48 protein-coding genes and 2 other annotated features (2 of these 50 cut by a window edge) are annotated in these 57,671 nt (G+C 30.7%); of the genes, 15 read left to right on the top strand and 33 right to left on the bottom strand.

Features of this window, described 5'->3' with window-relative positions; translation table 11 throughout:
* Window positions 1–1,065, bottom strand: the 5' portion of a protein-coding gene (locus G9F71_RS21030) for a VanW family protein (protein WP_164948604.1). 285 nt of this gene lie to the left of the window's left edge; the window shows 1,065 of its 1,350 coding nt (coding positions 1–1,065); it begins with the start codon at window positions 1,063–1,065; its stop codon lies beyond the left edge, outside the window.
* Window positions 1,066–1,229: 164 nt separating this feature from the next.
* On the opposite strand from G9F71_RS21030, the gene G9F71_RS21035 reads away from it, so the two are divergent.
* Window positions 1,230–2,270, top strand: coding sequence for a M42 family metallopeptidase (locus G9F71_RS21035; RefSeq protein ID WP_164948605.1), 1,041 nt, complete (start codon window positions 1,230–1,232; stop codon window positions 2,268–2,270).
* A 56-nt stretch (window positions 2,271–2,326) separates the two neighbouring features.
* On the opposite strand, the gene G9F71_RS21040 is transcribed toward G9F71_RS21035, so the two are convergent.
* The 4 genes from G9F71_RS21040 to G9F71_RS21055 all read right to left on the bottom strand — a co-directional run bounded on the left by G9F71_RS21040 (window position 2,327) and on the right by G9F71_RS21055 (window position 6,635).
* On the bottom strand, window positions 2,327–3,730 hold the full coding sequence (locus G9F71_RS21040; RefSeq protein WP_164948606.1) for a TolB family protein: 1,404 nt from the start codon (window positions 3,728–3,730) through the stop codon (window positions 2,327–2,329).
* Window positions 3,723–4,229, bottom strand: a complete 507-nt coding sequence (locus G9F71_RS21045) for an RNA polymerase sigma factor (protein ID WP_125006000.1) — start codon at window positions 4,227–4,229, stop codon at window positions 3,723–3,725. The genes G9F71_RS21040 and G9F71_RS21045 overlap by 8 nt, the downstream gene beginning before the upstream one ends.
* 273 nt (window positions 4,230–4,502) lie before the next feature.
* Window positions 4,503–5,174 (bottom strand): spore cortex-lytic enzyme, encoded by a 672-nt coding sequence (gene sleB, locus G9F71_RS21050; protein WP_164948701.1) that lies wholly within the window; start codon window positions 5,172–5,174, stop codon window positions 4,503–4,505.
* A 198-nt stretch (window positions 5,175–5,372) separates the two neighbouring features.
* Entirely contained in the window at window positions 5,373–6,635 is a 1,263-nt protein-coding gene (locus G9F71_RS21055) for a magnesium transporter (RefSeq protein WP_164948607.1), read from the bottom strand.
* Between the two features lie 603 nt (window positions 6,636–7,238).
* Between G9F71_RS21055 and G9F71_RS21060 the strand changes: the two genes are divergently transcribed.
* Window positions 7,239–9,092 (top strand): YgiQ family radical SAM protein, encoded by a 1,854-nt coding sequence (locus G9F71_RS21060; protein WP_164948608.1) that lies wholly within the window; start codon window positions 7,239–7,241, stop codon window positions 9,090–9,092.
* Between the two features lie 67 nt (window positions 9,093–9,159).
* On the opposite strand, the gene G9F71_RS21065 is transcribed toward G9F71_RS21060, so the two are convergent.
* From G9F71_RS21065 to G9F71_RS21075, 3 genes are all read right to left on the bottom strand, one after another.
* Window positions 9,160–9,795: a hypothetical protein gene (locus G9F71_RS21065; RefSeq protein WP_164948609.1), complete on the bottom strand. Its 636-nt coding sequence runs from the start codon at window positions 9,793–9,795 to the stop codon at window positions 9,160–9,162.
* Window positions 9,796–9,916: 121 nt separating this feature from the next.
* Window positions 9,917–10,801, bottom strand: a complete 885-nt coding sequence (locus G9F71_RS21070) for a YegS/Rv2252/BmrU family lipid kinase (protein ID WP_164948610.1) — start codon at window positions 10,799–10,801, stop codon at window positions 9,917–9,919.
* A 110-nt stretch (window positions 10,802–10,911) separates the two neighbouring features.
* The gene (locus G9F71_RS21075; RefSeq protein ID WP_164948611.1) at window positions 10,912–11,340 is read right to left on the bottom strand and encodes a CBS domain-containing protein; all 429 of its coding nucleotides are present in this window, start codon (window positions 11,338–11,340) and stop codon (window positions 10,912–10,914) included.
* A gap of 242 nt (window positions 11,341–11,582) precedes the next feature.
* On the opposite strand from G9F71_RS21075, the gene pssA reads away from it, so the two are divergent.
* Window positions 11,583–12,095 (top strand): CDP-diacylglycerol--serine O-phosphatidyltransferase, encoded by a 513-nt coding sequence (gene pssA, locus G9F71_RS21080; protein WP_164948612.1) that lies wholly within the window; start codon window positions 11,583–11,585, stop codon window positions 12,093–12,095.
* Window positions 12,096–12,127: 32 nt separating this feature from the next.
* On the opposite strand, the gene G9F71_RS21085 is transcribed toward pssA, so the two are convergent.
* The 7 genes from G9F71_RS21085 to G9F71_RS21115 form a co-directional block, all read right to left on the bottom strand.
* A complete protein-coding gene (locus tag G9F71_RS21085) occupies window positions 12,128–12,457 on the bottom strand; it encodes a hypothetical protein (protein ID WP_125006013.1) in 330 nt (109 codons plus the stop codon).
* A gap of 118 nt (window positions 12,458–12,575) precedes the next feature.
* Window positions 12,576–13,622 carry a calcium/proton exchanger gene (gene cax / locus G9F71_RS21090; protein ID WP_164948613.1) on the bottom strand — a complete coding sequence of 349 codons (1,047 nt, stop codon included), beginning with the start codon at window positions 13,620–13,622 and terminating at the stop codon, window positions 12,576–12,578.
* A gap of 19 nt (window positions 13,623–13,641) precedes the next feature.
* On the bottom strand, window positions 13,642–13,854 hold the full coding sequence (locus tag G9F71_RS21095) for a hypothetical protein (protein WP_164948614.1): 213 nt from the start codon (window positions 13,852–13,854) through the stop codon (window positions 13,642–13,644).
* Between the two features lie 11 nt (window positions 13,855–13,865).
* A complete protein-coding gene (rbr, locus tag G9F71_RS21100; protein WP_164948615.1) occupies window positions 13,866–14,405 on the bottom strand; it encodes a rubrerythrin in 540 nt (179 codons plus the stop codon).
* Window positions 14,406–14,530: 125 nt separating this feature from the next.
* Window positions 14,531–15,406 (bottom strand): L-serine ammonia-lyase, iron-sulfur-dependent, subunit alpha, encoded by an 876-nt coding sequence (gene sdaAA / locus G9F71_RS21105; RefSeq protein WP_164948616.1) that lies wholly within the window; start codon window positions 15,404–15,406, stop codon window positions 14,531–14,533.
* 46 nt (window positions 15,407–15,452) lie between these two features.
* The gene (gene sdaAB / locus G9F71_RS21110) at window positions 15,453–16,127 is read right to left on the bottom strand and encodes an L-serine ammonia-lyase, iron-sulfur-dependent subunit beta (protein ID WP_164948617.1); all 675 of its coding nucleotides are present in this window, start codon (window positions 16,125–16,127) and stop codon (window positions 15,453–15,455) included.
* Between the two features lie 168 nt (window positions 16,128–16,295).
* A complete protein-coding gene (locus G9F71_RS21115; protein WP_164948618.1) occupies window positions 16,296–17,954 on the bottom strand; it encodes a nucleoside kinase in 1,659 nt (552 codons plus the stop codon).
* Between the two features lie 180 nt (window positions 17,955–18,134).
* Here G9F71_RS21115 and G9F71_RS21120 point away from each other — a divergent pair, with 180 nt between their 5' ends.
* The 3 genes from G9F71_RS21120 to G9F71_RS21130 all read left to right on the top strand — a co-directional run bounded on the left by G9F71_RS21120 (window position 18,135) and on the right by G9F71_RS21130 (window position 20,229).
* The gene (locus G9F71_RS21120; protein WP_164948702.1) at window positions 18,135–18,770 is read left to right on the top strand and encodes a DUF421 domain-containing protein; all 636 of its coding nucleotides are present in this window, start codon (window positions 18,135–18,137) and stop codon (window positions 18,768–18,770) included.
* Window positions 18,767–19,147: a DUF4363 family protein gene (locus tag G9F71_RS21125; protein WP_164948619.1), complete on the top strand. Its 381-nt coding sequence runs from the start codon at window positions 18,767–18,769 to the stop codon at window positions 19,145–19,147. Before G9F71_RS21120 ends, G9F71_RS21125 begins: the two co-directional genes overlap by 4 nt.
* Window positions 19,148–19,281: 134 nt before the next feature.
* Window positions 19,282–20,229, top strand: a complete 948-nt coding sequence (locus G9F71_RS21130) for a ketose-bisphosphate aldolase (protein WP_164948620.1) — start codon at window positions 19,282–19,284, stop codon at window positions 20,227–20,229.
* Window positions 20,230–20,544: 315 nt separating this feature from the next.
* Here G9F71_RS21130 and G9F71_RS21135 read toward each other — a convergent pair whose 3' ends face one another.
* On the bottom strand, window positions 20,545–21,597 hold the full coding sequence (locus tag G9F71_RS21135; protein ID WP_164948621.1) for a nucleoid-associated protein: 1,053 nt from the start codon (window positions 21,595–21,597) through the stop codon (window positions 20,545–20,547).
* A gap of 293 nt (window positions 21,598–21,890) precedes the next feature.
* On the opposite strand from G9F71_RS21135, the gene G9F71_RS21140 reads away from it, so the two are divergent.
* Genes G9F71_RS21140 through G9F71_RS21150 form a run of 3 tightly spaced genes read left to right on the top strand, consistent with a single transcriptional unit; the run spans window position 21,891 to window position 24,002 of the window.
* A complete protein-coding gene (locus tag G9F71_RS21140; protein WP_164948622.1) occupies window positions 21,891–22,442 on the top strand; it encodes a class IV adenylate cyclase in 552 nt (183 codons plus the stop codon).
* On the top strand, window positions 22,442–23,386 hold the full coding sequence (locus G9F71_RS21145) for a DUF5685 family protein (protein ID WP_224626537.1): 945 nt from the start codon (window positions 22,442–22,444) through the stop codon (window positions 23,384–23,386). Before G9F71_RS21140 ends, G9F71_RS21145 begins: the two co-directional genes overlap by 1 nt.
* The gene (locus tag G9F71_RS21150) at window positions 23,370–24,002 is read left to right on the top strand and encodes a J domain-containing protein (RefSeq protein WP_164948623.1); all 633 of its coding nucleotides are present in this window, start codon (window positions 23,370–23,372) and stop codon (window positions 24,000–24,002) included. The genes G9F71_RS21145 and G9F71_RS21150 overlap by 17 nt, the downstream gene beginning before the upstream one ends.
* 10 nt (window positions 24,003–24,012) lie before the next feature.
* On the opposite strand, the gene G9F71_RS21155 is transcribed toward G9F71_RS21150, so the two are convergent.
* The gene (locus tag G9F71_RS21155) at window positions 24,013–24,231 is read right to left on the bottom strand and encodes a hypothetical protein (protein WP_164948624.1); all 219 of its coding nucleotides are present in this window, start codon (window positions 24,229–24,231) and stop codon (window positions 24,013–24,015) included.
* Window positions 24,232–24,621: 390 nt separating this feature from the next.
* Window positions 24,622–24,852 (top strand) — a binding site (T-box leader).
* Between the two features lie 115 nt (window positions 24,853–24,967).
* On the opposite strand from G9F71_RS21155, the gene leuS reads away from it, so the two are divergent.
* Entirely contained in the window at window positions 24,968–27,451 is a 2,484-nt protein-coding gene (leuS, locus tag G9F71_RS21160) for a leucine--tRNA ligase (RefSeq protein ID WP_164948625.1), read from the top strand.
* 99 nt (window positions 27,452–27,550) lie between these two features.
* Here the strand turns inward: leuS and G9F71_RS21165 are convergent, their stop codons facing one another.
* A complete protein-coding gene (locus G9F71_RS21165; protein ID WP_125004069.1) occupies window positions 27,551–28,345 on the bottom strand; it encodes a GTP pyrophosphokinase family protein in 795 nt (264 codons plus the stop codon).
* Between the two features lie 204 nt (window positions 28,346–28,549).
* Here G9F71_RS21165 and G9F71_RS21170 point away from each other — a divergent pair, with 204 nt between their 5' ends.
* Entirely contained in the window at window positions 28,550–29,440 is an 891-nt protein-coding gene (locus tag G9F71_RS21170; protein ID WP_164948626.1) for a DUF2225 domain-containing protein, read from the top strand.
* Window positions 29,441–29,589: 149 nt separating this feature from the next.
* Here G9F71_RS21170 and G9F71_RS21175 read toward each other — a convergent pair whose 3' ends face one another.
* The 9 genes from G9F71_RS21175 to G9F71_RS21215 form a co-directional block, all read right to left on the bottom strand.
* Complete coding sequence (locus tag G9F71_RS21175; protein ID WP_164948627.1) at window positions 29,590–30,279, bottom strand: metallophosphoesterase; 690 nt, start codon at window positions 30,277–30,279, stop codon at window positions 29,590–29,592.
* 14 nt (window positions 30,280–30,293) lie between these two features.
* Window positions 30,294–30,560 (bottom strand): EscU/YscU/HrcU family type III secretion system export apparatus switch protein, encoded by a 267-nt coding sequence (locus G9F71_RS21180; protein ID WP_164948628.1) that lies wholly within the window; start codon window positions 30,558–30,560, stop codon window positions 30,294–30,296.
* 99 nt (window positions 30,561–30,659) lie between these two features.
* Window positions 30,660–32,966, bottom strand: a complete 2,307-nt coding sequence (locus G9F71_RS21185; protein ID WP_164948629.1) for a hypothetical protein — start codon at window positions 32,964–32,966, stop codon at window positions 30,660–30,662.
* Between the two features lie 210 nt (window positions 32,967–33,176).
* A complete protein-coding gene (gene tyrS / locus G9F71_RS21190) occupies window positions 33,177–34,397 on the bottom strand; it encodes a tyrosine--tRNA ligase (RefSeq protein WP_164948630.1) in 1,221 nt (406 codons plus the stop codon).
* Window positions 34,398–34,458: 61 nt separating this feature from the next.
* Window positions 34,459–34,717: a binding site (T-box leader), on the bottom strand.
* Window positions 34,718–34,899: 182 nt separating this feature from the next.
* On the bottom strand, window positions 34,900–35,310 hold the full coding sequence (locus tag G9F71_RS21195; RefSeq protein WP_164948631.1) for an ATP-binding protein: 411 nt from the start codon (window positions 35,308–35,310) through the stop codon (window positions 34,900–34,902).
* A 119-nt stretch (window positions 35,311–35,429) separates the two neighbouring features.
* A complete protein-coding gene (locus G9F71_RS21200; RefSeq protein WP_164948632.1) occupies window positions 35,430–36,575 on the bottom strand; it encodes a helix-turn-helix domain-containing protein in 1,146 nt (381 codons plus the stop codon).
* A 123-nt stretch (window positions 36,576–36,698) separates the two neighbouring features.
* Window positions 36,699–37,772 carry a sensor domain-containing diguanylate cyclase gene (locus tag G9F71_RS21205; RefSeq protein WP_164948633.1) on the bottom strand — a complete coding sequence of 358 codons (1,074 nt, stop codon included), beginning with the start codon at window positions 37,770–37,772 and terminating at the stop codon, window positions 36,699–36,701.
* 91 nt (window positions 37,773–37,863) lie between these two features.
* On the bottom strand, window positions 37,864–38,982 hold the full coding sequence (locus G9F71_RS21210; protein ID WP_164948634.1) for a Ger(x)C family spore germination protein: 1,119 nt from the start codon (window positions 38,980–38,982) through the stop codon (window positions 37,864–37,866).
* Entirely contained in the window at window positions 38,975–40,381 is a 1,407-nt protein-coding gene (locus tag G9F71_RS21215; protein WP_164948635.1) for a spore germination protein, read from the bottom strand. Before G9F71_RS21215 ends, G9F71_RS21210 begins: the two co-directional genes overlap by 8 nt.
* A gap of 119 nt (window positions 40,382–40,500) precedes the next feature.
* Between G9F71_RS21215 and G9F71_RS21220 the strand changes: the two genes are divergently transcribed.
* Window positions 40,501–41,604, top strand: coding sequence for an endospore germination permease (locus tag G9F71_RS21220; protein ID WP_164948636.1), 1,104 nt, complete (start codon window positions 40,501–40,503; stop codon window positions 41,602–41,604).
* Window positions 41,605–41,674: 70 nt separating this feature from the next.
* On the opposite strand, the gene G9F71_RS21225 is transcribed toward G9F71_RS21220, so the two are convergent.
* Window positions 41,675–42,217 (bottom strand): ECF transporter S component, encoded by a 543-nt coding sequence (locus G9F71_RS21225; protein WP_164948637.1) that lies wholly within the window; start codon window positions 42,215–42,217, stop codon window positions 41,675–41,677.
* Between the two features lie 248 nt (window positions 42,218–42,465).
* On the opposite strand from G9F71_RS21225, the gene G9F71_RS21230 reads away from it, so the two are divergent.
* The gene (locus G9F71_RS21230) at window positions 42,466–42,621 is read left to right on the top strand and encodes a hypothetical protein (RefSeq protein WP_164948638.1); all 156 of its coding nucleotides are present in this window, start codon (window positions 42,466–42,468) and stop codon (window positions 42,619–42,621) included.
* Between the two features lie 60 nt (window positions 42,622–42,681).
* Here the strand turns inward: G9F71_RS21230 and G9F71_RS21235 are convergent, their stop codons facing one another.
* The 3 genes from G9F71_RS21235 to G9F71_RS21245 all read right to left on the bottom strand — a co-directional run bounded on the left by G9F71_RS21235 (window position 42,682) and on the right by G9F71_RS21245 (window position 46,566).
* Complete coding sequence (locus G9F71_RS21235) at window positions 42,682–44,277, bottom strand: peptide chain release factor 3 (protein WP_125004095.1); 1,596 nt, start codon at window positions 44,275–44,277, stop codon at window positions 42,682–42,684.
* Window positions 44,278–44,797: 520 nt separating this feature from the next.
* A complete protein-coding gene (gene trpS / locus G9F71_RS21240) occupies window positions 44,798–45,796 on the bottom strand; it encodes a tryptophan--tRNA ligase (protein WP_164948639.1) in 999 nt (332 codons plus the stop codon).
* 395 nt (window positions 45,797–46,191) lie between these two features.
* Window positions 46,192–46,566 (bottom strand): desulfoferrodoxin, encoded by a 375-nt coding sequence (locus tag G9F71_RS21245; RefSeq protein WP_164948640.1) that lies wholly within the window; start codon window positions 46,564–46,566, stop codon window positions 46,192–46,194.
* A 278-nt stretch (window positions 46,567–46,844) separates the two neighbouring features.
* On the opposite strand from G9F71_RS21245, the gene G9F71_RS21250 reads away from it, so the two are divergent.
* Window positions 46,845–47,051, top strand: coding sequence for a hypothetical protein (locus G9F71_RS21250; RefSeq protein ID WP_202017911.1), 207 nt, complete (start codon window positions 46,845–46,847; stop codon window positions 47,049–47,051).
* 62 nt (window positions 47,052–47,113) lie between these two features.
* Here the strand turns inward: G9F71_RS21250 and G9F71_RS21255 are convergent, their stop codons facing one another.
* Both G9F71_RS21255 and G9F71_RS21260 read right to left on the bottom strand, forming a co-directional pair.
* Window positions 47,114–55,744, bottom strand: a complete 8,631-nt coding sequence (locus tag G9F71_RS21255) for a GH36-type glycosyl hydrolase domain-containing protein (protein ID WP_164948641.1) — start codon at window positions 55,742–55,744, stop codon at window positions 47,114–47,116.
* A gap of 154 nt (window positions 55,745–55,898) precedes the next feature.
* The gene (locus G9F71_RS21260) at window positions 55,899–57,200 is read right to left on the bottom strand and encodes a M18 family aminopeptidase (RefSeq protein WP_164948642.1); all 1,302 of its coding nucleotides are present in this window, start codon (window positions 57,198–57,200) and stop codon (window positions 55,899–55,901) included.
* A gap of 176 nt (window positions 57,201–57,376) precedes the next feature.
* Between G9F71_RS21260 and G9F71_RS21265 the strand changes: the two genes are divergently transcribed.
* Window positions 57,377–57,671 carry the beginning of a cation diffusion facilitator family transporter gene (locus tag G9F71_RS21265; RefSeq protein WP_164948643.1) on the top strand. The gene runs 893 nt beyond the window's last position, so 295 of the gene's 1,188 nt are visible here — the first part of the coding sequence; it begins with the start codon at window positions 57,377–57,379; the stop codon falls past the right edge of the window.

The raw sequence follows: 57,671 nt of genomic DNA on the forward strand, positions 1-57,671 counted from the left end.
GTTTGATACAACCCCTTCAATATATATGGGATACTTATAGGTATTCTTAAACTTATAATCAAGATTACCATAATCTACCGTGGCATCCTGTCCTTTTGGGATATACCCGGAAGAAATTGTATGATGAGTTCTTTCTACAGAAACAAGTTCAGTACCCAGTATTGCATTATACAAAGTAGATGAAACCTGACATATTCCTCCACCTAATCCTTGCTCTATTTTATCTCCAATAATTACACCCGCGCTTTGATAGCCTCTCCCCGCAGTTCTTTCTCCTACCGTCCCATTAAAGCTAAACACATCTCCTGGCATTAATAGAGTCCCATTAATACTTTCAGTGGATAGTCCTATATTAGTTGCTCTGCCTTCTGCTGAGCTTTCATAATTCGTAGTATAAGTGGATATTCTTGTATTTATTGACTTTAATGCAGCTTCTGAAATTTTAGGTTTTACCTCCGTTACTGGGGCCACTATGCTTATAACATCTGCTGAAAGAACACCATTGATTTTGCTTTTAATGTCTTTTTTTAATATATCCGCTTGTAACTGCCTTCCAGAAGCATCATTAGTAACATTAAATACACCACTACTAACCATAGTTATGGTTGAATTTACAGCCTTTTTATTTGTATTTTTAGCTATTTCCGTAAGCATTTGATCAACAATCTTATCATTATAATTAAAGGTTAGCTTTATTTGTTTCAAAACAGGATCTTTTATAGCTTTATATTTTTGAAACATATTCATGCCTCTTCCATAGCTATATGCCTCTTCTATTGCTTCATTAATATTATACTTAGCATCAAGCATTGAGTAGTCTAAAGTATATTTTTTCTCCTTAGTTACTATATCTATTTTTTTCTTAATCACCTGACTTGAATACTTGTCCATCATTATTTTTTGAGCTTCTTTCTTAGTTTTACCTGTTAAATCTTCATTTTCTATTTTAACTGTAGGTAAAATCAAAGAATCCCAATGTTTTACTCCAACATAAGAATAGCTAGTAAATATAATCGTGCCTAACAAAATTAAAATTCCTACTATTATAATTGCTTTTTTCTTCATATAAATTCTCCTTTTCCACTCGTAAATATTATACTACAAACAAATTAATATTCCTATATGCTTATATTTTTTTATACCCGTTTTTTTATTATTTTTAGTTTGAATTTAACATATTTTATGGTAAAATTATCCCTATACTAATTTCTTCACTAAGGAGTGGTAATATGAATTATAATGAGGATAAAATTAAATACTATTTAAAGAACATTCTATCAATATCTAGTCCTTCCGGTTATACTGAAAAAATCATGGATTATATAAAAGAAGAACTTGTAAATTTAAACGTACCACACTTCGAAACTAATAAAGGCGCAGTTGTGGCTACCATAAAAGGAAAAAATGAGGATTACCAAAGAACACTATCTGCTCATGTAGATACACTTGGTGCAATGGTTAAAAAAATTAATCCTAGTGGTTCCCTTGCACTAGATCCTATTGGCGGATTCATGATGAATTCGATAGAAGGTGAAAATTGCACCATTGAAACTATCCATGGTAAAACCTTCACAGGAACTATTCAAAGCACAAAACCTTCAGTACATATTAGTGGTAGTGAAGCTCGCGAGCTTAAAAGAACCCCAGAAAATATGGAAGTAATTCTTGATGAAAAAATTTCTTCAAAAAAAGAAGTTGAAGAACTAGGTATCAGTGTTGGTGATTTTATTTGTTTTAGTGCGAGAACATGCTTTACTGAAAAGGGTTTCGTAAAATCCAGACACCTAGATGACAAAGCTTCAGTGGCAATTCTACTTTATGCTATAAAACACATAGTAGAAAATAAAATTGAACTTCCGTATACAACTAATATATTTATTAGCAATTATGAAGAAGTCGGACATGGAGCTTCTGCTTCAATGCCAGAAAAAACTAAAGAGTTTGTATCTGTAGATATGGGTTGCCCAGGTCTTGATCAAAATTCTTCTGAATATAGTGTTTGCATTTGTGCTAAAGACTCATCAGGCCCTTATGATTTAAGCATGCGAAAAAAATTAACAGATATATGTGAAAAAGAAAGCATAGATTATAAAATAGATGTTTACCCACATTATGGCTCTGATGCATCAGCAGCTCTAAGAGCTGGTTATGACATAAAGACAGCTTTAATTGGGGCTGGAATTTTCGCCTCACATGGTTATGAAAGAACTCATATGGATTCTATATTATGTACTTTAGATCTAATAATTAAATACTGCTCAGAGGAATAAAAAATATAAAATTGGTAGTAGAAATTTTTCTACTACCAATTTTATATTTTAATCACTTATTTATCTAATGTAAACTTAATGAATTCAAACATTTGCGCATCATTGTTTTTTCTAATAACATATACTTCTTTATTATTAGAAGACCAAATACTCTCATAGTAGCTATATTTACTGGCTACTTTAAGATCACTAGTAACACTTCCAGTTCTTACAGCATCTGCCCAAGATTGAATGCTATCACCATTAATATTCACCATATTATTTGTTAAACTATGGGTGTCTTCAGTCACTAAGTCAAAAATCCATAAGCTAGAAAATGTTTTTTGAATATAAACATCTTTTTTACCAGTATTAGCATCATAATTCTGAATTTCTTTATCTTCCTTTACATAACTGATTGTGTTACCATTCTCAGAAAAAGCAGGATATTTACCATTATCCACAAATCTTTTATTATTTGTTGCTAAACTTAGAATGAATATTTTGCCTTCCGTTTCATAAACTAATTTTTTACCATCTTTTGATATCATAGGGTTTTTTCCATCTACAAGTTTGCTGGATCCTTGCCCATTTTTGTCACATAAATATATGGCTCCATTTTTTTCACCAATATCGCCATTTTCTAGGGTTATCTTTTCTGATTTATAATAAATTATTCCGCCATCTGGTGTAAAATTGGGCTTTTCAAATATTTGAATCTTCTGATCATAAGCTATTAACTTTTTCTCTTTTGAAGACTCTATATCCTTTACATATATACCGCCATCTTTAACACTAACTAGACTCTTCTCACCTAAGGAATACCTTGAATCGTAGAATTTCAAACTTGAAGCTACTTGTTCTTTATTCTCAGTTTTGGGTACATTTACTGGACCACCAATCTCTACTGAAACACTAGTATTTTTATTGACTTTAACTAAGCCTTTATTTATACTAGCATCACTCTCTTCACTCTCTTCAGCCTTTGCCAAGGCTTGGTTTCTATTAAGTACATCACTATTTTTTTTACTATACTTTTCTAAAAGATTATAAGCAGTATCCCCTTCATTCCCTTTTGTTATGCTTGGTAGCTTGTTCCCATTATTGATGATTGCTACTGCATCTTTAGGCTGTAGGAAATTTGTTTTTTGATTTTTATTACCTGCTGAGTTTTTTTCACTACTTATTGGCATAATAAAATCAGATTTTTCTTCGCTATTTGCAAATATATTTTTACTTGGAATATCTATAACCTTAAATATTGTTCCACTTACAAATACGCAAATTACAAAACCTGAAGCAATTTTAAAATATTTGTTTTGTTTAAAGCTATTTTTACGTTTAGGTAGTTCTGTAATATTGTTGTATTTATCTCCAAACATTATTCTATTTTTTAAATCATATTTAAATTCCTCATCAATAACAATCTTTGCTGCATCCTTACATAATAATTTTTCTACATGAAATTCATTGCTAACCAATTACATCACCTCCTAAACTATGTTCATAATTTTTCTTAATTTTCTTTATAGCCCTTGAAATAATTGACTTAACAGTATTTTCCGCTACATTTACTGTTTCTGCAATCTCTCTAAATTTAAGACCACCATAAAATCTTAAATAAAGCATTTTTTTTGTTTCTTCTGGTAATCCATCAATTATTTTTTTCACGCCATTAAACTCATCTTTGATAACAATATCTTCATATCCAAAATCTTCATCCCCTCTATCTAAAAAACTTTCTATAGGGATGACTTTACTGTTTTTTCTATAAAAATCTATGATAGTATTATGAGCTATACGAAAAATCCAATTTTTACTTGCTTCTACATCAGTAATTTTATCTTCATTTTCAAATATTTTAGTAAATACTGTAGCAATTATATCTTCTGCGTTCCATTTATTTTTTACAGAAACAAAAATATATCTGTATACGCAATCATAGTACATATCATAAAGCTGTTCGAACTTGCTTTGCATTAAGAAGTACCCCCATTAAATTTGTTAATTTTAATACAACTAGTTATTAAAAAAACATATCGATTAATATACGTGGCTATTGATATTTAGTTGCATATTTTACAAGTTTTTATGTAAAATATTTAGAAATATATAGAAATATTATAACATAATTTGAATAATACTATTGTTATTTACAAAATAAAATTTTATATTTTAAATATCAGAAATAAAATCCATAATAAATATAAAATTTTGTAATTTTATATTTATTATGGATTTTACTTCTATTAACTAACTACAAAATCTATGTTTACCAATTATTTTTATAAGTGGACGTGACCAAATCCACTTATTAGTACTTGTTGCAGGATTAAAATAAAATACTGCTCCCCCAGATGGATCCCATCCATTTATTGCATCCCTTGCAGCCCTTATAGAGCTTTCTTCAATTTTTGCATTTATTTGTCCGTCTACTATAGCTGTGAATGCCCCTGGTTGATAAATCACTCCTGCTATGGTAGATGGAAATCTTGCATCTCTTGTTCTGTTTAAAATTGTTGCCCCAACCGCCACTTGCCCTTCATAAGGTTCACCTCTAGCCTCACCATTTATAAGTCTAGCCATTAAATCCACATCCTTATTGTTTGTTACATTTTGGCCGGAAGCTGTTTCGCTAGAAACTTCTTTACTAGGATTTATGCCCATGGCTGCGAGTGTTTGGCTTCCCGCTATTCCATCTCCTTTAAGTCCATTGCTTATTTGAAATGACTTAACAGAAAGATATGTATTATAGCCATATATTCCATCAACACTATCATTATGGTATCCCCATTGCTTTAGTTTAGTTTGAATTTGTTTAACTTGCTCCCCACGCGCACCATATTTATAAACCTGTGCCATAACTTTCATACTAGAAATATTAAAATAAGCTTCACTTGCAAAATATGCAATTAAAATAGTCATAATCACCGCGCTGCATCTTTTGAGTAAGTGTTTATTAATCTTCAAAATATTCCTCCTTAGATTGGAGCACATGAAAACAACTATCAAGTCAGTATGCTATTTATTTTCATGTACCTAATATATAGTCTTTATCAACAACATTAGTTTGTGCTAAATCCCAAAAAAAATACACTGTACTAATTAAAGCACAGTGTATTTTTATATAATTTTTTTAAGTTTTCTTTTCCATCTAGGAGACAATAGTTCTTCAATTATATCATTCATAATTACTATTCCACATAACTTCTCATCTAAATCCACTACAGGCAGCGAAATTAAATCATATTTCAACGCCACTTCAATAGCATCCTCAATATCTTGACAATCTTTTATTTTAATAACTTTATCATCCATAATGTCTTTCAATTTTTGAACTGGAGCTGAAAGGACTAAATTCCTGAGTGAAATAAAACCTTGAAGTTTTTCATCTTCATCTACAATATAAATATAATGTATTACTTCATCTTCTGGCTTAAGTTCCCTTAAAATTTCTATAGTTTCACTGGCTGTAATATTTACATTAAAAGATATGAAATCTTTATTCATTATGCTCCCCACAACTTCATCTGGGTACTCCATAAGATTTCTAATTTCTTCTTCATCTTCTTTATTAAAATTCAAAAGAATTTTTTCTGCGTCAACTTCCTTCATTTCATCTAAAATATCAGCAATTTCATCATTGGGCATTTCATCTAAAATCTCTTGCGCCCGTAAGTTATTTATAGTACTTAAAATATCTGCTTGAATCTCTGGTTGTAGTGCCTCTAGGGTATCTGCAGCTAAATCTTTATCTAAGCTTTCAAAAATTTTGTTTCGTGCCTCAGTATCTAGCCCCTCTAAAATGTCCGCAAGGTCTGCCGGGTGGAGCTTAGTTAATTTCCCGTAGGGCTCCGTTAGTTTTAGGCTATCGGCTACCATTTCTAAAGATTGAACACTTTCCCAGGTTATACTATTCTCTCTAGGCTTTTTACCCAATATATCATATAAAAATCTAATTATTCCATCTAATTTGTATTTTCTCGTAGCGGCAATAATACCCGATTCTACGGCTACAACTCTTATTTCTCCACCAATCTTATTCATGGTTAGATCATTAACTTTAACCACTTTCTTGCCGTTAACATCAACTATTTGTTTGTTCAATAAATGTTTAGATAAAAGGTAAGAGAACTTTCTAGGAATTATATCTTTAACTCCCCTTACTCGTAGCACTAGTCCTTTATCCTCTTTACATATATCAATATTTCTAAATTCATAATTAAAAATTTCTCTTCCTTTTTTGATTTTATATCCTATAACTCTTGGATATCCCTGCTCAGTAGTAACATAAATATCAAAGAGCCTACCAATATTATCCTCAAGTTCATCATACACATTTTGATTTAGTACTTTACTTAAAAAAAATTCAGAAATTTTTTCCATGAATATTCCTCCTCTTTTGCAGAGAAATATTAAAACACAATTAATAACCCATTGATTTTAATCAATATTAAAACTATATTAATTTCTAATACAACAATTTCTCTGCATATTAATATTAAATTTTAGAATTAATTTTGACCTTCTAATCCGAGGGCCATTTTCCATTTAGTTTCACCACCTATAATATTTACACTCACATATTATCTGATTTGTACATATTAATTATATACAAAAAAATATTCTTTCCATATAATTATATTATAAATACTTCAAAATGCAACTAAAAAAGAGAAATTCAATTAGATTTGTCCATTATACTCATTTAAATAGACCAAGTAAGTTCTCTATCATTATTTCTCATTATTTCTTCAGAATACAGATAATATTTTGTTTTTTTTCCTTTTGTAATAGTACTTTAATATTTATAAGCTTTTATAGTTCATATTTTTCAATAGTTATGTTAATATTACTATGCACATAAAAATAAATAATAAGTAAAAATGCGCTTATTTATTTCAGTGTGCCTTAAATACATTTAACAGAAGAAAAAGAACTTTAAGTTCAATGAACTTTAGTTTAAACTTATCTGTTTTGGAGGATTATATGAAAATAAACAAACAATTTTTACCTATTAGTATGGCCGATTTAAAAGAAAGAAATATATCTCAATTAGATTTTATAATAATTACAGGGGACGCGTATATTGATCATCCTTCCTTTGGAACTGCTATAATTGGAAGAACATTAGAAAATCAAGGCTTTACTGTAGGTATTATAGCCCAACCTAATTGGGACAACGTAGATGATTTTAGAAAACTTGGAAGGCCTAAATACGGATTTCTTGTAAATTCTGGTAATATAGATTCTATGGTTAATCATTATACTACTTCAAAGAAAAAAAGACATACAGACCTTTATTCTCCTGGTGGCGAAATGGGCCACAGACCTGATAGAGCAGTAATTGTGTATTGTAATAGAGCTCGCGAGGCTTTTAAAAATGTTCCAATTATTATTGGTGGTATAGAAGCAAGTCTTAGGCGATTCGCCCATTATGATTATTGGGATAATAAGGTTAGACGTAGCTTATTAATTGATGCTAAGGCCGATTTACTAATCTATGGCATGGGAGAAAAAACTGTAATTGAAATGGCTAATCTTTTCAAGTATGGCATGACCATAGATAAAATGACTTCTCTAAGAGGAACAGTTTATGCTTCAAAAGAAATTGGAGAACTTAAAGATTTCATAGAGGTGCCATCTTTTGAAGCTGTGAGCATTGATAAAATTACTTATGCAGAAAGTTACAAATTACAATCCTTGGAGCAAGATGATATAAGAGGAAAAACTGTAGTGCAAAAACATAATGATAGATTCATCGTACAAAACCCTCCTCAAATTTCACTAACTCAAAATGAAATGGATATAACTTATGATCTGCCATATACGAGAACCTATCACCCTATATATGAAGCTAAAGGTGGGATTCCTGCCATAAATGAAGTTGAATTTTCTATAACAAGCCATAGAGGTTGTTTTGGTAGTTGTTCATTTTGCGCACTAACCTTTCATCAAGGTAGAGTCATTCAAAATAGAAGCCAAAACTCCATTATAGATGAAGCGAAGCTTTTAACAACCTTAAAGAATTTCAAAGGATACATTCACGATATTGGCGGTCCAACTGCGAATTTTAGACATAGAGCTTGCAAAATTCAAGAAAAAGTAGGTGTGTGCAAAGATAAACAATGCATGTATCCAGAACCTTGTAAAAATCTTATTATTGATCACACTGAATATTTGGATTTATTAAGAAAGGTTAGAATACTTCCAAATATTAAAAAAGTTTTTATTCGTTCTGGAATAAGATATGATTATTTGATTTTTGATAAAAACACTAAGTTTTTTGAAGAGCTATGTGAGCATCATATTAGTGGGCAATTAAAAGTCGCACCTGAGCACATTAGTGACAATGTACTAGATCAAATGGGTAAATCAAAAAAAGAAGTCTATGATCGTTTCGTAAAAAAATATTTCGAAATAGATAAAAAACTAGATAAAAATCAATTTTTGGTTCCCTATCTTATGTCAAGCCACCCTGGATCAGACCTTGCAGAATCAATTAAATTATCAGAATATATAAAAGAAATGGGCTACACTCCAGAGCAGGTTCAAGACTTTTATCCAACACCAGGTAGTTTATCTACTACAATATATTACACTGGAATTAATCCTTTCACCAAAGAGAAGGTTTATGTTCCAAATGAGCAAAAAGAAAAAAATATGCAAAGAGCTTTGCTACAATTTAAAAATCCAGAAAACTATAACCTTGTAAAAGAAGCTCTAATAAAAGCTCATAGAGAAGATTTAATTGGTTTTGATAAAAAATCCTTGATACCACCAAGACCCTTAAAGATAAGTGGTAATACTAAATTTTCAAGAAGCAAAAATTATAAAAAATAAAAAAAAGCATGTAGGGCTAGGGACTCATCCCAGCCATATATGCTTTTTTTTATACAATATATAAACCTTACCTTTTAAACTTTATTAAACCATAATCTATGGTTGCTATCCAAACAATATCCCCTAGAAATATCATTGAAAAATTTGAATTTATTGAGGTTATAACTACAGATAGTAATGTGATACTAGAAGCTATCATTATTAACAACGCCCCTAGTTTGTTTGCATAAATTTTATTATATAACTTTATACCTTTGATGAAGAAAATTGAATTTATTATAAGTAGAACAATATAACAATAAACTTCTAGTTGTAATTCCATAGTATACCCATAGTTATTTGATATATCAATGTTTGCAGATGACTTATATATAACTATGAAATAGGCTATACCTATCATAGCACAGACAAATAAATTTTTTTTAAGTTTTATTTTATTATTCCTAGAAAAAATTAAAACTGAAAGGATGCCACATATAGGTATGCACAATAAATTTGCATATACCAAAGGTTTTAATAAATACAAATAGCTTTGATTTTTAATAGTAAAAAGGATTATCAAAGCTGCATATCTAAAGGTCATTAAACTCAAAACTATCGCACTTATTATCTTGATTTTTTTAGGTGCATAAGTCAAACTAGAAATTATACCTACGTATAATAAAACAGCCATTACTAACAGCAGTAAAAAATATATACTCATTCATATACTCTCCCTAAAGTTGCTACTGTTAATATTTATTAATTTCGCTTTAAAAATATGCCAAGGCACATCAAAATAAATAACAAGTAAGTGTGCTTGTTATTTATTTTGATGTACCTAACTATATTTTAGCACCTAATATGGATATCCCACCTTTTTCACATTCTATAAGAAGTGGAAAATCTGGCCCTCTTTCGCCATCTATATCTGTGACAATGTCTTCAAAGCATTCTATTTCTAATTTATTAGTCTTAAAGTAAATAATACCATCTACATTTTCTAGATGCTCACTTCGAAGCATTTTAATAAAAACATTTAATATGTTTTTCATAGTTCCAGCCTTTATTATAATTACGTCTAAAAGTCCATCGTCTACTTTAGCCTTATATGCAAATTTTAAATTTCCCGCTGTTTGTCCATTAAATACTAACATTAAGTACATATCTCCATCAAAAGAAACTTCATCTGAATCAACCTTTATTTTCAATTTTCTAAAATTAGGCAACTGCTCTATTCCTTTTACATAGTATGCCAGTTTTCCTATGGTATTTTTTAAATTAACATCCATTTTTTGTGATATATCTGTAAATAGTCCTGTACTAGCCACATTTAGAAAATACTTATGGTTTATCTTTCCTATATCTATCTTTTTCACTTTACTTTTTAATATTTGATCACAGGCTTCTTCAACATCTTGAGGCATTCCTAAATAATTAGCAAAATCATTTGCGGTGCCTGAAGGAATGATGGCTATTGGCAAATCAATATTTCTTTTTTTCATCTCATTAACTACATTATCTACAGTTCCATCTCCGCCTGCTATTAAAATATATCTGTAACTTTTATCTATATCAAAAAAAGCGTTTGATATAGGATTTTCATAGCACATTCTATGTGGCACTATTATATGATCATATTTTTGATGAGTCATTATTACCCTGTCTAAATCTGATGCTATAGTCTTTTCTCCAGAAAATGGATTATAAATAAATTTTACCTTATACATTGCATTCTCTCCTATTTGCCCTTAATTTTAACAATTTATTTAATTATTATAACTCTTTAAATATAAATCCACAAGATTCACATTTTCCTGTGGACTTTTTTTAGTTATTCTTAAATATTGGGTGTACAAGGAATAGAAATCTCACTTAATGCCCCTGACGCCTCTTGCTTAAGATTTGGTTCTACTGCTAAATCTCCTAGGGACAACATTCCAACTAATATATTGTTACTTACTATTGGTAATCTCCTTATTTGCCTTTCACTCATAATCCTAGCTGCATCATTAACATTTAAATTTTCATCTCCTAAAACTGGATTCGAGGTCATAATTTCTCTAACTTTTTGAATTTTTAAGTCTTTACCTTCTGCAACACCTCTAAGTATTATATCCCTATCCGTTACAATTCCAACTATTTTCTCATTCGTATTTACAGGAATGGATCCTATATCATGTTCCTTCATAAGTCCTGCCGCATGCTCCACTGTATCATCTACGGATAAACTTATAACGTCTTTAGTCATTATTTCAGAAATTTTCATTTTATGTTCCTCCTTATTAGGTTTTTAAAGTCTGCACAATTTTTATTCTTTTTATTTTAACCATAAAGAAAAATTAATATTAATATTTTTTATATATGTAATGTTTTAATAAAATATATGCTTTTCATACTTAAATATTATTGTGAAATGATGTATAATTAAAAAGATGATTTTTATAAAATATATGTTAATATAATATCTAAATTTATAGTTCAATTTTATTATTTTAGGAGTGATGCACAGTGAAGAGAAGTTCTATCCCAAATATTCTAACCTTTGGGAACTTAATTTTTGGTTTATTATCCTTACTTATGACTTTTCAAGCTAATTACATGTTATCTGTCATTTTCATACTACTCGCTGGCCTTATGGACAGGTATGATGGCCAAGTGGCACGTTTATTACAAGTGTCTAGTGAACTAGGAAAAGAATTAGATTCATTAGCAGATCTAGTATCTTTTGGTGTTGCACCTTCAATGCTTATATTTAATTTATATAATTTCATATCACTGGGCTATTTATCTTATATCATCTTTTTGGTTTACCCTGTAGCTGGTGCATATAGACTAGCACGATATAACTGTTCTAAATTTGATAATGTTTATACCGGAATCCCCATTACCATGGCTGGAATGCTTGTAGCACTCTATGCCCTATTAACCTTAAATTCTCCTCATAATTTTCCACTTACTATTATTATAATGTTTATCCTATCTTATCTTATGATAAGTAAATTTCAAATAAAAAAAGTGTGAGAAATTTCTCACACTTTTTAATATCAAGTACACTAATCTTTTAATTTTAAATCCTCGTCAATCTCCGTTTCTATATACTCTATTTGAAGCTTGCATTTCATAACTTCTGTTTTCATTTTGCAGTAAGACATATAGCTAAAACTGGCGTCATCTAATACCTTTATTGCTTCATCTATAATGTCTCCCAAATTGTCTGCTCTTTTAAGTGCATCCTTAACCTCACTTTTTTTAGACAGTGCAATTTTATTTAATTCATCTGCTCCACCTATTAATAACCTGTAAGAACTAACTAGTTTAGTTAATATTTCTGCTAAATTATTTATATCATTGTAATAATTTTGAATTACTCTTCTATGTGCCAAATAATCACCTTTTAGTTTTGATATTCATTAATTATATTATTGTAAAAATTAAATTATGCACAGACGCAGGAAAATAAATAACAAGTGGAAGATTCCAAAGGCATTTTTTTGAATTTCCCTATACAATATAATAATATGCTAACGTAATTATTATATAGGAAGTAATTAAAATACTACCTTCCAACCAATAGGTTTTTCCATCCTGAAAAACTAAAAAAGACATTCCTACTGCGATGCCACACATTATTATATGAAAAACTGGAAATAAAAGCGTCATATTTAAACCCATAAACCAAGAAAATATAACAAGCACAGGGGTAACAAAAAGTGAAATTTGAATGCTTGACCCTATGGCTGTTTCTAAGCTCATATCCACTTTATTTTGCATTGCACACATTATAGTAGATACATTTTCGCCTATATTTCCTAAAAATGGAATCAGAATAATACCTATAAACTCTTGAGATATATTATAGTGTTTTATAAAATCTCTAATATTATAAATTAGCTTATCACTTACAAAATAGAGTAATACAGATATGCATATTAAAGTTATTGCACTTTCAATTACTTTCCTATTCACAGTACTTTTTTTCTCCTCGCTATATTCACTAACTACGAACAGATTGTTATGAGTATATAATGAGAATACTAGTCCTAAGATATAAATACCTATGAGTAAAACAGCAACTTTCACACTTATTGATATAATCACCGAATCCATAACTACAGAGTACCTATTTAATGTAGCTATAACAACCATAGAAGACATGGCTAGTAATAACATATTGAAATTCGTTCGCGCTATTATACTACTAAAGTTTTGCTCTTTAAACTTAAATCCTCCAAATACTACCGCAATGCCAAGACCTAAAAGCATGTTATTTATAATTGAACCAATTAAAGAGGCTTGAACCAAGGGTACCATACCATACTTTATTGACCATATTCCCATCATAAGCTCTGGGACATTACCCACTGTGGCTGCTAATAAGCCTCCTTTTTTTTGTCCTATATAATCTGATATTCTAGTAGTTTGATCTCCAAGTAAAATAGCGAGTGGAACTATGGCTAATGAATATATTATTGTATTTGCTAAACTTGATGAAGTATTTATAAACATTAAGGCAATTACAATAAATACAACAATATAGGTTTTTTTCATTCAAAACACCAAACAATCATTATTTTGTACTTTCATTTACGTATTCTTCATCAATCTCTCCAAAAATATCTTCATCTATATTTCTGTATGTGTTATGCACTTCATTTTGGTCCATATTAAATCGAAATCCAGAATGATATTCCTGGCTATTACCATGGCGATATTCATACCCGTCTAATGATATTACAGGTATTACTGGTACTAAATAGTAGGCAGGATAATAAATTATCATATTCGCTCCTCCTATTTGTAGTCTTCGCAGTATATTTTAAAGTAAGCTCTTGGAAACTTACATAGAGGGCAAAAAAGTGGTGCTTCTTTTCCTATATGGATATATCCACAATTCATACACTGCCATTTAACTTCATTATTTCGTTTAAACATCATGCCCGACACTAGATTTTCATATATTTTCATATACCTCATTTCATGGCTTTCTTCTACTTCCTGCAATTCTTTATAGAAATCTGCAATTTCCATAAACCCCTCTTCTCTGGCCTCTTTTTCAAATTGTTTATATAACTTGTTGGTTTCAAAAGATTCTCCTTTTGCGGCATCCATCAAGTTTTCTGCTGTACTTTTGTTCATCTTAAGAAATCTATTAAAAACTTCTCTTGCATGAGCCTTTTCGTTGTTTGCAGTTGCTTCGAAAATAGATGCTACATACTCATACCCCTCCTTCTCCGCTTTTTCAGCATAAAATGTATATTTATTTCTAGCTCTTGACTCGCCAGCAAAAGTTTTAAGAAGATTTTTTTCTGTCTTGCTATCATTTAATTGCACTTCTACTCCTCCATTTAATTAGCTATCTTCTTTATTATTCTATTCATTATGCTTTTAAAGGTTACTTAAAAAAGAGGGACATCCCATTTAGGATATCCCTCTTTGATTTTTTAATTATTTGCCTTTTATTTTCCTAGTATTTCTTTTGAAAGTCTAAGGCCTGTAGGGGTAGTTGCAAGACCACCCATAGCAGTCTCTCTAAGTTCGCAAGGCAATTGCTTGCCTACCTTATACATAGCAATTACGGTATCATCAAAAGGTATTCTACTAGTTACACCACTCATAACCAAGTCTGCAGTGGTTAATGCACTTACAGCTCCAGCTATATTTCGTTTAGCGCAAGGAACCTCAACGAGTCCTGCAACAGGGTCGCAAACTAATCCCAATATGTTTTTTATCACAATAGCAGCTGCATCCATTGCCATTGCAGGAGTACCACCCATCATTTCTACTACAGCCGCAGCTCCCATAGCAGCTGCTGACCCACATTCAGCTTGACATCCACCTTCTGCTCCTGATAATGTAGCATTTTTAGCTATTATAATCCCTATGCCTGAAGCAGTAAATAAGGCATTAATTATCTCATCTTCAGTCTTATTTAACTTCTCTCCAGCTGTAATAATCACTGCTGGAAGTATTCCACAAGATCCTGCTGTAGGTGCAGCAACTATTTTGCCCATAGCTGCATTCACTTCGGAGCATGAGAGAGCTCTAGCCATTGCCTTAACCATAAATTCGCCTGTCAATGTATTATTCGAACTGGCATACCTATTTAGTTTTATTGCATCCCCACCTATTAAACCGCTTATTGACCTAGTTTCATTTGTAAGTCCATATTCTGCAGCTTCTCTCATTATATTTAGATTTTTTCTCATCTTTTCAATAATTTCCATACGTGAAAGCCCACTGTTTTCTTCTTCACACCTTATTGTATATTCCCAAATTGATATATTTTTTTGCTTACATATATTAAAAAGTTCTATTCCTTTGTTTACAAACACAATTATTGCCTCCTTGTGGTTTCCATTTAGTAGATAAGAATTATTATTACTGTTTTATCGGTGATATTTCTCTTATACTGTAAATGTATCCCAAATCCTTGATTTTATCTAGTACCTTTTTAGGCACTACGGTATCTGTTTCAAATACCATAGCCGCTTTTAAGCCTCTGCTATTTCTATACACATTCATAAAAGCTATATTAACATTTTCATTAAATAATATGGTACTTACTTTTGAAATCATACCTGGAACATCTTTATGACCGATTATAATTGTTGGATAATTACCTGTAAATTCAACTGGTTCACCATCAACTTCAAAGATTAAAATATTTCCCCCTCCAACAGATGAACCAATAATTTCAACTTTTCTCCCACTTTTTTTTGTTATAATAAACTTTACCGTATTAGGATGAACATCCCCCAAATCCCCCTCGATAAACTCTACGCCAAGCCCTTGGTCACTAGCTATGCGAAGGGATTCCTTAAGTCTATCATCCCAGGGATCCATTCCTAAAATTCCTGCCACCAATGCTCTATCCGATCCGTGACCTTTATAAGTTTTAGCAAAAGAACCATGTAAAACAAATTGTACAGATGCAATATTTTTCCCTGCAATTATAGATGCAATTTTGGCAAGTCTCGCCGCACCAGCTGTATGGGAACTTGATGGCCCTACCATAATCGGACCTAATATATCAAAAACACTATAGTTTTTCATGTTATCCTCCTTTTACGTCTCTGCACAATACAAAACAATTCACAATTATTTTGTCACACATTAACATATCTTATTCTTTTGTTACTCTATAGTATGTTTGAAATTTCCACAGAGTAACTTGCAAACGCTTTGCAAGTTACTCTGGAGAAATTTCATACTTTTCCTATCTTAGTACTGATAAAAACAACTTCCACCAGTGAACTCTCTAATTATTGAATTATCTGGTACTAAATCTTTGTCTACATCTACAAAGAAATTTAAAAAGCTTCTTAATCTGCTTGCTTCATAATATACAGGACTATCCGCTCCAATTTTATTAAGCTCAGCTAATGCAATTTTTTTAAGTACACAAAGCTCGTAGACTACATTGGAATTAAACATTGCATCTGCTTGTTCTTGAAATACAAAAATATTTTTTTCCTCTCCACGTTTTACAGAGGGCCACATTTTCAGTGTATCTTCAACGCCGTATCCTCTAGATAAATAATCCCTAACTATTCTTCTTGTCATTCTTACATCTGTTGTAGAAATCCTGTTGTGATCGTCCAAATTAAGCTGTGTTAATGGACTTATATATATTTTAAATTTACTATCCCTAGCTATTGAAGCAGTTAGGATTTCATTTAATCCATGTATTCCTTCTATAATCAAAACTCCATTTTCAGGCATTTTAATCTTATTTCCATTCCATTCCCTTTTTCCTGTCTTAAAATTAAAACTTGGTATATCTGCCTCAAAGCCTTGTAGTAATAATTTTAAATCCTCGTTGAAGAGCTCTAAATCTAAAGCATATATAGACTCAAAATCATATTCACCATTTTCATCCCTTGGAGTAACTTCTCTATCAACAAAATAATCATCTAAAGAAATAAATATTGGTATTAAGCCATTTACTCTTAATTGAATACCAAGCCTCTTTGAAAAAGTAGTTTTCCCTGAGGAGGATGGTCCTGCTATAAGCACTAATTTCACCTTTTCTCTTTGATGAATCATATCCGCAATATAAGCTATTTTCTTTTCATGAAGGGCCTCTGCCACTCTAATTAAATTAACAATATCACCATTTACTACTTCATCATTTAGTGCACCAACACTTCCAACACCTAATATTTCTCCCCATTGCTCCGCTTCATAAAATACTTTAGCTAGTTTTTCGTGCTTTTGAAATTTAGGAATTCTATCTGGCTGCTCAGAGGTTGGATATCTTAATATAAACCCTGGCTCATAGTATATTAAATCAAATGTTTTTAATACTCCTGTTGAATAAGCCATTGGTCCATAAAAATAGTCATATCTTCCATCCAATTCATAAAGCTTTACTTCTTCTGAGTTAACGTATTTTAAAAGTTTAACTTTATCTTGCATATCATATTCCTTAAAAATTTCTATTGCTTTGGCCTTTGACAATGCTATCTTTCTTATAGGAATATCCGCTTTTATTATTTCACTCATTTTGTTTTTTATATCATATATATCATCAACATCTAATGCAGTAGTCTTATGGATTTCTCCAAATAGGCCTTTGCTTAGTGAATGCTCGATAGAAATTTTAGCTGTAGGAAACAGTTCAAAAACTGCCTTTATTAGCACGAACTGAAGGGTTCTAACGTATGTCATCATTCCAATTCTACTTTTAATATCCACAGTGTCAAAATTACCCTCTTGCGTTATAATTTCTCCTAGCTCATAAAGTTTATTATTAACCTTACCTAAAACTACTGGTATATCATTTAATAAACTATTATCTTTAATAATATCATTTAATATAGTTCCCGGCTTTACTAAAATGTGTCTACCATCTTTAAGGCCTATATTGAAATTATCCATACAATCATCCCCTATTTTTACTGTTTAGTACTATTATACTGTAATTTTTTAAAAATGTATCATATACCCCCTTATAATTTTTATATTTAAACGAAAAATATACATTATAGAGAATGAGGTGATATTACGTTTATTTTAATAATCAGGACTTTTTTGTTATACTTTGCAGTAATTTTTATTATGAGGATGATGGGTAAAAAACAAATAGGTGAGCTTGAACCTTTTGAACTGGTAATTGCATTGATGATTTCTGAACTTGCCACTTTTCCCATGCAAGATATAAGAATACCAATTTTACATGCCATTATACCAATAATTACTTTACTATTTCTTCAAGTTGCTACTTCTTTTATTGAACTCAAAAGCGAGAAAGCTAGAAAAATATTAACAGGTGCTCCAAGTATACTTATAAAAAATGGAAAAATTGATATTGCAGAGCTCAGATATCAAAGATTTAATATTAATGATTTATTAGAAGAACTTAGATTAAAAGGATATTTTAACTTATCTGATATTGAATATGCTATTTTGGAAACTAGCGGTGAGCTCTCTATATTGCCAAAAACAGGTAATTCAAATGTAACTAAGGATGATTTAAATTTATCCTTAACCCAAGAGTCTTTGCCTATACCTTTAATTATGGATGGCAATGTAAATTTAAAAAACTTAAAAATTTTAGAAAAAGATGAGACTTGGCTAAATAGCATACTCAAAAAAAATAATATTGACGGTGCAAAAGACGTTTTCATAGGAATAATAGATTCTAAAAATAAATTCTATTATCAACTTAAGGAAGGGAAAGATATAAATAAATGAAAAATGTTTACTTAGCCTTTAGCTTATTCATTATAATGATTATAGGAATTTTTTTATCTATAAATACTATAAATCAAAGTTGCGCAAACTTACAAGATTTGAATTGTACCCTAGAAAGTTATATACTTAAGGAGAACTATAAAGATGCATATAATCTATCCCTAGATTATATAGCTCAGTGGAAAAGGGATTCTAAGTTTCTAACCATTTATATCCATCACGAGGACTTAGATCATGTGGACAATGAAGTTTTAAAATTAACTCAATATATAAAAACTCGGGATAAGTCCGAAGCCTTAGCCACTGTGCATGTTATGAAATATCTTGTAGATCATATAAAATCCCATGAAAAAGTATCTATAAGCAATATTTTTTAATTATTTTTTTTATGAATCATTTATAATAAAAGGGTAGAAAATAGTCGATTTATAGCTTATAATTATATTATACTATAAAAGTCCCACAGGGACAATATATGTCCCTGTTACAAAATTTGAAAGGTGGAATTAATATGGCTTTAGTAACTACAACTAATATGTTTAAAAAAGCTTTTGAAGGAAATTACGCAATTGGTGCATTTAACATCAATAATATGGAGATAATTCAAGGAATAATGGATGCTTGTGCAGTTCACAAGTCTGCAGTTATTCTTCAGGTATCAGGTGGAGCTTTAAAATATGCAAGACCTACTTACCTTAGAAAAATGGTAGAGGCAGCTGTAGAAGACACTGGTATTGACGTGGCTCTTCACTTAGATCACGGTTCTGATCTTGCTCAAGTTAAACTTGCAATAGCTTCTGGATTTACTTCAGTAATGTATGATGGTTCTCATTTTGATTATGAGGAAAATGTAAGATTAACTAAAGAAGTAGTTGACTATGCTCATTCTAAAGGTGTTGTAGTTGAAGCTGAGCTTGGAAAGCTTGCTGGAATTGAAGATGCTGTTTCAGTTTCAGCTGCTGATGCAACTTATACTGATCCAGAGCAAGCAGTAGATTATGTAAAAAGAACTGGTATTGACTCTTTAGCTATAGCTATAGGAACAAGCCATGGCGCTTATAAATTCAAAGGTGATGCTAAACTAGATTTTGAAAGATTAGAATCAATCACTAAAAAATTAGAAGATGCTGGTATGCACAATTTTCCAATAGTTCTTCACGGAGCATCTGCTGTAGATCAAGATTTTGTTTCTATGTGCAATGAATTTGGTGGAGAAATTAAAGGTGCAAAAGGAATACCACTAGAAATGCTCAGAAAAGCAGCTTCTATGGCTGTTTGTAAAATAAACATGGACACTGATTTAAGACTTGCTATGACAGGTTCAATAAGAAAAGTTTTAACTCAAATTCCTGGTGAAATTGACCCAAGAAAATATCTTGGAGAAGCAAGAAATAACATAACTAAATTAGTTGATGGTAAAATCACTAATGTTTTAGGTTCTGCTAATTCATCTAAATAATTTAAATCAATATAATTTAGATTTAAGTTATTAAAACAAAAATACCCGCGTATATTATACTGTGGGTATTTTTGTTTTATTTTTTTATTATATAGGAAACTATAATGTTTTTATGCGCAAAAAAAAGTATATATTACGTATAATGCATTTGAATAAGCTTTAGAACTTCTTATTATATTTTTAAATAAGCTACGCTCAGAAAAACATATGTTTGAGCGACAGCGAGTTTATGTTTTTTAGCAGCTTAATTCAAAATATAATCAGTAGTTCTTAGCGAAATGAATGCATTAGTAGTAATATATACTTTTTTATTTTTTATTTTTGGACATAATTGCTTACATGTTTAATAACCATATTAATTGTTCCATCGCCATTTCTTTGTATTTCAAAACGACTATTATCATGATAAGTTTCCTCATCTACATATAGATCTATATCTTTATCAATTTTAAGTCTTACTCTTTTTAGTTTTTTGTCTATCCACTCTTTATCAAGACTAATCTTTTCCGAAACTCCTCGCTCTGCAATAAACTCAACAAACTTTTCCTTAATTTCATGGTTTTCAGGAAACATTTCTTCCGACAATTCTCTAATATCAATATTGTCTTCTTGTTTAAGTTTTCTTTTTATAGTACTTCTAACGGCTTCTGCTTTATCTGCATTTTCTGGAAATGTATTTTGGGTAAATTTTTCAGCTGCTTTTACAAAGTTTTTAGTGATATCTCTTTCGTTATCAACAATTGTACAACCCAAATAATCATTTATAAAATAGTTTGATCCATATCCTTGATCTTCTTTATCACTTGATTCTTTGGTTTTTATTCTTTTGTCAATAACCATTAGGTCAAAATTATTTTCTTTTCTAATAGGCTTTAAAAAAGCACATTTTTGTATTCTTTGAGAGAAGCCAGGAAGGCCAGTGAACTGCGGTACTATATCAATGCCTAATTTGTTATCTACAAACTCTATAGTATGAACATAATTCTTAATATAATCCATTTTAAATATACCAAGAATGGGTCCAAATTCTGTAGTAAAAGATACTACTATTAAATCACAAGAAGGAATGCTACCCTTAGATCTCATCAAAATAAACATCTGTCTTGCCAATTCCTTAGATACAACTAGTAGATTATTTTCACCATTTAAATATTCCTGAGATAAATCTTTTACTATATTTCGCTCAGAATTAAAGACACCATATTTTAAATCTTCATCCTTTAAACATTTTTGAATATGTTTCAATAAAAAATTGTATTTTTCTTCATCTAAATCCAAAGCATATTCATTCAAGATAGGTTCATCTGCATTGTTATCTAAAACATGAATAATAGCCTCATTTATATTAACTTCTTTTATGTACTCCAAAAAAACACCACCTTGTTATTTATCTAAGGCACATTCAAATATAAAGTTATTTTTTTGAATGTGCCTAACTATTATACTATTTAAATTTAATTATACAAAGTAATATATTGCTATATATTTAGTTCTAAATATCATTATTGTTTCTACTTAGGTCATTGTATTGATATGGTAATTTTAATGAATTCTTAATGTTAGTTTATTTAAATTATGATATAATCACAATTAATGATTAATTTCGCAAAAGTGACAATTAATAATTATTATATGCCCTAGAGACATACAAGGAGGCCACTATGAAAGAAATAGAAACTCGAATTATAGATATTGATGTAGAAGAAATTCGCAAAAAATTATTGAATATAAATGCCCCAAAAGTAAAACAAGAGAATCAAATAAATAATATTTATGATTTCTCGGATAAAAGGCTAATAAAGAGCAAAGGCTATGCAAGAATACGCACTATCCATGATGAATTAACAAATTCTACGCTGCACTATATAACTACAAAAAAACTTATAAGCCAAGAAAAATATAAGATCATGGATGAGCATGAATCGGAAATTAAAGATGAAGTGGCTGCTATTGGAATATTTGAAGCCTTAGGTCTTGAGCTTATACAATCCATAAAAAAATATAGGGAAAGCTATAAATATAAAAATACCCTAATAGAAATAGACATAAACGATAAGGAATTCTGTCCTTTTCCTTATATAGAAATTGAAAGTGAAGATGAAGATGAGCTTTGCGAAGTTATAACCTTACTAGGTTATAGTCTCTCGGATACTACATCTAAAACTATTTATGAAATACTAAAATCAAAAGAAATAGTAGTAAAGGGGCTATAATGTTTGGATATGTAACTCCATGTAAAATGGAAATGAAAATAAAAGACTTTGAAAAATTCAAAGCCTATTATTGTGGTTTATGTAATTCCATTAAAAACAGCTATGGTCAGCTACCAAGGCTTACTTTAAATTATGACATGACTTTTTTAGCAGTACTTCTAGATTCACTAGGCGACAATAAATGTAACTTTACTAAATTTAGTTGCGCAATTCATCCATTAAAAAAGAGAATTATGATTAACAATAATATGGCTTTAGATTATGCAGCTTTTTGTAATGCTACTTTAGCATATTATAAGTTAATGGATGATGCCTGCGATAATAAAACAATGAAAAGCAAAGTTTTTTCAGTGTTTTTAAAGAAATATTTGTCAAAATCCAAAGTGGAATATAATGATGTAATGAAGTATACTAAGGAAAAGCTTTTATTACTAAATACTCTAGAAACAAATCCTGTGAATATATCCACAGATGAGCAGCTATCCATAGATGAACAGCTATCTATAGATGAGTTATCTCATGTTTTTGCTGATCTTACGGGCTTTATAGTATCCTTTTATTATAAGGATGCACCCTTTAAGGAGGATTTATATTGGCTTGGATATAACTTAGGTAAATGGATATACATTATAGATGCTTATGATGATTTAGAAAAGGATGTAAAAAATAACTCTTTTAATGCTATAAGTGCATTATTCAATAAGGACAATCTGGATTTTAAAAGTTTTTCGAAATTAATAAAGCCAAGAATTGATTATATATTGACTACTTGCGCCCAGCAATGTTTGAAAAATTTAAGTTCATTACCCCTAATAAAAAATGAGGATATATTATATAATATATTGGAACTGGGACTCATGGAAAAAATGCATAAGGTTTTTAATGAAAATTTAGATATTGATTATTTAAAAGGAGTGGAATATAAAAATGGCAAATCCCTATGAAATACTTGGTGTACGTGAAGGCGCGTCAAAAGAAGATATAAAAAAAGCCTATAGAGAACAAGCAAAAAAATATCATCCTGATCAGTATGGTGATAACCCCTTAAAAGATTTAGCAGAAGAAAAAATGCAAGAACTAAATGAAGCTTATGATTCACTTATGAAAAATACTAGTTCTTCTAATAGCTACCAGTCTTCAAATACTTATAATTCTTCCAACAATTACAATTCTTCTTCAAATGATGACTATACTAATAGAGACATATATCAATCAATAAGGATGGATTTAAATAGTGGAAACCTTCCTTTGGCTGAACAAAAATTAGGTTCTATGAATACCAAAACTGCTGAGTGGAATTATCTAATGGGAATGGTTCATTTGAAAAAAAATTGGCATGATAGTGCTTACAATTTCATTAGCAAAGCCTGCTCTCTTGAGCCTAATAATGTTGAATATAGGCGAAGCTTTAATGAACTAAGTACTAGAAACACAAATTATAGAGGTAACTATTATGGTAGGCGAAACAAAGATTCTGATATGGGTAATATGTGCATTAACTTATGGTGTGCAGATACTCTTTGTGAATGTTTAGGCGGAGATCTTATTTCCTGTTGCTAATCATATTAATTTAGGAGCTGATTTTTATGAAATCTAATAACATTGCTAAGGGTGGAATATTCGCAGCACTTAGTTTGATATTACTATACCTCTCTTCTGTTTTTCCTACAAATAGATTATTTATAATGGTCATAGCTTCTTGTATTATTCCTCTTTCCATTATACTTACCGGAATAAAAAATACTATAATAGTATATAGTGCTGTTTGCTTGCTTAGTTTATTTATCATACCCTCAAAGCTTATAAGCATTGCCTATATATTAATTTTTGGATTATATGGTTTTGTAAAATATTTCATAGAAAAATTAAGGAGTATTCCTCTAGAGTTCGTACTTAAGTTATTATATTTTAATATAAGCTCGGCTATAATTATATTTATATATAAATTACTATTATTAAAAATCCCTAATATAAATATATATTTATTAATACTCTTTCTGCAATTTAGTTTCCTAGTATATGACTATACACTTACAGTTTTCATCGCCTATGCAAATAAAAATTTGCTTAAAAAATTTAGTTAAGTCATATTAAAATGTTTCTAACCCATGCACTTGACAGAAAATTCTATTTAAATTATAATAGATAATAATACTTTTATAAACAAAGTATAATATAATAAATTGCTTTGATTAGGAGTAGTAGTATTTGTAGCATTTTAAAGAGAGCTGTTGCTTTGGTGTGAAACAGTAATGATATAATACGAACTTGCCTATGACCTTACTTTGGTAAAAGCTTACTTTAGTAAAAGCTTACTTGTAAAACAAGTACGGTTAAAACCGTTATATTCTTAAGTGAGGCGTAATGCCTAATTAGAGTGGTACCGCGGAATATTACTTTCGTCTCTTTGTTGAGATGAAGGTTTTTTTTATTTTCTATCTATTTCGAGCTCCATATAACCTTAAATGCTAAATCTAAAAATCCACAATTATTTTCTACTTTAGATAATACAAGGAGGAATATTAATGGCAAAATATAATACAACCATCGATGAAAAATGGCAACAAAAATGGGAACAAACTAATCTCTATAAATTTGATGAAAATAATACTGATAAGAAGCTATATGTGCTTGAAATGTTCTCTTATCCGTCTGGAAGTCAACTACATGCTGGGCATTGGTTTAACTATGGGCCCGTAGATACCTGGGCTAGAATGAAGAAAATGCAAGGTTACAATGTATTTCAGCCAATGGGCTTTGATGCTTTTGGATTGCCTGCTGAAAACTACGCAATAAAAACTGGTGTACATCCGAAAGATTCTACAGAGCAAAATATTACTACTATGGAAAAGCAATTAAAAGCCATGGGCGCAATGTTTAATTGGGATCATGAAGTTGTAACTTGCCGCCCAGATTATTATAAATGGACTCAATGGTTATTCTTAAAACTATTTGAAAAAGGTCTTGCCTACAGAAAAAAGGCCCCTGTAAATTGGTGCCCTAGTTGTAGTACTGTACTTGCAAATGAGCAAGTATTAGTAGATGGTTCTTGTGAAAGGTGTGGCACTCAGGTTACTAAAAAGAATTTAACACAATGGTTTTTAAAAATTACTGACTATGCTGATGAACTATTAGAAAAACTTGATACCTTGGATTGGCCTGAAAAAACTAAATCAATGCAAAAACATTGGATAGGAAAATCTACTGGCGCTGAGGTTACATTTAAGGTGGAAGATTCAGATATAGACTTTAGTGTCTTCACTACAAGGGTTGACACCCTATATGGTGTTACCTATGTGGTACTTGCACCTGAAAATGACCTTGTAGGTGTTCTAACTAAAGATGAATATAAAGATGCTGTGGCGACTTATAGAGATGAAGCTAATAAGCAATCTGATATAGAAAGACAATCTATTACAAGAGAAAAAACCGGTGTATTTACTGGTTCCTATGCTATTAATCCTATTAACGGAAGAAAAATCCCTATTTGGATTGCTGACTATGTTTTAAATACTTACGGAACCGGCATCGTAATGGCTGTTCCCGCTCATGATGATAGAGATTTTGCCTTTGCTACTAAATATAGTTTACCTATCGAAAGAGTAATTATTCCTGCTAATAGTGTAACTTCTGGTACAGGAACCGAAATAAATAGGTTCGAAGATCTTCCTTACACTGAACATGGAAAAATGGTAAATAGTGAAGAGTTTAATGGTTTATCTACTGTGGATGGAAAAATTGCTGTAGTAAAAAAATTAGAAGCTCAAAATTTAGGAACAGAAAAAGTAAACTTTAGGCTTCGTGATTGGTTAGTTTCAAGGCAGAGATATTGGGGAGCTCCTATTCCAATAATTCACTGTGATAAATGTGGGCCTGTACCAGTACCTGAAGACCAACTTCCTGTAGAATTACCTTATGACGTAGAATTTGCACCAGACGGAGAATCACCCCTAGCTAAATCTGCAGACTTTATTAATGTACCTTGCCCAGTTTGTGGAAGTCCTGCCCACAGAGAAGCTGATACCTTAGATACCTTCGTTTGTTCTTCTTTTTACTATTTAAGATATGTAGATAACAAAAATAGTGAAAAGGCTTTCGATACAGACTTAATAAACAAAATGCTTCCTGTAGACAAATATGTAGGTGGCCCTGAACATGCATGTATGCATTTACTGTATGCAAGGTTTATCACCAAAGCTCTTCGCGATATGGGCTATTTAAACTTTGATGAACCTTTCTTGTCTCTTACTCACCAAGGTTTAATTTTAGGACCAGACGGATTAAAAATGAGTAAATCTAAAGGAAATACTATTTCACCAGACCAGTATATAAAAGAGTTTGGAGCAGATGTGTTTAGAATGTACCTAATGTTTGGCTTTGGTTATACTGATGGTGGTGCTTGGAGTGACGATGGTATAAAAGCTATTGGAAAATTCGTTGATAGAATTGAACGAGCTGTAGACACTGGAATTTCCGAAATGTTAAAAGAAAGTAATAAGGATGTCCCTCTCAATAAGGCAGAAAAAGAATTAAACTACTGGAGACATTTTGCAATAAAAGGAGTTACTGAAGACACAGAAAAACTTCAATTTAATACAGCTATTGCAAGACTTATGGAACTTACAAATGCTCTATCAAAATATGTTAATGAAGAAACTGTTAATAGTAATTTCTTAAAAGAAGTGCTTGTGGATTACCTTTTACTTTTAGCACCTTTTGCTCCTCACTTTGCAGAAGAAAAGTGGGAAACCTTAGGTATGGGTTATTCTATATTTAATCAAAGTTTTCCTAAATTTGATGCTAGTGCTCTAATCAAAGATGAAATAGAGATAGCTATTCAAGTAAATGGGAAAATTAAATCGAGAATAACTATAGCGCAAAATTTAGATGAAGAAGCTATAAAAAAAGCTGCTCTTGAAGATGAAACACTAATTGCTTCCTTAGAAGGTAAAACTGTAAGAAAGATTATTATAATAAAAGGAAGATTAGTTAATATAGTAGCTTCTTAGTAAAAACTACTCACTTATCAGTATAATTCAAAAAAAATAAGAGTAGGGAGTTTAACTTAGACTCCCTACTCTTATTTTTTGATTTATACTGTTTACATGTTATGAAACGCCATACACATCTAAGGTCTTTTGAGTTGATTTAAGAAGACTGCTAAGCTCAAAGACTTCTCCTTCTTCTAGTAGCTTATTTAATTGTTCTCTATACCTAGTTGCATCCATTAATTTTCCAAGGGAAGAAATCAAAAGAATATTATTCATTATATCAGATACCAAATTAGATTTAACCTCAAAGAGTTTTTGTGCGTCTTTAATCTCATCTTTAATTTCTAACATCTGCTGATCTAACTGAAAAGCGGCATCTGCAGCATTTTTAAGTTTTTCTCTGATATACTCTGGTATATCATGCTTATATTTATAATTTAGGGAATGCTCTACTGTAGCCCAAAAATTCATTGCCAAGGTTCTAATTTGAAACTCCGCTAGTATTTCGGTTTGGCCATCAGATAAATTCACCGGATACTTTATGATCATATGGTAGCTTCTATATCCGCTTTCTTTTACATTGGCAACATAATCTTTTTCATAAACTATTTTCATATCACGTCTTTCGCGAATCAAATTTACCACCTTATCAATGTCATCAACAAATTGGCACATTACTCTTATTCCCGCAATATCCTCCATTTCAAATTCAATTCGATCTAAAGGGATACAGAATTTATTAGCTTTTTCAAGAATACTAGATATTTCTTTAACCCTACCTGTAACAAACTCCACAGGTGAATAATCATTTTTACGTCTATATTCGCGCCGAATGCTTTTGAACTTTACCTTTAACTCTTCTACCGCCTGTTCATAAGGTATTAAGAATCTTTTCCACTCTCTTATTGCCATATACTCAGTCCTTTACATAAAATTTCATGCTTACAAAAAATATATACAAATTTTCGGATGCTGTCTTTTATTAATATTATATTTTTATTAATTTTCTGTTATAATTAATTTACTACTAAATTAACATAAAAGCAATTATTTTAGGAAAATACACCAAATTTATAACTAATCATAATACAGTAAATTTTATTTTGGGGTGATTAAATGGATAAAAAAATGTTTTCTGGTCTAGAAAATATGGGGTTTGATAATATTGAAGATATCAAAATCTATAATAAAAAAACTGAAACTGTGAAAGAAAATAGTCAAATCAACCAGGAAAAGTCTCTTCTATATAGTAAAGAAGTTACCTGCCCTGTATGTGGATCAATTTTCAAAACTAGCGCAGTAAAGTCATCGGCTTATAGAATGATAAAAAAAGACAGTGACTTTTTTATAAGGTATTCATTAATTAATCCTTATTTCTATGATGTTTGGATTTGTAATTCTTGCGGGTATTCAGCTATGAAAACAGATTTCCATAGTATAAGAAGTATAGAAATAGAAAAAGTACAGCAGTCTATTACACCTAAATGGAAGGGCAGGATGTATCCAGAGGTTTATGATATACATATAGCTATTGAAAGGTATAAACTATCCCTTTTAAATTATATAATAACCAATGCAAAATCAAGTAAAAAAGCAATCAATTGTATGAAACTAGCCTGGATGTACAGGCTACTCGAAACCCAAGATGCCCGTGAGATGGAGCTAGTATTTTTAAAGCAAGCACTAGAAGGACTTAATGATTCATATTATGCAGAAGCCTTCCCTATATATGGTATGGATAAATATAGTGCTATGTATCTTATTGGAGAGCTAAATAGACGTATTGGCAATTCAGAAAATTCACTAGTTTGGTTTAGTAATGTAATAACAAGCCCTAATGTAAAGCAAAGTTTGAAAGAACTTGCAAGAGATATGAAGGACCTTATAAAAGAGGAAGAAGCTGCATTATTACTTGCTAATGAAAACCTAAATAAAGCTTCTACAGAAAACTTTGAGCCAATAGAAAATACTAAGAAATCTGGTTTTTTCTCTAAAATTTTTAAATAATGATTTAAATGCATAAAAACAAATAACAAGTCAATATGCTAGAATATTTAACCTGTTGTTTGTTTTTACATTCCTATGATTATTAGGTTTGTTATCCACATAAATAAATATAGTATTCATACTTATGCACAAAAACTTACCTCTTTGTGCTATTCTAATATTTTTAAAGGATCAAAGTCCAAATAATCACAAGAAGTTACTATATACTCTACGCCCTCTATATTTCCCTCATATAACCTATTTAAAGATGGTCCATGCAAATGTCCGTATATTACCTTTGCCACATTATATTCTTTTACTAAACTTATAAGTTTAGTTTCTTCGAACTTATCATTAGTAGGTGGATAATGAAGCATTACAATAAATTTACTATATCCATTTTTCACTGCCTCATCTAATGATATTCGAAGCCTTATTAACTCTCTATTATATATTTTCTGGTCATGCTCTGTAAATTTTGTAGATCCCGGACAATTCCATCCCCGGGTACCGCATATAGCGAAATCTTTATAATTAAAAAAATTATTTTGAATAAAATTCATATCTTCATAAAGAGAATTAAGCTTTGTGATGCTACTCCACCAATAGTCATGATTTCCTTTAATAAGTATTTTTTTACCTGGGAGTTTATGAATCCACTCCAAATCCTCAAGACCCTCTGAAATATTCATGGACCATGAAATATCCCCTGCAATTAACACAGTATCATTAGCTGAAACCTTATTAAGCCAATTTTCTTTTATTTTTTCATGATGTTTCTCCCATTTATCTCCAAATATATCCATGGGTTTATCTGAATTTAAAGCTAAATGAAGATCAGATATTGCCCATAACGCCATAATATGCCTCCTTTTTAATCTTTTTTCATTATTGAATCTATATCCATTACATAAGCAATAACCTTTGCTATTGCATCATATAATTCGAAGGGTATTTCTGATCCTATATCCACATTTAAAAGTAAATTAGCCAATTCCTCGTTTTGCACTATGGCTACCTTACTCTCTTCAGCCTTCACCAGAATTTTATCTGCAATATAACCCATTCCAGCTGCTGTTACTATAGGCACATCATATCCTTGTTCATATTTTATGGCAGCAGCTTTTTTTACTTTTTTCATTTTAACACCCCTCATTAGTGTTCGATAGTTATATTTTAAATTATATTAAATATAATACTCCAGCATATTCACTATTATTTTTCTTAATGCTCTATTATATTATACCTTTATATTGAGGGTATTAAAACTTCTATCATCAAAAAATTCTCCACAATTGGCTAATGTAAATTCTTTAGCCTTGTTATTAACCTCAATATTAACTCTATAATTTAGATTAGATAAATCCTTTATTAACTTTTCTTTGCCCAATTTTAAAACTTTAACCCAGAATTTTTCACAATTAATATCAATATTCATATTATTATTATTAATTTTAATATATGCATCTACAGTTCCCATATTTATTGTTTTGACACTAGTAGCAATTTTAACATTCTTACTGTCGATCTTTTTTCCTTTTTCCCTATCATCTTTAATAATTAATTTAAATTGATATTCATCATCTTTAACATTTATAGGCAAATCCAAATAATAATATTGTTCCGAAATAGAATTAAACATTTTCAAATCGTTGAGTTTTTCATGGAATAAACCCATAACCTTTTCATAGGTCTCTGGCTTTAAGTTAAGCTTATTTTCAATAAGGTCTTTAACTATATTTTTAATCTCTTCAGTCTTTAATTTAATTTGTTCTTTAATAAGAAAATCTGTAGTTATCTTTTCTATGTCTTTTTCTACATTATTTATAATTCCCTTTTCAACCTCTGAAATATTCAATTCTTTTTTTATCATATTTATAATTTCATTAAGTGAATTGTTTTTTCCATATCCATTTGCTTTAGTATTGATAGCACTCTTAGTAGTTAGTTCCACTTCATCCGGCTTATCTTTTTGTAATATTTTTGCATTTAAAGGCAATTCTTCATTTGGAACTATACTTTCTAGTTTCACACTAATAGATTCGTTCTTTGCTATGTTTAATTTTGCCTCTAAATTTTCTATTAATTTAACATAGCTATCTGGACTTAAAAATATTTGCTCCACCTTAAAAATTTTGTCAACCATTGCTTTTATTGTGCTACTATCAAACTTAATATTTTCTAGTTTTATATTTTTATCTATTCCATTTTCTATATTAAGTTCTAGATTCCTATTTAGTTCTAAAGTTTTACCTGGTTTTACATTTTCATCTATTCCAAAACCCTTACTAAATTCTATATTTTTATCTAGTTCTAAAGTTTTACCTGGTTTTATATTTTCATCTATTCTAAAACCCTTACTAAGTTCTATATTTTTATCTAGTTCTAAAGTTTTACCTGGTTTTATATTTTCATCTATTCCAAAACCCTTACTAAGTTCTATATTTTTATCTAGTTCTAAAGTTTTACCTGGTTTTATATTTTCATCTATTCCAAAATATGCATTGAATTCTATATTTTTATCTAGTTCTAAAGTTTTAATAGTAGAATTTAATACCCTATAATTAACATCTAAATTCTTTAACTCTTTATTTATTAAATTAACTATTCCTTTTAGGTTGTTATTAGGTCTAACATTATCTGGATTCTGAGTTTTATCCACTATTTTTCCATTATTATTTGGTAGCTGCACCGTCTTTGTTTCGTTACTACTTTTAAATTCCAAATTTGTAGACTCTTTGCTACTTTCATCTAAATCTATAAAGTTATTTAGGCCCACACTTACTTTGGAGTCCTGTATATTCTTTAACGTATTTTTATCTGTATCACTATTTAAAAAGTAGTTGCTAATATCTTTTAAATTGTTGTATACCGTTGACTCTCCTTTAAATAGTTTTATAAAGCTATCCAAATTTCCTTTAGTAATTTCTATATTATTTTCTTTAAATAATAATATGTCATCAATATCTAAATTCTTTAATGCCTCAAAAAAGTTTTTTAAAATTTTTGTTGTTTCATTTCCCTTTTCACTATTGGGATCAATATTTCTACTTTCAAGGTACCTAGCAATAAAAATTTCTTCTTTATTGGAATTTAAAGATATCTTTTCTTTAAAATCAACCAGATTTTTTATATCAATTATATTATCTTTAGTTAACGACATATCATGTTTTATCATTTTTCCAAAAAGCACTGCATCCGATTTATCAGTGCCGGGGGTATCCCCCTTACTGAAGGCTTCCAAGCCTTCAGTATCAATAGTTTTACCTTCTTTATCTTCATATACTAATTTTATTTTAAGCTTATCATTTTCAAAACCTTCTACTTCAAATTTAAGCACTTTACCTTCTGGAGCCTGCTGCAGTGGCTTATCAATCTTTGCAGAAAATTGCCATCCATCTAGTAATTTTAAACTAACTTCTCCCTTTTCCTGATCTGTACCTACTATTCTTGCATTGAAGGTTTCCCCAGCTTCAAAAGATATCTTACTAAAAGCTTTTTTAGCTTGTGGATTCTGTTGTATTGCAATATTGCTAATTATAGACATAAGCCACCCCCCTTTTTTTTGAATAATAACATTTTTAAAAGTTATCAACATTTAATTATCGTATGAAACACTTTTTTTTAAAGGGGGAAGTCAATAATTATCTATTTTTAACTGAAAGTATTAAATAATTATTAACAATCCCCATAAAATAAATGTTACTAAAAAAACAAAGCTAAAATATTAACTTCAGCTTTGTTTTTTTAAATTTTATTATTCTATAATTAAGGAATAGTATTTTTTCTTTCCTTTTTTTATAAGTACACTAGCATCCTTAAAATCTGAGTCTAAAAGTGTTTCATTTTTTTCTTCAATTTTTCTGCCATTAACAGTTAATCCACCCTGTTCAATAAGCCTTCTAGCTTCTGCTTTTGATGGTACTACTTTAGTGTACACTAATATATCCATGAGTCCCACACTCTTCATATCTAAGGGTATAGATACTTTAGGCACGGTACTCATGTTAGCTCCACCACCAAACAATGCTTCTGCTGCTGTCTGAGCCTTTATAGCTTCTTCTTCTCCATGAATAAGTTTTGTAACTTCAAAAGCTAAAACTTTTTTAGCTTCATTAATCTTTTCATCTTTTAAAGCACTTAATTGTCTAACTTCCTCCATTGGTACAAATGTAAGTAAGGACAAGCATTGCTTTACATCTGAGTCTGCTACATTTCTCCAGTATTGATAAAAATCATAAGGTGACGTTTTATCTGCATCAAGCCATAGTGCTCCATTTTCTGTTTTTCCCATCTTTTTGCCTTCACTGTTAGTAAGCAATGCACATGTCATTCCATATGAAGATTTACTTTCTTTTCTTCTTATTAGTTCCATACCAGCAATTATGTTAGACCATTGATCATCTCCACCGAGTTGCATAGTACATCCATATTTTTGATTTAAAACTAAAAAGTCATATCCCTGCATAAGCATATAATTAAACTCAAGGAAAGATAGTCCTTTTTCTAATCTCTGTTTAAAGCATTCAGCAGTTAACATCCTGTTTACTGAAAAATGTACTCCTATATCTCTTATAAATTCTACATAATTTAAGTTTAGTAGCCAATCTGCATTGTTTTCGAGTATTGCTTTACCATCACTAAAGTCTATAAGTTTTGAAAGCTGCGATTTTATGCATGATATATTATAATCAATTTCTTCTTTTGTAAGCATTTTTCTCATATCCGTTTTCCCTGACGGATCACCTATCATTGCAGTTCCACCGCCAACTAAGGCTATAGGCCTATGGCCTGCCCTTTGCATATGTGCCATAAACATCATAGCAATAAAATGGCCAATATGTAGACTATCTGCTGTAGGGTCAAAACCTATATAAAATGTTACCTTTTCTGCATCTAGTATTTTCCTTATTTCCTCCTCATGAGTAAGTTGTTTGATGTATCCTCGCTCGTATAGTGTATCATATACATTTGACATAAATTATTCCTCCTTATTTTTAATGCTCTATTATTTTTGGGAAATAAAAAAACGCCCCTAAGAAAGGGACGAAATAATTCCGTGGTACCACCCAAATTGATTTAACAATCCGCTCATGCCTTATAACGTAAGGTAAGTCCGTCTCAGCTTACTTTAAACGTCATCTCCACAGCGGCTTACAATCTCGAAGCGGCTCATTAACGACTTTATTTCAGCTTAAAGCTCCAGAATGTATTTCACTATATTCATTAACTAGTTCACACCTACCACTAGCTCTCTTAATAATTCCTACAGTTACTTTTTTCCTTCACAGCCTTTTATATATAAACTTTTATTCTGTTAATTGTATAGGTATATTTAAAGTATATCAAGTTTACTAATTGGTCATTTTCTCTACTTGCATCTATTTACTTGCTATATACTCTGATTTTCAACCATTTGCTCTATTTACAATAAATGCAGGGTTTTTAGCCCTGCATTTCACTAAAAATCAATTAAATGTTTATGCGATATAATCCTTTAAAAATTCTGGTGGGGTTTTATATTCACAACTAACATTTACATAAAAATCTACATTATACTTTTTAGCTAAAGAATCCATTTTAGAAAACAATTGTGCCGTATGCTCAAGTTTATCATCAACAATATTAAATACACCATCAACAAAAATGGTATCAATATCGTAATCTTTTGAGAGCATACCGCACAAAAAACCATAAAAATCATTATTATTTTTTAAATTAAACTCATTTGTAGCTACAAATCTCATTTTGCTATTTAATTGCAAAACAGCTTTAGTATCATCATCAATATACACTATGTTCCCCTTAACCTCATGAACCTTTTCATTGGCAAGTTTAATCAAAGCTTTAGTTTTACCTGAACCTTTTCTACCGCAAAATACATGAATCATGTTAACCGCCTCCTATTTTATCTAACATAACCAGATAATTATTAAACAGGTCTACACTGTACGCAATATAGTTACACTCATTATATATTATTCAGAATATTTTTGCAATATTATACTTATTAAATAAAATTTTTAATTCCTGGAAAAATTACCTTAAAACTATTATCATCTTTTGAATCCACAAATATTACTTTACCATATTTTACAAAAGCCTTCTTCATTCTTGCAAAGCCTTTCCCAGATTTTATGAACCTTTTTCTATCATCTAAGGCTATTAATTTATCGTATATCCACATATTTCTTTTTGAATAATTATGAGCATTAATTTTATTTGAAAATAATAAATTACCAGGACTAATTACGCTAACGCTATTATAGTTTATTGCTATTTCTATTTCCTTATAGAAAATAGTATAGTCCCTAAAAAGTATTGCATTTTTTACAGCTTCATGTACGGAATCTATAGGATAATTTAAAGGAAATATATTTTTGAACAGTTCTTCTACCTTATCTAGCATATATAATAGGCTTCCCTGCACAATTATAACCTCATCAACCTTATTATTTACCTTGTTTACTATCTTAATCATATTATGAGGTAGATAAATACTATTAACTCCTGAAAACACCAATAAGCCACCTAGTGTAACAACTCTCTTGTTATAATCCCTTTCAATAAAGGTTATTCCTGTATTATCCATAAACTCTAATCTATTGTCATCAGTTACTACAATTCCCTTGTTTAAAAAGTATTTATTTATTATATTAAAATCCAAACTATTGATATCACTATTTATAATAGGCATAGTTTCAATATTTAAACTTAGATTTTCTTGTAAACAAGAGATTAATTCGTCCTTTCTCATAGTATCTGTTGTAGAACCACGCCTAATATAAAAGGCACCATTTTCTCTTAATTGATAAGGCTTCTGACCACCATCATATATAGTTATAATTGCCAAATTTTTAGTTTGATATATCACAAAATCTATGGAAATCGGAATAGGTGGTTCACATCTTGAACTAATAATTTGTTGAAACTGCTCTTCTTTAAAGTCGTCAAGATTAATACCTATAACTCTTTTGGTCTTATCTTCAACCCCAACAACAATATATCCTCTTCCTCCACGAGAATTTGCTATAGCACATATATCTTTAGCTAATTCTTTTTTACCGCTTTCTATTAATATATCCATTTTTAACTTAAAATCTAATTTTGTACCTTCATCCCTTTTTAACAATATGCTGATTTTTTTTGTATCCATATATTTCACTCCAACCGTGCTATAATAATATACTATGTTTATTGATATGCAATGTTTCTAAGATAATTTTTCTAATGATACTCTGGCATATTCAACAAAAGACGATGGAATACCATCGCCCTTTTATTCGCTTACAACTCTATTTTTACCACTTGCTTTAGCTTTATAAAGCATTATATCTGCTATTTCTAATACTTTATCCACACTTTTATTTCCCTTGTAATAGCTAATTCCAAAACTAGCTGTAATGGGATTTTTTAGATTCTTACTCTCACTTATGGTATTAGTTATTTTTTTTCTGATATTGTCAATTCTATTATAAACTATGTTATAATTTCGAACTTCATGAATATATATAACAATTTCTTCCCCACCATATCTAGCCACTATATCTTCCTCATGCAAATTTTCACTTATAGTATTGGTAATACTTAGTAAAATATCATCACCAGCTTGATGGCCATATAAATCATTCACTTTTTTAAAATCATCAATATCCATCATAACTATTGCAAATTCAGTAGATATATCAGTAAAAAGTTTATTTTCTATGGTGTCAAAAAAGTATTTTCTATTGTATATTCCAAGTAACGGATCTCTTATTGAACTTTCCTTAACCTTAGCATACAATAAACTATTTTCAATAGTTATAGCAATTTGAATAGCAATAGAAGAGATAAAACTTACGTACTCTTGGCTAAAAAAATTCCATAGTGTATGTTCGACTATTATGTAACCCGTAAATTTATCTCTTAAATTAATTGGTATACCTATTATTGAATGTATTTTATCTTTTATTAAATCCTCTCCCACAGCGCTCTTAGAATTAATAATAAATAATTTCCCTTCATTTAATTGTACAAAATGGTCTTTAAACTTTAAATTCAAATCCACCTCATCACTATTTGTTGCCTTAACTACCAATTTATCAAATTCATATAAATATATTGATGAATATGTTACACCTGAAATACCTATAATCATGTCATTTATCATAGATATTAAGTTAGAATCACTAATATTAGAATTAATATACTTACTAATTTCAACAATGTTGGTTATATTATCCAACATCTTCTCCAACTTAGTATTTTTTTCACTTATAATTTGTATGGTACTTTCAGCGAAATTTTGATAAGTTTCAAACTCTTCCCTTAGTCTTTCAAATTTTTCTACCAATTCTAATTCTTTTTCCATTCAATTTAACATTCCTTTTAAGTAAATGTATTATAAATCCATTATCCTATAATTAGTATACAACTAAATTGCAGAACTTCCTATGATTTTTTTATTGGAAGTTATTAGCATCCCCTGTATTCATTATTTCTACTTCTGCTTCTACTTTTAAATCAGTTTTCTTAATAATATCTTTGATTTTTATCTTTGGGTATTTCCTGTAAGATTCTTCACTTATATCAAAGATATCTATACCCATCTCCTTGTATTTTTCAAATACATTATTGCAGGCTTTCACAATATTCTCTTCTGATTTATTTTTGATTTTACTTATATTTTCTTTTGTAAGTAAAATACTTTTCTGGGCCTCTCCAAAATCCACCTTAACTTTAATTTTCTTTTTTAAATGAATAACATTGTCATAATAGCTAATTTCTGTCTTAGTTTTACTTTTTGTAATTTCTAAAGTTACAAATTTATTAATATCACAGGGATTAGTTATTTCTAAAGTACCACCTGAAATACTATTCATTAAAAAATTAAACCCTTGCCCTTCCAGAATTGATAATATACTAACCATTTTATCATTTTTAATAACTGCTCCACCATTTATTTGTAATTTTGGTTCTAAACTGTCTTTTGTGATATCTATTATGGTTATGACATTGCTTTTATCTCCCATATTCCTTTGGTTATAAAATTCGTTTAAACTTAGTTTTACAGCTCTTGAAGACGCCCCAATATTTTCTATAAGTTGCACTACAAATAATCCAATGTACTTATCTTGAATAATATTCAACTTTATAAGTTTTTCTGGATCCCCTAGGTATATTGCAATATACGGCCTTACAAGAAATTCTTGATCCCGGTCTAACATATCTATAAAATTATCAAGACCGAATTCTGCAGCCTTTTGAGTAAATATTATGGCTTTATTCTGTGTATAATTTAATTTATAACTGGAAGTAGCATTCATATTTCTAACAGCTTCAAAGATTGTTTTTCCTGTTCCTTTAAATAATATTCTTTCATCCATTCCTTGAGGTGATACCCCTCTTATTCCCTTAAAAGCTTCAGCATATAATATAGGATTTCCCATATTATCTACATCTATTATTAAGGCAGTAATAAATAAAACTTTATTAATATCCCTGTAGCTGAAACACGATGTCATGCTAAAACAATTCATTATTATTAAGGCTATGAGTAATGGTTTTTTATACTTATTCATTATAATCATCCTTATCAAAAATACTATTAGATATTTCTCCTAGGTCTTCTCTATATAGTACATCCTTTAATTTAAAGCTTTCTAGCGTACCTAAAGGAAATAAATATGGATATCCACAGCTTTCAAGGCCCGCCATATGTGAAATAAAAATAAAGAAACTAATGTAAAATCCTGGAAGTCCAAGCACTGAGGAAAACAAAATAATAATTATATTCCATATGGTTAGAGCTCCATAAAGCTTAGGAACTAAAAAAGAAGATATAGAAGAAAGTGCCACAATTACTACAGTGCTTTGAGATGCCAGGCCTACTCCCACTGCAGCATCCCCTAAAATTAAAGCACCAACAATACTCATTGACTGGCCTATAGATTGTGGTAATCTTATACCTGCCTCTCTAAGTAATTGAAAGAAAAAAGTCATTACTAATAGCTCTATAACAGTGGGAAGAGGTACACCAGCTCTTGAAATTGTGAACTTCACAGCAAACACAGTAGGAATAAGGGAAAAGTGGAAACAAGCAATAGCAACATATAACCCTGACAATAAGCTAGCTGAGAAGAAGCTAACCACCCTAGTGAGTCTAGATAAATTAGCAAAATACTTATTAGCATAATAATCATCTGGTGCTTGAAAATTATCCACGAAAAAATATGGTGCAGTAATTACAAATGGTGTTCCATCTACAATTATTGCTATTTTTCCTTCTAAAAGCTTTGATGCTACAACATCTGGTTTTTCCGTAGTTCCTATTGTGTCAAAAGCTGTGTGCTTATTTTTTAATTGTTCCTCAATATAATTTGTATCTAAGATAAACTCTAGCTTTATGCTAGACACTTTTTTTCTTATATAATTAACAAGCTTCCTTGGGGCCACCCCTTCTATATAGCATATGACAACTACTGTGTTAGATTTACTCCCTAAAACTAAGGTTTCGAATTTTAAATCCGAATTTTTTATCTTTCGTCTAATCAGAGATACATTATCTACAAAAGCCTCCGTAAATCCTTCTCTTGGTCCTTTAATTACATTTTCTGAAGGAGGTACGCCAACACTCCGCCTCACATACCCCTTGGCCTCACAATAAATTGCACTATTTGTAAAAGAAAATACAAGCACCAAATCTCCAGACAAAATGTGTGATATAGCATCATCATTACTGTTAATATCTCCAATGCTACTCGCTGATAATACTTCTTTTTTTATATGCTCTAAATCTACATTTGAAATATTTTTTTGTATTAGTGGCTCAAATATATATTCACTAATAAATTTAGAATCACATAAATCATCAATAAATACGCCGATTATTATTCCCAGTGCGCATTCTATCTCTCGATATTTCACATCATAGCTATTTTTCAATTTTCCCTTAATATAATCCATATTTAGTTTTTCCATTTTAATCACCCTTTTTATTATTTGTAATATTTAAGATTATTATTCTCAAATTGGGAAATACTACTAATATATTACAAGTTTTATTTTCAAAGAATATAAAATTGAAACAAGGAGTTAAAATGGATAAGCTAAATACAAAACATTTAATATTCATTATTTGGGGAACTTCCATTGTAGCAATGAAAACTTACCCCAATATATTCATTATAAATGGAGGTAGAAATTCCTGGATTTCCGTTATTGTCGCCTCTATTCTTTTACTTTTATATTTTATTTATATACTTTTTGTTTGTAAAAAAAGTAATTGCTACAATATGAATGAAATATACCATAGGGCTTTAGGTAAAACTATAGGTGACATTTTTTTGATACTATTTATCATAGCCTTAATTGTTACTTTGATAGAAAGTTCTTCAGTGGAGGCAAATGCCTTGCACGTAAATATGCTTTCAGATACTCCACCTTGGTTTTTTCTTTTGTTTATATTAATACCAGCCATTTATATTACAAAAAAAGGTACTAGGTCAATAATTATAATTACTATTATCGGTATATGTCTTATTATGGTTGCAGGTATAAACCTAGCAATTCTTACATCTAAATATAAAAAACTTAGTTACCTACTTCCTATAATGGCGGATGGTATCACCCCCTCTTTTATTATATCTATAATAAAAGCACTTGGATGCTACGGAGGTATAGGTGCTTGCATTCCCTTTTTATCCAAAGTAACAAGTAAGTCAAAAATCACAAAGCACTGCATTATTGCAATATTAATTGTAATACAAATGGAGATTGTTGCAAACATTGGTCTTTTAAGTACCTTCGGCATAGCTAGAGTCCTTAGCCTTAACTATCCCAAGCTCATACAAACTCAGTTAGTTAGTTACTTCAGTTTTTTAGAGGGTGGTGAATTTTTTGTAATGCTTCAAATGGTGGGTGGATGGTTTATAAAATATATGTTAACGCTGAATGCCATACTAATTCTATTAAAACAACTTTCTTTCTTTAATAAATACACTATATACATTATTACTTTATTTGTATTCGCAATTTCCTATTTTGTTTCAGCTAAAGTATTGTTTCTATATAAGTTTTTAAATGTTTTTGCCTATTTCTCTGTAGTATGCTTCATATTAATACCAACAATAATTTTCAGTATATTTTATATTAAAACTAGAAAAGCCAAGAAAAATAACTATTCTGGTATAATACAAAAATAGAGCTCTTATTTATCAATACTAATTTTAAAAAAGTATTGATAATAATAGCTCTATTTTTATGTTTATTATCTTATCTATTAATTTTTGTTTTTAAAGCTGTTATTAAAGGCAGTGCTAGAGCCATACCGCCTACTACTTGAAGAATGTTAGTAGGTATATCCTTTAAAGCAATAATTAATGCCTTTTGAAGAGTAAATTCTTTAGAAATAAATGTTAGTATAATTGCTCCACCTAAATAATATGCCACAATCATCCAAATACCCGCTACAACAAAAGCAAAAACATTATTTGAAAATTTATTTCCATCATAATTTTTTCTATAAGCAATTGTTCCAGCAATATAACCCATACCGCCTTTAATAACAAGAGTAAATGGTGCCCACATAGTATATCCAGTCATTAAATCAAATAAACACATACCAATAGCAGATGATATAGCTGCTTTTTTTCTTCCAAATAATATAGCTGATAAAAAAATCATGCTATCTCCTAAATGAAGTACTCCCATAGAACTGGGAAAGTGTATAACACTCGTAGCTATAAATGTAATCGCTGCCATTAGACTGATTTGTACTATGTCAATAGTTTTAATTGCTGATACTCTATTTTCCATATTTATCCCCCCATGATTTAATTTTTAATGCAATTTAGCCTTAAAATATATTCCTAAGCAATCTTTTAATATTATTATATACAAAAATAATCATTTTTTCAAATGTATGCATACACTTTAAACCATGCTCCCATATATTTTTTGCATATACATTGCTAAAGTAATACATACTATATCTAGTATTCATATGCATAATTCACTAGAGTTGATAAATCCATTCTAGTAGATTTATAAATGGAGGTACGCATATGCCTTTTCTACGTTGGTTAGGCGGCTTTGTAGTATTATTTGTTTTAATTGGAGTACTTTTCAGCATAGGTGGTAATTTAATCAATATCCTACTAATAGTTGCTACAATTATCTTTATAGTTGATGCTCTATCTAGCAGAAGAAAAAGCACGTAAAAAAATAAAAGAAAAAACCTCTTGAAATTATTTCAAGAGATTTTTTCTTTTATTTTTAAATTAGTCATCGTTTTTGCTAACGTCTGATAAAATCAAACCTTTATTATGCTCTATTGCCCAACTAATGGACCAATCACTTTGAAACAGTAACAAATCTCTGTCCTTAAGATCTTTAACTATTCTCGTATCACTAGTCAAGTTAAGTTCTTCTTTGTCTATATTACTATTTTCAATCCATCTTATATATTTAAACGCCAATCTATCCATCTTAATATCTGCATTATATTCATTTTTAAGTCTGAATTCTAATACTTCAAACTGAAGCACTCCTACAACCCCAACTATAATTTGTTCAATCCCTATATGAAGTTCCTTAAATACTTGGATTGCACCTTCTTCAGCTATTTGTGTTATACCCTTTATAAATTGCTTTCTCTTCATTGTATCAACAGTTCTCACACTTGCAAAATGTTCTGGGGCAAAAGTTGGTATTCCTTCAAACTTAAATTTATTTGATGAAGCACATATTGTATCTCCTATGCTAAATATACCTGGATCAAAAACTCCAATAATATCTCCTGCATAAGCCGCCTCAACTATTTCTCTCTCTTGCGCTAAAAATTGTTGAGGTTGCGCTAATTTTATTTTATTACCACCTTGCACATGATAAACGTCCATACCTTTTTCAAACTGTCCAGAACAAATTCTCATAAAAGCCATTCTATCTCTGTGAGCTTTATTCATATTAGCTTGAATTTTAAATACAAAAGCAGAAAAATCTTTGCTGAAAACGTCTATTTTACCTATGCTTGAATTTCTTGGTAATGGCGATGAAGTTAATCGTAAAAAATTATCTAAAAAAGGTTCAACTCCAAAATTGGTTGAGGCACTTCCAAAAAATACTGGCGTAAGCTCTCCAGTAGCCACTTTTGCTAAATCAAAATCATCACCAGCTACATCTAAAAGCTCCATATCTTCCATAAGCTTTTCATATAGTACATCTCCAATAAGCTCAATTGCCTTTTCATCATTAACACTAATTTTTGTCTCTTTAGCTGCTATTTGTCCATGCTTTCCATCATCAAAAACAATTATTTCCTTTGTTCGTCTATCGTAAACACCTTTAAAATCTACCCCACAACCTATAGGCCAATTCATTGGGTAAGATTTAATTCCAAATTCATTTTCTATCTCATCCATAAGTTCGAATATATCTCTAGTTTCTCTATCCATCTTGTTAATAAACGTAAATATGGGTATCTCCCTAATACTACATACATGGAATAGCTTTCTTGTTTGCTCCTCTACTCCTTTTGCACCATCAATAATCATTACTGCACTATCTGCAGCCATAAGGGTTCTATAAGTATCTTCACTAAAGTCTTGGTGACCTGGTGTATCAAGTATGTTTATACAAAAATCATTATAATTAAATTGCATAACTGAAGATGTAACAGAAATACCTCTTTGTTTTTCTATTTCCATCCAGTCAGAAACCGCATGTTTAGAGGCTTTTCTAGCCTTAACTGAACCTGCAAGCCTTATTGCTCCTCCATATAATAATAACTTTTCTGTTAATGTAGTTTTACCAGCATCCGGGTGGGAAATTATAGCAAATGTTCTTCTCTTTTGAATCTCTTTTATGTAATCCAGCAAGGTTATCGCACTCCTTTTTTAAATATTTTAATATGTACTATAAATATATATTCCTACAATCACTCTCTGTACTTCTAGTGATTCTAAAATTTTCATTTTTAAATTCTCTACCTATTGATTTTATCTTTTATGAACATTTCTGTCAACTAAGCTTGTACTCTATAAATAAAAAAACCACAGCCTGTAAATTTAAAATGATACTACAGACTAGGGTTTTATGAAAGACTTTATTTTCAGCTTCTTTTTCACTGCTCGTAAGGGACTGCGCATGAACGTATAAAATTTTGACCGAGAGACTTGCAATAAAAAGCGAAAGGACTATTGAAATTCCATTTAGAAATTCTTCTTTTGCGAATATAAAATTCTCGTAAGCTTGCACAGGAAGTGCAAGCTAGCGAACCTGAGGCAGGACGCCGAATGTGAGCGTTAGAGAATTTTATATGAGCAAAAGATTAGAATTTCTTAATGGAATTTCCAGCCCCGAGCTCGTTTGTAAGGCACGCCGGAGAAATTTTAAACTTTATCTCGGAATAAATCCTATTTTCTTTTGCATTTTTCTTAATGTCTTATTGGCAACATAGTTAGCCTTCTCAGAACCTTTTTTATAAATCTCCTCTAAATAAACTTTATTACCTAGATATTCCTTAATCTTAACCTGTATAGGTTCAAGTTCAGAAACTATTGCTTCTGCTACATCATTCTTAAATTGAGCATAACCTAAGCCTTCATATTTCCCTTCAATTTCTTCCATAGAAATGCCAGTTATAGTCATTAGTATAGTCATTAAATTTTTAACACCTAATTGCTCATCATTATACTTAACTTCTCCTAAGCTATCTGTAACAGCCCTATTTACTTTCTTTCTTATAACTTCTGGTGGATCCATTATTAAAATATATCCATTAATATTTTCTTCTGATTTAGACATTTTTTTTGTTGGATCTTGCATATCCATTATCTTAGCCCCTGATTTGGGTACATATGCTTCTGGGATTACAAAGGTGTCGCTATATGTCCTATTGAATCTTTCCCCTATATCCCTTGCAATTTCAAGATGTTGAAGTTGATCCTTTCCTACAGGAACTAAATCAGTCTGATATAATAAAATGTCTGCTGCCATCAGCACTGGATAATTAAATAAACCTGCTGATATACTTTCTCCACTATTTTTAGATTTATCTTTATATTGAGTCATTCTACTTAATTCCCCCATGTAAGTGGAACAAGTTAACATCCAACCAGCTTCACTATGAGCTGGGACATGCGACTGAATAAATATGGTATTTTTCTCAGGATCAATGCCTGAAGCTAAATAAATAGCTAATAGTTCTAAGGATCTCCTTCTCAAATCCTTTGGTTCTTGTTTTACTGTAATTGCATGCAAATCCATCACACAAAAATAGCATTCATATTCTTCTTGTAATTTAACCCAGTTTTTTATAGCTCCTAAGTAATTACCTAAAGTTAAGTCGCCTGAAGGTTTAATTCCACTAAATATTACTTTTTTATTACCTTCCAAAAATATCATCTCCTAAAATATAATATATGATTTATTCAATGTATTAAAAGGTCCTTTAATGTAAAAAAAACCCTATGGATAAATCCATAGGGCGCATATACACGGTACCACCTAATACTTAGAAGCTATATTAGAGCTTCTACTCAAACAGATACACTAAGATATCCTACCTTTATAACGTAAGGCTTACGTCAAGGACTACTGCAATTCATCCCGAGTCTTAGAGACCCATTCAATTTAAACATAATTATCGCAATCACACTATCTACGACTCTCTGAAAACCTGTTTTTAAATTTACTTACTTCTCATCAAAGACTATAACATTATAAAATTTAAAATGTCTTTAAATTATATTATTCCTATTTGCTTAAACTGTCAATAGAACTTTTAAATATTATGCTTTCCAAAGACCATGTAAGTTACAGTATTCGCGTAGGAATAACACTTCCTCATCTAACTTAAATTCTGCTACTGGTTTTTCACCTGGTTTTAAGTATTTTCTGTATACTTTACTTTCTGTATGCACTTCGATAAATTCAATATGATGTTCCTCTGTCATTGGATGCTCTACTGCTCCAACCATGACTCTAATTCCGCCTTCTATTTTTTCTACTACTGGAACATGTTTTTCAACTGCTGCGTCCTGAGTATTTTCTCCTTTAAGTGTCATAGGTTTTCCACAACAGACTAAAGTTCCCCCAGCATTGTGGACCACTTCAACTATATTACCACATATTTCACATTTATAAATTTGTCTTAATTCAGTCATTATTATTCCTCCTTTAAATTTAGAACACTATAATTCTAATTGTGATCTTATTAATCTATAATAGTTATTTATTGATAACAACTATAAGTATATATATTCTACATTTTATTTAATTCTCCTCTATTAAATTGTGAATTTTTAGTTATTTATATATTTTTTCCGAAATAACCTTATTATATTCATTTAGAACCACCGGTGTTGATTTAACTAATATTACCTTCATTTTTTCACTCTTATTTGGAACACTATATAATATAAATATAAAAGGAGGTATGAATATGGGCAAAAATGAAATGAAACTGTATGCGCCTCACCAAAGGGATTTTTATGATGTAGAACCCAGAGACATTAGATCTTATTCAGAAAAAGATTCTACTATGCTACCAGACCCAGTAACTGACCCTATAGTTGCTATGAATATATCTAATGTAGAATTTGACTACACCTATAATGGTGGACAAGAAATTTTAGATATAGAAGAATAATTTTTCATAAGGCAAATTTAATCATAAAAACGGATAACTTCTTTTTAGAAGTTATCCGTTTTTTAAATTATAACCTCTACTTTATGCACTCCATCAATAAATGGAATTAGCGCATTTTCACATAAATTGCCATCGAGCCAAATACCTTTATCTCCCTCTCGTTTAATCTGAATTTCATACTCAAATTTATCTTTTTTATAAATAATCTCATAGTGTGACCATTCATCTGGCACACAGGGTTCAATGGTAAATCCTTTTCCCTCTTTTAGTTTAAAACCTAAAATAGCTTCTATTCCCGTTGTATACATCCACCCTGAGGTTCCAGTATACCAACTCCACCCTCCTCGCCCTATATGAGGTTCTTTTCCATAAACATCTGCAGTCATTACGTAAGGCTCCGTTTTATATCTTTCACACTGGAGCAATGTTTTTGTATGATTAATAGGGTTTATCATATTATACAACTTAGTCGCTTTATTACCATTGTGGAGTTTAGCAAAGGCAAGGATTACCCAAGTTGCAGCATGCGTATATTGACCTCCATTTTCTCTAACTCCAGGTACATATCCTTTGATATAACCAGGCTCTAAATTAGATTTGCTAAAAGGTGGAGTTAACAGTAAAATCATTCCATTATCTTCTTTTATTAAATAGTGTTCTAAGGACTTCATAGCCACCCCTGCTCTGTCGCTATTTGCAGCTCCAGATATAACTGCCCAGGATTGAGATAGAGAATCAATCTTACACTCTTCATTTTCAGATGAACCAAGGGCTGTGCCATCATCGAAATATGCTCTCCTATACCAATTTCCATCCCATGCATTATCCTCTAGATTTATCCTTATATATTCTTGCATCTCCTTATATCGCTGTAGCCTCACCTCATCCTTTTTATACTTGCAAGCCCCAGCGAACTCCTCTAATATATTATATAAAAACCACCCTAGCCATACACTTTCACCGCTTCCTTTGTTGCCTACAGTACTCATTCCATCATTCCAATCTCCACTGCCCATTAATGGAATATTATGAGGACCAAATTTAAGAGCTTTGTCTATTGCTTTAGTGCAGTGTTCATATATGCTGCCTGTAAAATCTGCCTTTCCTGAAATGTTATATCTTTCATCTTCCCCAACCGCTAGCGGCGTATCCATTAAGTACTGTGCATTTTCCTCAAGGATATCAAAATCACCTGTATTTTTTATATATTCCATAGTTACAAAAGGTAACCATAATAAGTCATCAGAGAATCTTGTTCTTATTCCACTATCTACAACTGGATGCCACCAATGTTGCACATCACCCTCAACAAATTGTCTTGAAGCACTAAGTAGAATTTGTTTTTTTGTCATACTAGGTTCAATCAAGCTTACAGGCATAACATCCTGAAGCTGATCTCTAAAGCCATAAGCTCCACCGGATTGATAAAATGCAGTTCTTGCCCACAGTCTACATACTATAGTTTGGTACATTAGCCATCCATTAAGCATTAAATCCATACTCTTATCTGGAGTCTTAACCTGCAATGTATGAAGTAATTTATTCCAATAATCCTTCACCTTTTGCAATTCAGTATCAACTCTTTCAAAATCTTCAAATTCCACAATAGCATTAGAAATACTATCTAAATCCTCATTTTCACCTATCATAGCTACAAGTTCAATCTCCATATTAGGCTCCAAATAAATTTTAGAAGTAACTGCTAAGCAGGGGTCTATTCCAGCTCCTACGCTGTTTGAGAGTCTTACTCTCTTTAATGCATCTGGGTTTTCTACACTTCCTCCTCTACCTAGAAACTCACCTCTGTCCCCAGTAAAGCTTTGATTCTCCCCACCAATTAATTTTAAGAAAGCATTTAATTTACCAAAATTCTGACTATAAGTATTTGTAGCATATATATATTTGTTTTCTTCATTGAAATAAGTAACAATATGCTGAGCAGTATGCTCTCTCACAACCCCCATTACAAGTTCTGCATAATAGGTTATACTTAGCTCTCGAGCTATATCGCTATTATTCACAAGTTTTATTTTACATAGCTTAAGGTTATGTGACATAGGCACAAACATGATTACTTCACCCATAATTCCATAAGCCTCATGTTTAAAATTTGAATATCCAAAGCCATGCTGGATTAAATATTCTCCACCATCTCTTATAGGTTTGGGTGTAATGGACCACACATTCCCAAAAGTGTCATCTCGCAAATATATAACTTCTGAGGGCTCATCACTTACCCAATCATTTGACCAAGTAGTAATTTTATTCTCGCGACTATTACCATGCCAAGTATAAGCTGCTCCACATTCTGACACATGAAATCCAAAATTGCCATTGGAAATTACATTTATCCAAGGTGCTGGTGTATTATTAAAATCTTTAAGTAGAATGGTGTAATTTTCATTTTCTACATCAAAGCCTCCTAAGTCATTAAAATACTCTAATGGTTTAATATCGAACTTGTGAGTTTTAAAAGCAAATTTATTTTCTGTTTTTTTCAAAAATGGTTGTTTTTCTATTTTCTCATAGTTATTCCTAATTTGAGATACTAACATCCCCTTGGAGGAATCTATAACTATTCTAGCTATAGCTATAAAAAGATCTATATCATCATCCCTTATAGTCGCCTTATTAAGTATAAATAGTCCCCCTGGTTTATTTTCTTTATCTCTTAAGTGACTACTACCTACCAAATTTTTAATATCAGCTTGTAGTGGTTGATCATATGAGGTTTTTTGAAGATTTATTATTACCAAATCAACTCTTAGTCCTTTAAGGCTTAGGTATTCATGGGCATTTACAAGTTGACGAGCTAAATCTCTATCTTTGCTCTCCCTTGCTATAAGTAGCATTATAGGTAAATCTCCTGAAATACCATATCCCCAAAGAGTAGATTGACCCGTCTTTACCTTTTTTATAAATTCTCCTCTTTCTTTAAAAGTAGAATTTAAAAACAAAATTTTAGAAGCCATTACTTGGTATAAATTTGCTTGGGTAGATTTTATACCTAGATATTTCATATCTACCTGAGTTTGACTCCACGCTAAATCAAATACCCTATCTACATTGTGAAGTTCACTATATTTTTTAGCTAGACTTATTACTTCCGCTTTACTATTGGCTATTGAGGTAGTGAAGGCTATAACACAGGTTTCACCAGGTTTTATCTTAACTCGCCTTCTTAAACTTATTATAGGATCCAGGACCGCCCCCACAGTGTTAGTTAAAAGTGAATCTGGTTTCATTGTTCTTGGATGTATTATGTTTTCACCACGGCCTATGAAATTCTCTCTGCTAGTTTCATATTGAACAGTTCCTACGGTAGTTCCATAAACTGCAACAGTTTGCATAAGCCAAGGTTGCAATTCGCCTTTAGCTCTAGGTCTTCTTGTTGCCAGGATACAGCTAGGATTATCTATATACTCTGTTTTTACAAATAGATTACCAAAGGCTGGATGCACTATATCTGCATCATAATGAGCCAGCGTTACTTCTAAATAACTAGTTATTTCTAAATTTTTACTCTTTGTGCCATGATTTGTAATAGATAATCTTCTTACTTCTGAATCATCTTCTGTAGACACAGTAATTTCCATACGAGTAGTAATATTATTGTCACCCCTTGTAAATTCTGCTTTGTCTAAGGCGAAGGTTACTTCATAGCTATCCCCTTCACTTTTACAAGGTTCATAAGCCGCGCTGAAGTATTCATTTTCATCCACATCTTTGATATACACAAACATGCCTGTATTGTCTTTAGTAACATCTTCTTTCCATCTATAAATCATAGTTCTATTCCTTGAAGCATACCCCGCGCCACTATTAGAAATCATTAAGGAATAACTTCCATTTGAAATTAAATGTGTTTCTGGCGATTCTGTGTTTGCTGTAGTATATTTTCTAACTATAATCTTTTGTTTTCCCATAGTAGTTCCCGATACATTAAATTTATATTCTCTATCATATACTACTCTTTTAGAAATTTTTTCTTGAAGTAATAGTTCTGTAGCTTTCACCTTTGGCAAGCTATGAAATCTTTTTTGGAGAATATTGTTTAATAATACATTGTCTATTGCCATTAAGCTCATTCCTTCATGGTGAATCATAAAACACTTAATAATAGCTTTAGATTCCTCACTAGGTATTCTATTTTTGGTATAATCTGCAGCTTCATAAAATCCATAAGTTCCCTCTAAGCCTTCACTAGCAAGTTCACGAAGATTATCATAAGACCCTCTGAAATCAGTTTGCAATGCCATCACCGTAGAATACGGCGAAATAACCAATTCATTTGCTAATCCTCGCTTTAAGCCTACTCCAGGTATTCCGAATGCCTTATATTGATAATTTAAATTTACATCAAAATTGTAAAATGCAGATTCAGAGATTCCAAAAGGCACCTCTTTTTCATTACAATATTTCTTTTGTGCCTGAATTACAGCTTTGTAGGTTTCGTCTAGCATTGTGCCCTGGTAATTTTTCATTATAAGTAAGGGCATCAAGTATTCAAACATAGTTCCGCTCCAAGAAACGAGTCCCTTACTTTTACCCATAAGAGTCATAGATCTACCAAGCACAAACCAATGTTTTTTAGGAATATCTCCTTTTGCTATAGCTACAAAGCTAGCCTGCCTTGATTCAGATGCTAATAAATCATAATAGCTCTTACCTAAATTATCATTCTCTACGTCATATCCAATACTAAACAATTCCCGTTCTTTATCGTATACCATTTTAAAATCTGTAGATTCCGCCATAGAGTTTAGTCTTTGTTTCAAGTTCTCAATGCTACTAATAATCATTTGAGATTTTTCTTTTGTGTTTTGTAAGGATATTTTTAATTTTTTTAAATATTCATCATTTTGCGGCTTACTATTTAACATATTTAATATTTTACTTATTTTTTTGGGAATAGCATTTAAAGCTGTTCTTTCTAATAAATTGCTTAAAGAATTATTAATATCTAAATCAATGTTTCCTTCCAAAGTAATATTAAACCAAGGGAAAAATTCATTTATTTCCTCTAAAAACCCTTCCACATCAGCTTTAAGCTTTTTATTCCAATATAATTCATTTCCGCATTCATTTTTTCCCATTTCTTTAACCTTAATAGATAAGTCTACAAGCATAGTTTCCCAGGATTTAAAATCAATTACATCTTTATTTAAGTTTCCTACTAGGACCTGATATAATTCTTTTATTCCCATGGTCTCTTCTATCTCGTCACTAGCAAGCCTCATAGTGTCCTGCAACCCTCTAACTTGCATCTGGTTAAATATTGGAACACATAAATAATCCTCAAGAGCCTGTGAAACTACCCACAAGTATCCAACTAAATTCCCACTATCCACAGTGGATACGTATCTTGGATAAAGTGGTGTTTTATTTTTAGTATCATACCAATTATAAAAATGACCTTTGTAAGTAGCCATGTCTTCCATTGAAGTCATACTCTTTCCTATTCTACTTACAGTCTCTATGATTCCTATATATCCTAAATCATAGGCAACTATATTTGAGGTAAGGCCCATACCTAAATCCGTTGGAGAAGTTCTATGTGCTACTCCATTAGGTGGATCTTCTTGATAATTATCAGGTCCAAGCCAATTATTTTCGTCATTAACAAAATCTTCAAAATAAGCCCAAGTTTTTCTACTTATTTTCCTTAAGAAAATCACTTCTTGTTCATTCATTTCAATGGTTTCTAAACCTCTATCGCGACTTATAAAATAGGCAACTAAAGGGCTTAAAAGCCATAGAGCGCAGGAAGGTATACTAAGAATTCCAATGCTTGCAGCACTATTAAACGCTAGAAATAAAATCAACAGTGAAATTGCACTGCCCATCCACATAAAAGCTACAAAATTTTTAAATCTTTTTCCTAGTTTCACCTCCACGTCTGCCGCTGTCTGCCACTCTAATAAATTTTTCTTGCTAATAATCAATCTATATAAGGTTCTAATTATGGCATCTAGCATAAGGTATGCTTGAAAAGGTATAAAACAAAAAATCAAAAATACCTGTTCTATAGCCATCTGACTATTTTGAATTTTACCTGATAAACTTATACCTAGAGCCGGAGTGACTACAGCTTCTGTTACATCAAAAAGTATAGGGGCTATTATCGCAACAAAGGCTGTAATAAACCATTTATCCGTACCATCAGGCAATATTCCACTTAAAGTAAGTATAAGGAGTATTGTAATGGTTGGCGCTAATAAACTTCTTCTTAAATTATCTAATATTTTCCATTTAGACATCCTGCTTAAAGGTGAAGAACTTTTAAGCCAAGGTAATAATTGCCAATCTCCCCTAGTCCACCTATGGAGTCTCATACAACTTGAATTGTAATAAGCTGGGTATCCATCTATAAACTCCACATCCGTAACTAAGGCAGTCCTAACATATGCCCCCTCTAATAAGTCGTGGCTTAAAACTGTATTTTCAGGTATCTCATCTTTTAACATATAATTAAAAACATCTACATCATAAATTCCTTTTCCAGTAAAAATTCCTTCTCCAAATAAATCCTGATATACATCAGATACAGCAGTAGTATACATATCTATGCCTGTTTCACCAGAGAATATCTTTGAAAATAGGGTTTTATGTGCACTAAGAATTGATACCCCTATTCTTGGTTGCATAAGCCCATAGCCTCTACTCACAGTTTTTTTACTATAATTTATAACAGCATTATTTAGGGGATGAGCCATGGCACCTATTAATTTTTTAGCAGAGTCCCTTGGGAGCTTTGTATCTGCATCTAAAGTAATAACATATTTAACTGATCTCAGTATTTGTGCATTTCTACTTGTTACATTGTAACTGGTATTTTCATTCCCTCGAAGAAACTCATTAAACTCCATAAGCTTTCCACGTTTTCTTTCCCAACCTATCCACTTACCTTCACTTTTGTTGTACTGCCTTACTCTGTTTAAGAAGAAGAATATTTCCTTCCCATTAGTACAATACTTTTTATTTAGTGATTCTATGGCTAGAAGCCCTTGGCTGACTACTGCTTTATCTCCTTCTTCCTCCCTTGTGGCACTATCCTTAAAATCTCCAAGTAAAGCAAAATATAAATTGTTTTGTGAATTGGCTAAATAGTATACTTCTAAGTCAGCTATTAACTCTTCTACCCTAGAAGGATTATTGAGTAAGGTTGGAATTACAACCACTGTACTAAATTTCTCTGGTATTACTTCTTTAAATTCCATTTTAGGAATAAAAGATGGAGAAATTAAAATACTTACGCTCCAGTTAAAAATTGATATTGCTATTTCGCTGCAAGGCACTAATATCACAATCATAGCTACAACATATCTCCATAATACTTTATCATTATCATATAATAGACTAAACACAATAAATAGAGATATTATTAACATTGTGAACACAATAATAGTACCTATATATAAATTTTCTCTATTCTTTTTTGTGATATTTGTAAGCCATCCTATACCTGTATTCTTGTATCCTATTTTTTCCTTCAATTCTTGGATTCCTTCATCTACCAAATAATACCCAACATGCTGTTTATAAATATTACTTTCTGATGCCTCATTTTCCTTGCAGCACTCAATAATTTTTTTTGCTATATAGGATTCTGGAAGCTTTGTATGTTTGTATATCTTTTCTATTTCATGCCTATAATTATCTCTTGACTTAAAATCCATTTCTCCGTAAATGCAAGCTGGATCATCCCTCAATATACACTCTACAGAACTTAATTTTTCAAAATAATTCTTCCAATTTAAACCTTCAATAACTCTTATACTATTAATAGAATTACCCATAGATATTTCAAAATTTGCTTCCATTTGATGCTCTAGGGATATGATTTTTTCTGAGCTTGTTTCAAGCGCTCCAAGTTTTTCATCTATATAATCATAAACCTCTTTAGAATCAATGCCATTATCCCTGAGTAGTTTCAATAATCTTTCTGTAAAATGAGAATTAAATGTGTGCTTTTCACTATTCAATAGTGATAGTACAGTGTCAACTTTACCTTCATTGAAACTATTAATTAACCGCTCTGCAACGAGTTCCGCTTCCTTTTTATCCTGCTCTGCATTAACAATTTTCTCAGTTATCTTACTAATATTTTGTATTAATGCTATTCTAAGCATTATAGGAATAGCCCATAGTTCACCGGTGGTTAGTAAAGTGCTCTTTTGGTAAGCCCTAATAAAGTTTGCAATAACACTTTCATCAATTCTACCATCAGTGTGGGATACCATTTCAATAGCAATATGATATACCCTTGGATACCCCTTTATAACTCCTTTATATATAACTGGCAGGTCATTATAATATGTTTTTGGCATATTATGTTTTATACTTTTATACTCCTTTTCTACCAAATAAAGATTATCCAGAAGCCATTCTGCTGCAGGTACTACTTCTCTTTTACTTTTTCCTTCCTTATATATGTTTTCATAGCCTTTTAAAATTTTTTCATAGCTTCTATCTAAATTACTAATAAGCTTTTTCTTGCAATTAGTATTCTTGATATCAGAGTAATGGTGTGCTATTTCAGAGGCATGTTTTTCTAAATCCTCTCTATTAACATTTATGGTTGGAATATCTTTTAGTAAATTTTCTTCTTGATAATAATTTATATTTTTCCTTACCACTAAGTAAATTAAACCACTTATTACGACTATTGCCCCTAATGTAAGATAAAGCACTATAACCACCCTTTCAACGCTTTTTGTTAATTATGTTTATGAAGATTTAGGACTAACTCAAATTATTATCTCCAACTAACCCTTTAATTATTAGTAAAAATAAGAAAAAGAACTCACAATAAAATCATTGTGAGTTCTTTTTCTTATTTTTATACTAAATTTCATAAAATTCTTGGAAAGATTTTGTAACATAAGTATGGTCCATTACTCCGCCTAGTTCTCTTATGGAATGCATGGCTAGGGTCGGACTTCCCATATCCACTGAGCGTATATTTAAATGAGTTGAAGATATTGGCCCTATAGTTGAACCTCCACGGGCATCAGAACGATTAACAAATTTTTGTACTGGTACTCCTGCTTTTTCGCAAATTAATTCATAAACAGCATCAGAGTTACTATCAGTGGTATAACTTTGACTAGCACTAATTTTTATAACAGGGCCTTTATTCATATAAAGCTTATTTGTTGGATCGTTCTTTTCAGGACTGTTAGGATGAACAGCATGTGCATTGTCTGCAGATATTATAAAAGATTTAGAAATAGCTCTTAAAAAATCCTCTCTATTTTTACCCTGGGATATTGTAATGCGTTCTAAAATATCAACTAACATATTAGAGTCCGCTCCCTGCTTAGTTGAGCTTCCTACTTCTTCATTATCAAAGCAAACCATTACATTCGTTGCCTCTACAGCTTGTACTCTGGTCAATGCTCTTATTCCTGCATGTACCATAGCTAAATCATCTAATCTTGAACTAGAAATAAATTCATTATTCAAACCTATAATTGCTCCCTTTTCATATTCATAAAGAAATAAATCAAAATCTATAATTTGTTTAATGTCTACAGATAGTTCACTTGCAATAGCACTTATAAGGTAATTCTTCTTTTCTAATTCGGTGCTCACCATTGATAACAGTGGCAGCGTATCCTTTTGTTTATTTAGTTCAATTCCAGTATTTATATCTCTATTCATATGAATGGCTAGATTAGGTATTATCATTATAGGCCTATTAATATTTACTAGCCTAGTCTCTGGGTATAAAATATTATCACTTCTTAAAGTTACCCGTCCTGCTACGGCTAGTGGCCTATCCATCCAAGTATTGAGTATTGGTCCGCCATAAACCTCAGTATTTAATTTTACATATGTATTATCAACTACCATTTCTGGTGATGGCTTAATTCTAAAGCTAGGTGAATCTGTATGAGCTCCAATAATTTTAAATCCATTTTCTTCAATTTCTCCCTTTCCAACTACAAATGCAGTTAGTGCAGAGTCATTTTTCGTAACAAAATATTTTCCACCTTTTTCAAGGTTCCACTTTTCTTCTTGTTTAATTTCCACAAAGCCTTCTTTAGACAAATCTTCTTTAACCTTTGCTACAGCATGAAAAGCTGTTGGACTATCATAAATATAATCAATAAGATTTTGGGCAAATTCTAATTCACTATTCATATATATCCCTCCAATGCATATTGTGGCACATAAGCACTTTGCTTATCCCCTTTCACTATTATAACAAAATTTTTGGTAATATTTCTATAAATTCTAAATTAATGCTATAATTAATTGTTAAATATATGTTTAAAAATTAATAGTTTAAATTATACTATATAATTAGAGGTGAAAATATGTTATCAAAATTTTTAATTTCAAAATTCATAAAAAATCCTGAGGACACTACTAATAAAAAAGTAAGAGTTGCCTATGGTTACCTAGGCGGTTTAGTTGGAATTATAGTAAACTTAGTTCTTTTTATTACAAAACTAATAATAGGAATACTATTAAACAGTATAGCAGTTACTGCAGATGCATTTAATAACCTTTCAGATGTAGCTTCTTCTGTTATTACCATTTTAGGGTTTAAGCTAGCTAGTAAACCTGCCGATAAGGAACATCCTTTTGGTCATGGAAGGCTTGAATATA

The sequence above is a fragment of the Clostridium sp. FP2 genome, assembly GCF_011065955.2.
Lineage (GTDB): Bacteria > Bacillota > Clostridia > Clostridiales > Clostridiaceae > Clostridium_AD > Clostridium_AD tagluense.

What these genes read in the sequence shown, in the direction of transcription:
- G9F71_RS21185 (WP_164948629.1), bottom strand. Translation starts at nt 32,966, where the DNA reads ATGTCTATAATTAGCAATATTGCAATACAACAGAATCCACAAGCTAAA.
- G9F71_RS21120 (WP_164948702.1), top strand. Translation starts at nt 18,135, where the DNA reads ATGAGGATGATGGGTAAAAAACAAATAGGTGAGCTTGAACCTTTTGAA.
- G9F71_RS21035 (WP_164948605.1), top strand. Translation starts at nt 1,230, where the DNA reads ATGAATTATAATGAGGATAAAATTAAATACTATTTAAAGAACATTCTA.
- G9F71_RS21170 (WP_164948626.1), top strand. Translation starts at nt 28,550, where the DNA reads ATGGATAAAAAAATGTTTTCTGGTCTAGAAAATATGGGGTTTGATAAT.
- G9F71_RS21225 (WP_164948637.1), bottom strand. Translation starts at nt 42,217, where the DNA reads ATGGAAAATAGAGTATCAGCAATTAAAACTATTGACATAGTACAAATC.
- sleB (WP_164948701.1), bottom strand. Translation starts at nt 5,174, where the DNA reads ATGACTATTTTAATTGCATATTTTGCAAGTGAAGCTTATTTTAATATT.
- G9F71_RS21125 (WP_164948619.1), top strand. Translation starts at nt 18,767, where the DNA reads ATGAAAAATGTTTACTTAGCCTTTAGCTTATTCATTATAATGATTATA.
- G9F71_RS21165 (WP_125004069.1), bottom strand. Translation starts at nt 28,345, where the DNA reads ATGGCAATAAGAGAGTGGAAAAGATTCTTAATACCTTATGAACAGGCG.
- G9F71_RS21250 (WP_202017911.1), top strand. Translation starts at nt 46,845, where the DNA reads ATGGGCAAAAATGAAATGAAACTGTATGCGCCTCACCAAAGGGATTTT.
- G9F71_RS21200 (WP_164948632.1), bottom strand. Translation starts at nt 36,575, where the DNA reads ATGGATACAAAAAAAATCAGCATATTGTTAAAAAGGGATGAAGGTACA.
- G9F71_RS21060 (WP_164948608.1), top strand. Translation starts at nt 7,239, where the DNA reads ATGAAAATAAACAAACAATTTTTACCTATTAGTATGGCCGATTTAAAA.
- G9F71_RS21140 (WP_164948622.1), top strand. Translation starts at nt 21,891, where the DNA reads ATGAAAGAAATAGAAACTCGAATTATAGATATTGATGTAGAAGAAATT.
- cax (WP_164948613.1), bottom strand. Translation starts at nt 13,622, where the DNA reads ATGAAAAAAACCTATATTGTTGTATTTATTGTAATTGCCTTAATGTTT.
- G9F71_RS21205 (WP_164948633.1), bottom strand. Translation starts at nt 37,772, where the DNA reads ATGGAAAAAGAATTAGAATTGGTAGAAAAATTTGAAAGACTAAGGGAA.
- sdaAB (WP_164948617.1), bottom strand. Translation starts at nt 16,127, where the DNA reads ATGAAAAACTATAGTGTTTTTGATATATTAGGTCCGATTATGGTAGGG.
- G9F71_RS21070 (WP_164948610.1), bottom strand. Translation starts at nt 10,801, where the DNA reads ATGTATAAGGTAAAATTTATTTATAATCCATTTTCTGGAGAAAAGACT.
- G9F71_RS21180 (WP_164948628.1), bottom strand. Translation starts at nt 30,560, where the DNA reads ATGAAAAAAGTAAAAAAAGCTGCTGCCATAAAATATGAACAAGGATAT.
- G9F71_RS21175 (WP_164948627.1), bottom strand. Translation starts at nt 30,279, where the DNA reads ATGGCGTTATGGGCAATATCTGATCTTCATTTAGCTTTAAATTCAGAT.
- G9F71_RS21130 (WP_164948620.1), top strand. Translation starts at nt 19,282, where the DNA reads ATGGCTTTAGTAACTACAACTAATATGTTTAAAAAAGCTTTTGAAGGA.
- G9F71_RS21055 (WP_164948607.1), bottom strand. Translation starts at nt 6,635, where the DNA reads ATGGAAAAAATTTCTGAATTTTTTTTAAGTAAAGTACTAAATCAAAAT.
- G9F71_RS21145 (WP_224626537.1), top strand. Translation starts at nt 22,442, where the DNA reads ATGTTTGGATATGTAACTCCATGTAAAATGGAAATGAAAATAAAAGAC.
- G9F71_RS21155 (WP_164948624.1), bottom strand. Translation starts at nt 24,231, where the DNA reads ATGATAAATAAACTAAGCAAGCAAACAGCACTATATACTATTATAGTA.
- G9F71_RS21245 (WP_164948640.1), bottom strand. Translation starts at nt 46,566, where the DNA reads ATGACTGAATTAAGACAAATTTATAAATGTGAAATATGTGGTAATATA.
- G9F71_RS21075 (WP_164948611.1), bottom strand. Translation starts at nt 11,340, where the DNA reads ATGAAAATTTCTGAAATAATGACTAAAGACGTTATAAGTTTATCCGTA.
- G9F71_RS21215 (WP_164948635.1), bottom strand. Translation starts at nt 40,381, where the DNA reads ATGGAAAAACTAAATATGGATTATATTAAGGGAAAATTGAAAAATAGC.
- tyrS (WP_164948630.1), bottom strand. Translation starts at nt 34,397, where the DNA reads ATGTCAAATGTATATGATACACTATACGAGCGAGGATACATCAAACAA.
- G9F71_RS21220 (WP_164948636.1), top strand. Translation starts at nt 40,501, where the DNA reads ATGGATAAGCTAAATACAAAACATTTAATATTCATTATTTGGGGAACT.
- G9F71_RS21210 (WP_164948634.1), bottom strand. Translation starts at nt 38,982, where the DNA reads ATGAATAAGTATAAAAAACCATTACTCATAGCCTTAATAATAATGAAT.
- G9F71_RS21195 (WP_164948631.1), bottom strand. Translation starts at nt 35,310, where the DNA reads ATGATTCATGTATTTTGCGGTAGAAAAGGTTCAGGTAAAACTAAAGCT.
- G9F71_RS21150 (WP_164948623.1), top strand. Translation starts at nt 23,370, where the DNA reads ATGGCAAATCCCTATGAAATACTTGGTGTACGTGAAGGCGCGTCAAAA.
- G9F71_RS21065 (WP_164948609.1), bottom strand. Translation starts at nt 9,795, where the DNA reads ATGAGTATATATTTTTTACTGCTGTTAGTAATGGCTGTTTTATTATAC.
- leuS (WP_164948625.1), top strand. Translation starts at nt 24,968, where the DNA reads ATGGCAAAATATAATACAACCATCGATGAAAAATGGCAACAAAAATGG.
- G9F71_RS21115 (WP_164948618.1), bottom strand. Translation starts at nt 17,954, where the DNA reads ATGGATAATTTCAATATAGGCCTTAAAGATGGTAGACACATTTTAGTA.
- G9F71_RS21260 (WP_164948642.1), bottom strand. Translation starts at nt 57,200, where the DNA reads ATGAATAGTGAATTAGAATTTGCCCAAAATCTTATTGATTATATTTAT.
- G9F71_RS21095 (WP_164948614.1), bottom strand. Translation starts at nt 13,854, where the DNA reads ATGATAATTTATTATCCTGCCTACTATTTAGTACCAGTAATACCTGTA.
- G9F71_RS21230 (WP_164948638.1), top strand. Translation starts at nt 42,466, where the DNA reads ATGCCTTTTCTACGTTGGTTAGGCGGCTTTGTAGTATTATTTGTTTTA.
- G9F71_RS21045 (WP_125006000.1), bottom strand. Translation starts at nt 4,229, where the DNA reads ATGCAAAGCAAGTTCGAACAGCTTTATGATATGTACTATGATTGCGTA.